The sequence below is a fragment of the Asticcacaulis sp. genome (assembly GCF_027484505.1).
Lineage (GTDB): Bacteria > Pseudomonadota > Alphaproteobacteria > Caulobacterales > Caulobacteraceae > Asticcacaulis.
Window position 1 is genome coordinate 1 of sequence record NZ_JAIXSV010000306.1, and the last position, 57,671, is coordinate 57,671.

Consider the following 57,671-nt stretch of genomic DNA (forward strand, 5'->3'; position numbering starts at 1 on the left):
ACCGTCAACATAGCGATCCGATTCGTCTGGTTGGTAGCCAGAAAGTACCAGAGCGGGTCATGCGCCTGGATCAGCACGGCTGCCAGCGCCCAGGCCAGCAACTGCGGGTCATTGCCAACATGCTCGATCAGGCCGGCCGCCAGCAGGATAAAGGGCAGGCCGGCTGCCGCGACGATCAGCTTGGCCATGGTGACGGCCCCAAACAGCGCCGCCAGGGCCCTGCTGTCTCCAGCACGCCGTGCAGCCGCCTGGGTTGCCGACAGATGCAGCCCATAATCCAGCAGGATCAGGACGAGCTGTCCAAAGGTGATCAGCAGGGCCACCTGCCCCCAGCGATCCAGCCCCAGCACACGCATCAGGAAGGGGATGGTGAGCAGCGGTATCAGATATTGCAGCCCCTGAATGGCAAACAGGGCTGGGACCGCCTTCAGAATCGTTGCCGCCGCCTTCATTGGCTTGTCAGGCGGCTGAACAACAGGTCAGTTTGAACGATCAGGCCCTGCGCGTCACGTGCCGTACCGCCGATCCCGGCCAAGCGGCAGCCCCGTCTGCGCAGATGATCGATGGTCTCGTCGGCCAGGGGCTGCCCCTGATAGAACTGCCTGAATGACAACTCGACATAGACATGATCCAGCCAGGGTGACAGACGCTCCGCCCCCTCCAACAGGGCCAGTTCACCGCCCTGCACATCGATCTTCAGCAGGGATGGGCGGGGCAGGCTGTTCAGCACTTCATCAAGGCGCCGTACTGGCACCGCAACCACTCCCGCCTCCTCCGTGCCGGGGGCGAAAACCGTCTGGTTCTCGCCAATCGGCAGAAGCGAGGAACTGTCGGGACGGCGCGATACATGCAGATCGGCTGTTCCAGATACCGCGCCCAGGGCATGGCGATAAAGATGGGTGGACGCATCGGCGGCGAACAGCCGGGAAAAGACAGCGGCAGCGGATGGGAACGGTTGGAAGGCATGAATGACGGCGTCGGGATGCAGATGCCGCATCAGCAGGGAGAACTGTCCGATATTCGCGCCCGCATCAATCACCGCGCGCACCTGAAGTGAACGCATGACCGGCATGTTCTCCAGGGATGCCGCCACCCTATGGCACAGGCCGGCCCGAAAGGTGCCGTAGCGCAGCAATCTGGCCAGTTTTGCGGCTCGCCGGCAGAAAGCCATGAATAGACCCATCGCTAGCCGCCTGTGCCCGCACGATAAAATGATAGCGCCAGCCTTGGTTATCTGGTGCCCATGGTTGCATAGGGTGGCGATTATAACTAAGGTAGAAAAATAGCAACTGTTTCATCATTTGGCCGGCTTTTGTACTGCTGGCCTGCACTAGACGAGGGTATCCATGTATCCGATGACCCGGTCCATTCGCGCCGCTCTGTTCGCCGGTGCCGCCATGACCCTCGGCATGGCCTTTACGCCGGTTCAGCAGGCTATGGCCCAGCAGAGCACCCAGGCGGTCAGCAGTTTGCCCCCGGCCCTTCGTGCCGCTGTCCAGACGGGTAACACACCTGCCATCCAGCAGGCCATCCAGACACTTTCGGCGGGTAATGCCCAGCAGGCCGGCGTTCTGTCCGGTGCCGTTATCCGCGCCGCAGAGCAGTTGCTGGCGACCAATCCGCAGGCTGCGATTGCCGCTGCCGCTGCCGCCGTGGAGGTTGTGCGCAATACGGGTGTACAGACCAGCGCGCCACAGCAGACGGAAGCTGTCGTGACGACGGCGGCCCGTATCTTCGTCAATCCGACGGCGATCGCCGCCAATTCCACCGCTGCCAGTTCGCTGGCAACCGCGACGCTTTCTGTGGCCCAGGCCTCCCAGAACGCCACGGTTCTGGCGACAGTGGCCACAGCCGCCGTCAGCACGGCGGAGCGCATTGTGCAGACCAATCCCGCCGCTGCTGTACAGCTGGCCGCACAGGCTGTGCAGTCCGTATCATCCACGTCTACCGCCCAGGCAGCCCCTTCGCAGGTTTCCCAGGTTGCCACCACAGCGGCGCGCATCATTGTGCAGCCGGAAGCCGCCCGTGTGGCTCCTCAGACAGTTGCCAGTGTTGCGGTCAACGTCACCCAGATCGTCAGCAATCCCGCAGTCTATCAGGCCGCGCCGAGTGCCGCGATCCAAGTCATGGCCTCTGCCTATACCGCCGTTTCGCAGCCCACAGTCCAGGCCGCAGCGCCCCAGGCAACCACAACGGTTGTCTCAACATTGACGGCTGCCAGCAATAACACGACCCTTACCCAGTCGAATTCCAGCAATCCGGCCCAGATCAACCAGATTCTGGCCAGGCCTGCGACGACGACGACCACCACGCCCCAGGCAACCCAGACCGCCCAGCAGCCGCAGGCCACAACGCAGCAGCAGACCACCCCCACCACCCCCACCGCGCCCACGAACCAACCGGTGGAAGAGACGCCGATCCTGACAGGCAGCCCGACCTGAGATTGACGGTACGGGTCTGTTTGGGTTGATCCCAGACAGCGTTGGCGTTTGGTAAACTGAAAGCAGAGCGGGCGTGCGGTCAGGTGGAATAAGCCCCAATCAATGAAAAGCCCCGGAAGCATCTGCTTCCGGGGCTTTTCATTGATGCTGTCAGCGAAGGGCAACAGGCTGGGCAGCAAGGTTTGATGAGCAGACGGCCATGAAGCATATTCCCTCCATGGCCGTCGAGCGCATCAGAAACGGCGCTCCCGGACACGGACAATGTCACCCGGCAGGATCGGGGTCAGTTCATCGGCACGCAATTCCTGCTGCTGACCATTGATCACACGGACCAGGACGACATCATTTTCAAGGGCCCGGTAATCATACCCACCGGCCCGGGCAATCGCACTCAGGACGGTCAGCCCGATCGTGTAAGGAAATTCCCCTGGTTGGCGAACTTCGCCCAGCACGTAGAAAGGCCTGAAGGTCTGGACCTCGACCGATACGCTAGGTGATTGCAGAAGATTCTTCTCAATCAGGCTTTTCTCGATTCGCTGTGCCAGCTCATTGGCTGTAAGGCCGGCCGCACGGACATTGCCGATCAGCGGCAGGGTCAGATTTCCGGTTGGATCGACAGTGACGTCACCAGAAAGGTTTTCCTGGCTGAAAACTTGCACACGCACGGTGTTACCTGCTTCCAGCCGATAGCCCTCGGCCGGATTGACGATGGTTTTCGGCGCGAATTCCGTGGGTGCCGCACGGTTGCTGCTGCTGCTGCAGGCCGCAACGGTCAGGCACAGCCCAAATGCCGCAACGAGCTTCAGGAATTTCTGCATCTTGCAATTCCAGAACATCCGTATTTTCTCCTGACCGCGATCATTGGATGAAGCCATATATAGCAGATGGCTCCCCTCGGCTTTGCTACTAGCCCGGTAAGATAGCGTATTGCAAGGTGCCAACCGGCATCAGGCACCGCAAGGAGAGAGCCCATGGCGGCAAGAAAGATCTGGAACGCCCTGGCGGCAAGGTTCCGTCAGCATTCGCCCATGGCAGACGGGGTGGAGAGGACATTCCTGATACCGGAGGGTCAGCTTGTCTATGCCATCGGCGATATCCATGGGGAAGCGGACCTGCTACGGAAATTGCTGGTCAAATTGCGGATCGATGCCGACAATCACGCCCAAAGGGCAGCCGTCTCGCTCATTTTCCTGGGGGATTATCTGGATCGTGGGCCGGACAGCCGACAGGTACTGGATATCCTGACCAGCGATCCCTTCCCGGAAGCGTCCGTCCATTTCCTGCGCGGTAATCATGAGCAGGCTTTGCTGGATTTCCTGATCACGCCGGTTGAAGCCCAGGCATGGCTACGCTTCGGGGGGATCGAGACCCTGTCAAGCTATGGGGTTCGGGCTTCTCCAGGGCTCTCGGACCCGGCGCGGCTGATGGGGTTGGCGCAGGAACTGGCGGAGCGGCTGCCGACAACCCATCTGGCCTTCCTTCGCCATACCAAACTGATGAGCATTATCGGGGATTATGTCTTTGTCCATGCGGGCATCCGGCCCGGCATATCGCTGGCCGCGCAACAGCCCGACGATCTGCTCTGGATTCGCGACGGGTTTGTGGATCGGCCCTTCAGTTCGGATTATGCCATCGTGCATGGACATACGATCGTTGATGTCCCGGTTGTGACGGGCAACCGCATTGCGATTGATACCGGCGCCTATGCCACAGGCGTGCTGACCGCTCTGGCCTTATCCGGAAAAGACCGGCGCTTGCTGCAGGTTGGCCAGCGGGGGAGCAGCTAACAGGCCTGAGCCTTAATATTTTACGCTTCCGGGGCCGTTGAGATTCAAAGGCATCTTTGGACAACCCATTGAAATGAATCTCAACAGACCCTGGATGCTGCCAATTCCCGCTCCAGCGCGGCCACGGCATTTTCCAGCACCTCACCCAGGACCCAGCCTTCACGGTCGGCAATGGCCAGGAAGCTATCGATGGTTTCCTGTCGGGCACGGATATTGAACTGCACATTCCGGCCCGTGCGGTGCCGACGCTGTTCGCGTCGTGCGGGCGGTGGCGGGGCGGTGGGGGCCGGAGCGGGCTTTGCCTCCCGGCTGGGAAAGCGGGCTGCTTCCGATACGGCGCGGATGGCGTCGGCGGGTGGGGCCTGGATATCACGGGCGGCCTTGGGCGCGAAGCCGGACAGGTCCAGCCCCTCCTCCCCTTCCCCGAAAATGCTGGCGCGGGCTTTGGTCATCTTTGTCACTCCTGTCAGTGCCGGGGTCCGTCCACGGTCGCCTTCATGCCGCCCTTCAGCACGGCCACCACTTCAGCCGCGAAGGCCAGGGCATTGGCACTGGCGGCCTTGATATTGGTGACCTGGGCCGGGTCCAGGTCGGCCAGCGTGCCGCCAAAGGCAAAGATGGCGCGGAAGGCGTCGCGCTCATGCAGCTGCGTCTCGAAAACAGGGACCTCGTTATCGGCGAACTCTGCCGCGATGCTTTGCAGGGAGCGTGGGCGGATGGCCGCACTGGTCCGGGTGAACAGCACGGCAAACGGGATGTCCCGGCGGAAAGCGCGTTCCTGGCTGCGCACCAGCCGGATGGCCTTCACCGCCTCGCCAGCATCCAGTTGCGATCCCTGGCTGGGGATGACCACCAGATCGGCCCGGCTCATGGCGTAACCGACCATCATGGAGGCTGTACCTTCCAGATCGACGATGACGAAGGCGGTACGCTGCGCCGCCTCATCAATGGCGTCGGTCACCGTTTCTTCGGTGACATCGGCCAGCACCGTCAGATTGGCGGGCTTGCCGGGCAGCCGCGCCCAGCGGGAAACCGGCTTGTTCGGGTCGGCATCAATGATGGTGACGCTGGCCCCCTGCCCAGCCAGGGCCGTGGCCAGCAGAACCGCGGAGGTGGATTTACCGGCCCCACCCTTGGGGCTGGCGAAGACGATGGTGGGCATGGGCCGGTCCATTAACTCAGGTGCTATCTATATGATAGCAATTGGCTACTAACAGGGGAATATCAAGCATCCTGCCTGATAGGTGATGCATGATAAATCAGAATGCTATCTAAATGCTATTTGATAGCATTTAGATAGCATTCTGATTTCCATCAGGGTAGGTGGCTTTTGTGATGCAGAGTGGTCAGGATCGGGAACCACCACCTTGGTCGCGATCAGATTGCTGATCACCCTCTCCACATGGACGTTCCCAAGCGGCTCCTTGCGGAACAGCTTAGGACCGGCGGCATCCTGATAAATCCGCAGCAGACCCTTCAGGATGGCGTAACGGGTGACGAGCGCCTGCTGTGGGGCGATGATCACGTCCAGGACGGACGTCGCCAGTCTGGTTCGGCTGATCGTACGGATCGAGTGAAGCTTTGCCCCGCCTCTCAGGCCCGTACCCGTCGGACCGCTCCCAACCAAATCATGGCAATCAATTTAGAAGCAAAAAGATATCATATAGCTATCATGATAGCAGATAGCCCCTAAGCTACCCCGCGATAGGCCTTGAACCAGTCGATGAAGCGGGGAATGCCCTCATCCAGGCTGGTGCGGGGGTGATAGTTCAGGTCCTGGCTGCTGGCTGCGATATCGGCGCAGGTCGCGGCGACATCGCCCGGCTGGATCGGTTCCAGCACCATCTCGGCCTTGCGGCCCAGGGCCTGTTCGATCGGACCGATGAAACGCAGCAGCGGTTCGGGTCGGTGATTGCCCAGATTATAGACGCGGTGCGGCACCACATCCTGGCCGGGCGTGGCCAGCACGCCCGGCCAGGATGTTATCGACAAAGGTGAAGTCGCGGGCCATGTCGCCATGGTTGAACACCCGGATGGGCCTTCCTTCCAGAATGGCTTCGGCGAACAGCATCGGCACCATAGACGGAGGATGAGCTGGCATAGACGAAATGCTGGAGGCCCGGCAGCAGACGCGCCGCCTCTAGCATCACCACCTGCCCCATCAGGTTGGTCTGGATATAGGTGTAGGGATCGATCAGCGAATGGCGCACCCCGGCCTGGGCCGCCAGATGGATGACGCCCGTGATTTCCGGATGTGCCCTGACCAGTTCCGTCATGCCGTCGCGGTCGGCAATGTCCAGGTTCTGGAAGCGGAAGCCGGGATGGGGCGTGAGAAGGTCCAGCAGCGCCTGACAGGTATGGTGTCCGATGAAGCCGACAGCGCCGGTGACCAGGATCGGTATGGCATGTTCCTACATCGCCGGGTGCATTGGAATGGAGGCTATGAGCGATCCGGCGGGGGATGGCAAGGAGTTGGCGTCAATATGATATCTGAAAGCTATCTGATATCATATTGACGCCAACTCCTGCGCCGCCATTCGTGCCCCTCAGTCGCCGGCGGGCGCATCCGCGCCCTTGGCTACGCCGCATGGACGGCGCGGCGGTCGTCACCGCCGTACCAACGGTCATAAATTATGACCGTTGGCATTACTCCATGGATGGAATGATGCCGGTTTGGGCCAGATGACGCACAACCGCATCAGCCAGGGATGCCGCAGCCCCGGCACCGGTGTCGAGGCGCAGATCAGGTTCCGTCGGGGGCTCGTAAGGGCTGCCGATACCTGTGAAGTTGGGCAGGGTGCCGGAGCGCGCCTTTTGCGGTACAGCCCCTTCACGTCGCGTGCCTCGCAGATATCCAGCGGGGTATCGACAAAGATCTCCAGGAACTCACCGGGCGGCCACAGGGACCGCGCCATCTCGGGGGCGGCACGGAAGGGGCTGATCAGGCTGACCAGCACGATCAGGCCGGCTTCGGCCATCAGTTGCGCGACATGGGCGACGCGTCGGATATTCTCCACCCGGTCGGCAGGTGTGAACCCCAGATCCCGGCACAGGCCATGGTGGACATTCTCGCCATCCAGGCTCATCGTCCCGCAGCCTGTTGCATGCAGCCTTTGTTCGACCAGATTCGCGATGGTGGATTTCCCGGCCCCTGGCAGGCCGTTAACCAGCAGCGCCAGCTCCAGGTTGCCCCGCCCTGTCGTGCCATGGCGTTCGCTATCCCGCGTCAGCTTGTCGATGATGGCCTCCAGCGTGTCGTCCTGGCTGTCGATGGCGCCGGTCAGCGGATAGCAGCCAAGGGTGCGGAACCGCACCTTCCTCATCTCCGGCACTTCCCCCGGCAGCAGGGGCAGGCGGTGATCATCCACCATGATCTAGGTACCGTCCCGCCACACGACGGGACGCGGCTTGGCGAAATAGAGCGGCACGATGGGAATGGCCTCACGCGCGATATAGGCCCAGACATCCTGCTCGGTCCCGTTAGACAGGGGGAAAGCCCGGATGCTTTCGCCCTTGCCGATGCGCCCATTATACAGATTCCAGAGTGCCAGGCGCTGGTTGCAGGGGGGCACTATGATTTCGATACCGGAATGAAAGCACCTGCTCCTTGGTGCGGCTACGTTCCTCGTCACGCCGCACGCCGCCAAAGGCTATACCGAAACCGAAATGATCGAGTGTTTACTTCAATCCTTGTGTTCTCATGATGTCGGTATGCACAGCCGATCCATGGCTGATCGGCCCCCCCCTGGGCGACGCCATTGGGATTGGTATGGACCAGTCGTTCCAGCCCCAGGTCAGCCGCGATCTTGTCGCGGAAGCCGATCATCTCCCGGAACTTCCAGCCCGTATCGACGTGTAGCAGGAGCAAGGGCAGGCGGCCTGGATAAAAGGTTTTCAGTGTCAGATGCAGCATCACGGCGCTGTCCTTCCCGATGGAATAGAGCATCACCGGCTTGCGGAACTGGGCCACCACCTCTCGGATGATGGGATCCCCTCCGCTTCCAGCTGATCAAGATGGGTCATGCTGCTCATTCTGTCCCAGACACAGGTATGAGCGATCTTGGAGCACGGCAGTCATTCGTCTGAAGACAAACACAACGGCAATGCCCGAATGGTACAGGGGCCGGCAGCTAGGCCCGCCCCTCTCACAAGTCTTACAAACGCAGCAATCCGCTGCCTGTTACAGGCATCAGCGCCTGATCAGGGCTCACGCAGCCCTTCCATCGTGTTGCTCAGGACCCGATCTGCCAGATTGGCGATGATGGGGCGGCTGCCAACGACAATGTCCGCCTGCAACGGCATGCCAGGGACCAGACGGATATCGCCCGGTACATTTTTCAAGTCGACAGACTTGATTTCTGCCCGTACCCGGTAGAAGCGTTCCGTCGCAGCGGAACCGTCATCGCGTGTCGTGAAACTGTTTTCGCTGATGGCCCTGACTTCTGCCTTCACAGTGCCGAAGCGGGTGAATTCATAGGCGTTGAGCTTGACCTGAACCTCATCCCCGACCTTGACGAAGCCTTGATCCATGCCGGCAACCTCCGCCTCCACCTCAAGTGTGGCATTGGTCGGCATCAGGCTGACCAGCACCTCACCCGAAGGTACAACGGAACCAGTACCGACATCGGCGACACTGACCACCGTTGCATCGGCCGCCGCGCGCAGTTCCACCAGATCACGCCGGAACTGCGCCTTGGACAGTTCCTCCTCGACCGCATTCAACTCGGTCTGTTTCGTGGCCAGTTCCTTGGTCAGGAGGGATTGCCATTCCTGGATATAGGCCTCGCGCTCCGCCGTGATGCTCTGCAGCTCATGACGCGAGGTGATGACCTGTTGCTCGCTGTTGGACAGGTTGCGGGAAATCTCGGCTTTGCTGTCCTGGGCGATCAGGACGTTGAGCCGGCTGCCGACTTCCTTGCGGGCCAAGTCTGAGCGCATCTGTTCAATTTCGCTGCTGACTTTCAGGCGGGACCGGTAATGCTCGGCGTCGCGCAGGCCGCTGGCGATCTGACCATTGACGGCCTGCATACGCTGGTCGAATACAGCAATCCGGGATTCCCGCTCCGCCTGCCGGGCCTTCCAGATGGCATATTCGGTCTGCCCCGCCTTGTCGCCGTCCGCAGGCTTGGCAAATGGTGTGCCCGTCTGTTCGGCCTGCAAGCGGGCGACCTGGGCCTTCAGCGCTTCACGCGAAGAGCTGAGCTGGGAGACATCGGCGCTTGAAATGGTCGGGTCCAGGATGACCAGCAGGTCGTCCTTGGCGACCGTCTGTCCGGGCCGTACCAGCACTTCCCGCAGCACCGAGGATTCCAGGGGCTGAACCAGCAGGGTCGGCGTTCTCGATACCAGCCGGCCAGGGGCCGACACGACGCGATCGATCTCCACGACACAGGAAAGAGTAATCGCCAGGACGATCATGGCGAACAACGTATGCACCGTCATCCGGACGCGGGCAGGGTACGGAGCGCCCGTGATTTCCGCCATATGGGACTGGAAATCATTGATCGACTGGTCGGCGTTGTCGTAGCGGCTACTCGGCCGCAGGACCAGGGATCGACCGTTCATTGCTGGTTGCTCCGGGGGGCGGCGGGGACTGGTGACGGTTCTGCTGGAACCAGAGATGGCGGTAGATCGGGCAGCGCACGACCAACTCGTCATGGGTGCCGATATCGTAGACCTGACCGCGCTCCATGACGATGATCTGGTCGCAATCGACCAACGAGGCAAGCCGGTGGGAAATCACCACCATTGTTCTGCCTTCGGCAATGTAGCGAAGGTTGTTGTTGACGATGCTTTCGCTTTCCGGGTCAAGGGCGCTGGTGGCTTCGTCCAGGATCAGGATGGGGGGATCCACCAGCAGGGCGCGGGCGATTGCCAGCCGCTGGCGCTGCCCGCCCGACAGGTTGCTGGCACCTTCCGACAGGACCGTGTCATAGCCGGCAGGCAGGCGCTCAATGAACTCCTCTGCACCAGCCATCCGTGCGGCCTGGATGATTTCCTCGAAAGTCGCGTCGGGCCGTGCGATGCCGATATTCTCGCGGATGGTGCCGGAGAACAGGAAATTATCCTGCAGCACGACCCCCAGATTGGCCCGCAGATGCGTCAGGTCCATCTGACGCAGATCGGTGCCATCGATCTTGATCAGGCCATCATAATCCTGATGCAGACCCTGCAACATGCGGGTAACCGTGGTCTTGCCCGACCCGCTGCGTCCCATGATGCCGGTGACGCTGCCTGCCGGCAATGCGAAGCTGACACGGTCCAGGGCATAGGATTGAGCGCCGGGATAACGGAAACGCACCTCATCAAAGAGCACGGCCCCCGCAAAGCGCGGGCGCAATCCATGGGTTGAGCGTGTATCTTCGGCTGGGATATTGACCAGCGACGATACCTGGCTCAAGGCGCCACGTATCTCCTGAACGCTCTGAAGCAGACCGGCGATCTGTACGATGGGCTGTGTCACACGACCCGCCAGCATGGTGAAGGCGATCAAAGCGCCGACAGCCACCGCCCCATCCTGGCTACTGAGCGCCAGATAGCAGCCAAGTAGCAGCGAACCGGAATAGATCAGCTTTTCCAGGGGCTGCAATAAGGTCTGGGGCATGTTCACCAGGAACTGCATGTCCCGGTGGGCCTTCACAGCCTCTGACGCGGCGTCGTCCCATTGCTGACGGCGCCGACCCTCCAGAGCCAGTGTCTTGATCGTACGCATGCCATGCACGGTCTCGATCAGTAGCGATCCCTTCATCTGCTCGGCCCTGACCATACGGCCATAGGCCCGGCCCACGGCCGGCAGGAATACCAGGATGACCAGGAACATGATCAGCGCCACGCCCAGGACGAAGAAGGTCAGGGGCGCGTGCATGTAGAACATCACCGGCAGCAGCACGACCAGTACTGCGCTGTCCAGCAAAGTAGAAAATACCTGACCGGTCAGGAAGGCACGGATGCGGTTGGCTTCCCCGATCTTGAAGCTGATCATGCCCGTGGGCTGCCGTTCGAATACCTCAATGGGAAGGCCGACCAGCCTATCGAAAATATAGGTACCGAGGCGGGCATCGATGCGCGCCGTGCCCTCGGCGACCAACCAGCGCCGCAGATAGCCGAAGATCGCATCGAAGATCACGACAAAGCCGACCCCGACCGCCAATACGAACAGGGTCGACATGCGCTGATGGACCAGCACGCGGTTAACGACCAGAAAATAAAGCAAGGGCGGCACAAGGGCGAAGAACGACATGGCCAACGCGGAGAATCCGACATCGCGGAAAATCCGCTTGTCCTTGGCCAGTTGCCGGATCAGCCACCCGATGCTGAAATCCTCGTCGGCTTGGCTGGTGCCGTGTTTGCGCTTGAACAGAACCGCTTCGCCAGCCCAGATTTCCGAAAGACTGACGAGATCATACGGTTGCGGCTGTGAACCATCGGTCGGGTGGCGCAGCAAGACAACGGGCGGGGACGATTGCACATGTGTATTTATGAGAACCTGCGCCGTACCGTCTTTCATGCGCAGCAAAGCCGGGACGGCCCGGCCTAGGCGCAGCAGATGTTCGAAGCGCAGGTGGGTCCGCTGTGCTTTCAGCCCGTTTTGATCCGCAGCCGCTACGATGCTGGCTGCTGATACTTCGCCGTTGCTACGGGCGAATTGCCGGATCAACTGTTCTTGAGACAGATGCAGGCCGTGGTGGCGGGCGATGAAACACAGAGCCTCAAGCATCGTGTGTGACGGAGGGCCAGCATTCTCCTCCGTATTCACCTCCGCGTGTACCATGCTGTCCCTTCTAAGAAGCCGCAACTCATCCTGATGAGGTTTTGAGTGCAGCGCGAAATTGGCCGTTCCGGTAAGAGTAAGTCAAGCCTGACGATGCTCGCCTCTATCCAAAGAGGAATGCCTGAGCCGCTAGCGACTTTCCTACAGTAGAGCCTGCAACCGTTCCATCTCTTCTCGGATGGCCGCAGCGCGGCTAGCAAGGCCAAGGTCCTCAATATCATTGACATCATGTGCGGCAAAATGATCGTCCGGTCGCCGCCATGCTGTTGATCCAACCTGTTCGGTCGCTTGTCCCCGGTTACGCTTATGATGCCATTCCGCTCTGGATTTTGTGAAATAATGGTTGAGGACCAAACGCTTGGCACCTGGTACGGCGTGATTGTCCGGATGGCCTTGGCTACCCCCCAACTGCCAGAACTCATCCACAAGACAACCTTGTGCAAGCTGGGTCGTGTGGATATCAGGACGAAGGACGGCGCGCGCTTGGACAATCGTCTTGACCAGATTGTTGCGGGAATCCGGGGCATGCGCGCGGCGGGTGAAGCGGCTTACCACCAATTCGTCGGCTCTGTCCTGATGGCCGTTGGAGCCGAACAGCCGCCAAGGCACCATGAGCCCTGCTGCCGCTTCATAATCCTTCAAGATTTCCGGAACCGTCTCACCCCGCAGCGGGTTCAGGAATTCATCGGCGTCAATGAAGGCAACCCAGTGGCTGCGCTCAGCTAGGCGGGCCAAGCCCGCGATGTAGGCCGGCCTTTGGACGGCCACACCCGGTATGTCCGGCCAGGGGACATAATCCACAATGCCCGCCCTTGCCAGTTTGGCCAGCAATTCACTGCTTCCGTCCGTGCTGCCATTGTCGAAGATCACAAAATGCTCGACCCCGACAAGCCGGTGATATGCCAGCCATTCCAGCAGATAAGGCCCTTCATTCTTGACGATCGCACAGACCGACAGTGTGATCGCTGGAGCCGCTTCCAGCGGCTCCAGTGGACGGAAACGGAGATTAGGTAATGTCAAGCGGGCCGGAGTACCTGCCAGCGGGGTGCCGTCAGGGACCTGTACGATCAGCTCCCCTGCACGACCATCCAAATGGCTGTCGGGCAGGGAGACAAAAAAGGCATGGTTCCCTGAACCGATGCCGGCAGCCTGGAGGTCAGGGCGGTGCGTCGCTGCTAGGCCGCTGGCTATGGGTTCTCCATTGAACAGGACACGAACCTCAACCCGTTCATCCGGATTAGACGGATTCCAGGCCCAGCCACAGATGGCCCGGCCACCAATACAGTCGAAATGTCCTTGTACAGACATCATCGCCCCCACGCCTGACGGGGCGGCAGAGCCAAACCGGTAAAGGGAACACCATCAAGGTTTAGGTTGGGGCTGTAATACGGATCGGCCAGGGCGACATGTGACCAGCGGCGGCGCATATACAATTCCTCTTTCATGGCCCTGGCCCGTTTGTCAGGCGTATCGTCGCGGCCCCGGCTGACGCTCTCATAATGGTACAGGTCTATATGGGGGGTCCAGACGATGTTATGTCCGCGTTCGCGCAGGCGCAGGCAGAGATCGACATCGTTGAAGGCGACGGGCAGATTGTCCGCGTCGAAGCCGCCCAATGCCTGGAAATCAGCTTGGCGGATGAACAGGCAGGCGGCTGTGACGGCACTGTAATTGCCGGCCACCTGCGTGCGGTAGAAATAGCCCTCATCCGCCACGCCGACATGCTGGAAGGCGTTTTCGGCCAGTCCGCCCGTCCCGACGATGACGCCACCATGCTGAAGCATGCCATTGCCAAAGCGCAGACGCGCGCCGACGGCCCCAACCTCGGGCCGCGAGAGCAGGCCGATGGCGGTTTCCAGCCAATCCGGCGTGATCAGTTCCACATCATTATTGATGAAGCCCAAAATGTCCCCGTCGGCCTGGGCCGCCGCAAGGTTGTTCATGTCGGCATAATTGAAGGGCGCGTCATAGGGGAGGACACGGAAATGTCCCTGCTGCTTTCCAGCCTCCAGCCAAGCTAGCGTCTCTGACTGTTCGCTCTGATTGTCGATGATCAGGATTTCATAGTTCGGGTACTGGGTACGCTGCCGGATACTGTCCACGGCTGTACGCAATAGTTCCAGCCGGTCGCGGGTGGGGATGATCAGGCTGATGCGGGGGGGATTGGCAGGCAGCCGCCAACGGATACGCCGCAGCCCCTGTCGTGGATTAATGATCTCCACCTCTGCCCTGCCGGACAGGCATGCCGCGATCAGTTGGGCGATATCGTTGCTGACGGCCTCCGCCGGCGGGCGTTCCAGGCTGCCCAGAACCTCTGGCAACCGCACGATGCGGGCCGAATCGGTCGACAGCATGGCCCCATAGCGCATGCCCGCCAGGGTCCGCCGCTGGCCCTGGCGGGCCAGGACCTCTTCCCGGATCAGCGTGACGCCCCGTATGTAATCCTGTGCCAACGCCAGGTCAGGACTCCAGGTCGGCCGGAACCAGGGAAAGGGTTTGCCGTCACGCGTCACCTGCATGTCGGCATAGACGATGTCCGCCCCCGTCTCCACAGCCAGGGACAGCAGCCGCTGTGCGGCATTGGCGAAGGGGATGGCGCCTTCATCGACGCACAGAAGATAGGAACCGCCATCAGGCGCCTTCAGGCGCAGGGCCCGTTCAGGCAGGTCCGCCGGCCAATCAGCCAGTGAAACCTCTCCCGCCTGCGCCCGGTACCAGTCGGCGTAATAGGCAAACCCGACGGAGCGGGGCAGCAGGGTTTCGACATGGCGCAGATAGCAGTCGAGCAGCAACCCCACCCCTTGCCGCGACGTCTCATCCCCCTCCGGGATGGCCAACAGCCTGCTCAACAAGGGCCGCGCCCCCTCGGTGAGGCCAACGAAGCTGACAGGGCTGCCGGGCAGGGGGCCGTAATCCCCTGCGACCACGGTCACCTCACGGGTGACGCCATCCAGCATCCAGAAGGGCATAGGCAGGGAAAAAGCATGGTTTCCATTGCCGATGCCGGCATTGATGAGATCGCCGCGCCTTTCATCCGCATCCGTGGCAGAGACTTCCTGTCCATCGACCAGCGCACGTACGCGCACGGCCCGGTCGGGGGCATGCGGGTGCCAACACCAGCCTTTGATGTTCGTCCCCAGTACCGTATCGACATTGCCCCGGATCAGGGAGGCATCACTGGCCAGTGCCGTCTCGTCCGGTGCGGGCAGGTCGTCTTGTGTGAACAGGATGCTGCCGCTGGATGCTTCACGCACCAGGAAGGGCTGACCGACCTCAAGATGGAGGGGGATGCGGAAGCCGCACCGACCGTCGCCATGCCCGCCTTGGGCCACATCTTGCCTGTCCAGATTGGCCACACCAGCCGCCACTGGCTGGCCTTGTACTTCTACGCTCAACAGAAGGCGGCGCCCCGGCTCCGCGGAATTATAGGCCCATCCGACAAGCACATTGTCGGTGTATGTTTCCAGATAGCCGATCACCCGCATCTTTCCGACGCCCCTGTCCGGATGATTGCTGAGAAGGTGCCTATACACGGCCATGGCCGCAATGGGCAAACCATACCCATATCTGCGTTGATGCAGGCAGCGATCATGCCGCCATGGCGCGGTCCAGCAGGTGGGGCGTCAGGGGGCCGAAATCCACGACGCGGCCCTGCTCCAGCACAGCCACCTTGTTGCACAATCTCTCCACCAGGACCCGGTTATGGGTGGCGATCACCATGAGGGCGGAACGGTCGATCAGGCCGTTGACCCGCTGTTCGGCCCGCTCCATGAAGGCGCTGTCCCCCGCCGTGATCCATTCATCCAGCAGCAGGATCTGCGGGGAGATGGCCGTCGTCACCGCGAACATCAACCGCAGCAGCATGCCCGAGGAATAGATTTTCACCGGCAGGTCCAGATAGCTGCCCAGACCGGAGAAAGCGCTGATCTCTCCTGCATAGGCATCGACCTCTGCCGCACTCATGCCCAGCAGCAGGCCGCGCAGCCGCACATTCTCGCGTCCCGTCGCCTCAGGATTGATGCCGACCATCAGGTCGAACATGGGGGAAACCCGGCCCCGGACATGGACCCGGCCCCCCGTCGGTTCGTAGATGCCGGCCATGGTGCGCAGCAAGGTGCTTTTCCCGGCCCCATTATGCCCGACCAGGGCGACGCGGTCGCCTTCCTGCAGGTGCAGATTGACGCCCGCCAGCGCATCGATATGGACCCGCGCCCCCGGCTCGCGCCCGATGCGCCCGCCCGTCGACAGGTTGAGAGCTGTCTTCTTCAGGGACCGTCCATGCAGCCCGAAAATCTGGAAACGGACACTGACATCCTCAAGGCGGATTTCGACACTCATCGGGTCACGTCCAGTAGGTGATGCGCGGGCGGGCCGCCCGGAAGGTCAGCAGGCCTGCCAGCAGGCCGGAGAGCGCGATCAGCCCCGATACCAGCCAGTGCATGGGATCGCTGTGGCCGGTGGTCAGCGGCTGGCGCAGGATTTCCAGCAGATAATAGAACGGGTTCAACAGCAGGGCCGGATGCCCTTCCGCCAGGAAGCTGCCCTTCCACAGGACCGGCGTGATGAAGAAGGCGCCCGTGATGATGGTGGCCACGATCTGGGACACATCGCGGAACCGCATGCAGATGCAGGCCAGTGCCAGGCCCCAGCCATAGCCGGACAGGGCCAGCAGCGCCAGAGCCAGCAAGGCCAGCCCCACATCCAGCAGCGAGACCGGCACGCCAAACCACAGCAGGACCGCCACGACGATCAGGGCATGGTGCAGCAGCACCAGCAGATTGCGGGCAACGACCCGGCAGACGAACAGGGTCAGGGGCAGGCGGATCTGTTTCAGATAGCCCTCGGCCTCTGTCAGGGCTGTGCAGTTTTCGTTGATCAGGCCCGTGATCAGGGTCCAGGCCACCATGCCGACGGCGACATGCGGCAGGAAGGCATGGACATCGACATTGAAAAGATTGGCGTAAACGACACCGATGCCCACGGTGAAGGCCAGCATGCTGATCGTCACCCAGAGCGGACCCAGCAGTGAACCCCGGTATTTCTGGCGGATATCGCTGGCGGCCAGGGTCAGCCAGATCCGCCAGCAGGCCAGCCCGCGTCCAATATCGGCGAATGCCAGGGCGAAGGAGGGCGATCCATCCGCCCGGAATTCTTCAAGCCGGTCGGTACGGGCCGCAGCCGTCTCCGGTTGGCGATCTGACATGACGAACATACTTCTCATTTCCGAGGTTCGGGCCGCAGATATATCGTAACGGGTGCCAGCCTCAAATGTTGATCGAAACCCTGTCTGCCATGTTCCGCACCGGCAAGGTTGGTTTTGTTTGGTCAGTCCTTCCGAAACCCGTATACTAAATCAATTCCTTATGTGGTAACCCATCTTCGGTTATCAGAAGCCAAAGTAATGGCGATCAGCCTAATCCAGATAGAATAGCCATGAGACTGCGAAATAAGATAAGATGGCTTTACGAGGAGATGGTCGATTTATTCGATTTTATCCGCGCCTACATGTTGTACATCTTTAAGCCGAATTACATTCGCCGCAAGTGGGATGGAGAGAGCACTCTATCCGGCGCAAGGCGAGTGGCGGTTTTCAATCACTTCGACAAGCGCGGCGTGGTCCATGATTATGTCCTGCATTATCTAAGTGAGTTGCAGCGCGCTGGTTTTACCATCGTCTTTACCAGCAATTCCCCCCGTTTCCCCAAGGCCAGTGTGGAGCGTTTGTCGCCCCTGGTGGCGCGGATATTGTGGCGCGCCAATGTCGGCTATGATTTTGGGGCCTTCAAGGATGGCATCGCCCAGATCCCCGATGTGAACGGCCTGGAGATGCTGCTGGTCACCAATGACAGCATCTATGGTCCTGTGCAGGATCTGGGCGAGATCATCGGCAATGCCGATCCCGCCGCGGCAGATGTCTGGGGCATCACCGACTGCTGGTCGCGCCTTTTCCATCTGCAGAGCTATTTCGTGCTGTTCCATCCCCGGGCTCTCCAGGATCCGGCCTTCCGCCGATTCTGGCGCTGGCTGCCCTATTTCCGGCGCAAGGAATGGGTCATCCGGTATGGGGAGATCGGGCTGACGCAGTACTTGATGAAATACGGTCTGCGGTGTCAGGCGCTTTATCCCTATCGTGCCATGGTTGCCCGCGTCTCTGGCCCGATTGAGACCTATCTGGACAAGACCGACCCCAAGGATGATCCCATCCGCTATCGCTATCTGGAGATGATCGGCCGTTTCCTGCGCGAGGGTGTGGCCCTGAACCAGACGCATTTCTTCTGGGATGAACTGCTGGTGACAAGCCGCTGTCCCTTCATCAAACGCGATCTCCTCCAGCGCAATCCCGTGGGCATCCCCTACCTCCAGTACTGGGAAACCTTGCTGAAGGATGTGTCATCCTATGATGCGCGCCTGATCGTGAAGCATCTGGAATATTCAATGCGCAACCGCGTTTACTGAGGCGGGAAGGCTGCCAGCAGGGCGTCATTCAGGACTTTCGCTGGCAGGCCTGCCGGCAGCAGCAGGCCGCCACCGGCCATGCGCAGCCTTTCCGCCTGGGCCCCCAGGTCGAAGGCCGCCACGGGCAAGCCGGCCGCCATCACATGGCTCAGCGCATAGCACCAGGTCTCTGGCCAGACAGAGGGCAGCAGGGCCGCATGCGGGCGCAGCTCCGCGAGAAGTGCGGGAACCTCGTCCTCCTTGTAACGGCCTGTGATGAAGGCCCGGCCGGTATCCGCCAGCGCGTCGTCATCCACGCTGTAGCCCAGAATCAGGAACCGCAGCGGCAGATCCCGTTCCGCCGCATCGCGTGCGCAATCCAGCAGCAGCCCATAGCCCTTGGGCGGCCCGATGGCGCCGGGAACCACGATACGCAGCGCCTCCCCCGGCCGCCGGACCGGCAAGGCGGGGGACGGGGGGATGGGGAGGGACGGTTCGGCAGGGGCGATCTGGAAGTGGGCTGCGGGCACATAGCGCCGCATGCGGTTGGCCGTATCGTGGCTGGAGCAGCCGACGGCTACGGCCCCTTGCAATATCTGTTGTGTCAGGTCGCGCCAAGCGGTCACCGACCGGTCGATACCCAGCAGATCGCCATGTGTTGCGACACAGGTCTCACACATGGCCGTCTCCGGCTCCCCACAATAGTTCCAATCGCCATCCAGCAGGTTGATGCGAGGGCATATCCAGCCAAAATCATGGATATGGGCCCGGTAGGGGAACCAGCCGGCCAGCCGCGACAATAAATCGCCCGACAATTGTGCGGGATGATGCAGTTCAGCACCGGTCACGCCCAGGTGCCGCAGATCAGCCCGCAAAGCGTCCAGTTCCGTCCCGGCGTCATAAATCAGATTGGTCAGATGCGGCGCATCCGGGGCCTCCAGTCGCAGCGTCGGACGCCCGGCCTCCGGCTGCTCAGGGCGCAGGATCAGCACATCCTGTCCGCCATTGCCCCTGTCCTCAACCAGCCGGTCGATAAAGCGATCCGTTCCCCCGCCCAACCGCGCACAGATGATCAGGGCCGGGCGCGGGGACCCTTGGCCCTCCAGCTGCGCCAAATCCAGCCGCCGGCGCGCCAGACGCAGGGGATCGGCAGCAATAAAGGCGTGGATATCAGCCTGATATCCTGGGTAGCGCTGTTCCAGGACAGCCAGGGCGGCATCGATCCGGGCCTGCTTGGCCGTGCTGAAGGAGGCGCTGCCCACATGGCCGACGAACACGTCCAGGGCCATACGGTGCATCCAGCCGGTGGCGGCGGCCCGTAAGCAGAAATCATTCTCTTCGCCATAGCCGGTGCCGAAGGCGTCGGCGTCGAACCAGCCGACCTGTGCCAGACAGTCCCGCCTTATATACATGCAGAAGCCGACCGCCGTCGGAATGTCCAGCGTCTGCCCGGCCAGACATTCGCCTGCCAGCCGGTTCAGCGCATCGATATCGACGCCCGCCAGGGCGGTTGGCGCATTGGCAGCCGGATAGGAACAGATGGTGGCATCGTTCGACCAGGGCGTGACGGTGCCGGTGTCCGCCGCCTGGTATGCGGCGGCCCGTAGCCGACCCAGCCAGCCGTCACTGACCACAGTATCTGCATTCAGCAGCACGACATCGCGCCCCGGATGTCGGGCCATGCCGATATTGACCGACCGCACGAAGCCCAGATTGCCGGGATTACGGATCAGGACAAGTTTTCCGGCGGCGGCCAGCCCATCCAGAAGCCTGCTGATCCGCTCGTCAGGGCTGGCATCATCAATGGCCACGACCCGCATGGCTGTTCCGGGGGAACGGGTCAGCAGGGCGTTGAAACAGGCCTTTGTCGCCTCAAGGTCGCCATAGACCGGCACCACAACATCGACAATGCCATCATCGGGGCCGGCGACCCTGCTAACCGTGACTGGTTCCCCCGTCAGTTCAAAGAACAGGCCAGGGCAAACGGCATCCGCGGGCGGATCAATGGCAAGGGCAGGCACATCCGCGACCTTGGTCGCCACAGCGCCCAGCGCGGGACCACCCGTGGGGCGAGGGGAGATGATATGCCGCGACAGCACCCGGTCCCCGTCCCGCAACAGCAGGGCGACAGGCCGGGACGGACAGGCAAGGTCCATCGCCTGCACCATCCAGCGGGCCTTATCACCGGGTTCGACAAGGGCGGTCAGACGCGGGGCCGACAACCATGACGCATCAATCGGGCCCGATGCCAAGTCTACACCGTTTGCCGACACGACCGGATCGACAATCCCGCGCAAGCCATCCGGGATCGGCAGCGCGACCAGCCGGGCCTGATCAGACGCCGCCATCCGGGATTGCACCAGCACTATTTGTCGCCAGCGCACGCTCAGTTCCCAGGTGCCGGGCGGTACCACGCAGTGGATGCACCTGCCCGTCACATAGGCCAAGGGTTGGCCAGCCGACAGCGCATGCTTAATCAGGGCCTGTGCTGCATCCGGATCGGTTTCAGCATGCCATAACAAGGCCCGCATGATGTCGGCGGACAGGGGCGGGCCTTGCGCCGCCAACCCCTTTGCCGCCACGCCATGCAACGGATCCAGACGCAACGCCTCTAACAGCAGGGCCATTGTTTGTTGACGGTCACCACGCAGATGCCAGGCCGTGGCCGCAACGGCCAGGTCATCGGGATGCACCGGTTCCAGCCGTGCCAGACGGATGGCCAGCAATATGGCCCGTTCATGATCCCGATCTGCCAGCGCCTTGAAAAACTGGGACCGCAACAAAAGCCGACCCGATAGCGCGGAAGCCGGATCGGGAGAGGGTTGAGAATCGTCAGTGCGGGGCTCAGCGCGGGACAATGGCAACCCGGACAGCGATCATCGGATCCTGTGCCTGCGGCGACCGGCAGGGTTCACCATCGGTCCCCGTGATTTCGCCATGGCGCAGGAACCGCGCCGCATAGACGACACGGTGGCTGTTCGCCAGGGGGGACAGCAGCCGGAAGGCGATCCCGGCCAGCGGAGGTCCACCAGGGGTACCCAGACGGCCGGGTACGGGGGTCCAATGTCCATCAGAGGAGCTGGCGCCAGGAACATGATATTGCAGAAGCTGGCCCACGGTCGGGGTAGCCTCCACCCGCAGCGCCTCGATCCAGAAAGGCTCGTCCGAGGCGGCCCATTCGCCGGCGTTGAAGGCCCGTTCGCCCAATTGCTGGATATGGACATGGATATTCAGCCCCACCGCCGGAACGGTGGAAACACGGTTCAGCCGCTTGATCTCCAGGTCCGGGCATTTCTGCAATTCCGACCCATAGAGATAATTGGTGATCAGCAGGGGGGAGGCGCCGGCCGGGACGGTGATCACAGCCTCTTCCACACCGCTCAGCCAGACGACAGGGGCCAGTTCCCCCTTAGTCAGGAAGGCAGGCGCCAGGGTGCCCGGCTGCGGAATTGAGGAAATCTGCACGGCCGGAAAGCCGACACCATTCACGATGCGGAGCGGCTGTCCCGAAGGTTTTACGGAGGCCAGATAAAGCCCCTCGGGCAGAGGAAGAACCTGTGCCGATGACCGGAACCGGTCCGACCCTGAAGCACGGTCCTGAACCGGTGCCAGACTGTTTGTCATCGACATGTCCATCATGGCCTGGGCCTGATCAAAGAGAAGTGAACGTAACAAAAAGAAATGGCGGACAAAAGTCCGCCATCTCCATCATCCGATCATCAAGCGCACTTACTTGATGGTGAACCAGTTGACATTGATCCCCGTGACGCCGGCCAGCGTGATGGTCGAACCGTCCGGCATGGTGATGATGGTGTTGCCACCCGACACGGTTGCGTTGCTGATGATGCTGGTGAGATCAACGCCAGAGATGGCGAGGGCCAGCGTATCGGCAGCCGGGTTGAAGCCAGTGATGGCGTCGTTACCGTCACCTGTGCGATAGATGAACACATCCTTGCCAGCACCGGCGACCAAGCTGTCGTTGCCGACCTCACCGATGATAACGCCGCCGCCCGTGGCGGCCACGATGCTGTCGGCGCCCAAGCCACCGCCCAGGGTCGCCGTGCCCGTGCCGCCAATCAGCGTATCCGCACCGCCACCGCCGTTGGCGATGCCATCACCACCAATTTTGATTGAGTCACTGCCGCTGCCAGTAACGACCGTGTCATTACCGGTACCGGTGAAGATGCTTGTATTCACCGTTGACCGGCTGCCGTCAACGATCTGAGAACCGGCATTGCCGACGATCAGGCTGGTCGTGCCGCCCGTCGGAAGGACCATGCCCGTCACCGTGTTGGCATTGCCGGAGCCGGAGAAGATAACGGCACCCGCATTACTATCGACAATCAAATTGGTGAGGCTGTTACCGCTGCTTGAACCGCTTTTATCTGTATTGACAACAGCCACGCCACCGGCGGACGACGCGGAAACCGCCTGAGTGACAATGCTGGTAGCCTCGAAGGTACCAAGCAGGGTGGGTGTGGGGAGGGTGACGGTGTTGGCGCTCGTCGGGACGACTTCCGTGCTCGTGATAGAGGTCACGTTGGAGAAGGTCGTCTGCAGCAGATTGCTAAGCTGATTATTCTCTTCTGCGGTCGTACCCACTGTCGCAATCGTTTGACCGCCAGATATCGTTGCCATCACCAACCCCCGTGCTTATCTCTTAAATCCGGCTACCCGGAACAGAACTTCAGGGCAGAGTGCCCAGCCATTTAGGATACAAACTCTTTCAAGTTGTAGCATTCTCGGCCTGAATGGGCAATGCGCTTAGCAGGCGCAGCACATATGTCGTATGGACTATGACCTTGACGGGCCATGGTAAAACCGGCGCTCAGGCTTGGGTTGCTGCGGCAACGATGGACAGCGCGGTTGCCACGGAGGCATCCTCAGCGAGGGATGGATCTCCCCAGGCAGTGAATAACAGCCCTGCCTCGCCATGCGCGCCAAGCAGAACAAGCCGAATCAGTGTCAACTTTCGGGCATGGCTGATCGTCGCCGGTGCCTCATCCGCGCGCGGGGTGGTCCAGATCGACCAGAAGGCAGCGCGCACTGTAGCCGTATCCTCTGCCGCTTCGATTGCGGCGAAGGCGGGGGGGATGGAAGGCGGGATGCCCTCCTGAATGATGCGGCGCAGCAAGGTCAGTTCGTCCAGCGTCTCCGGTTCCTGGGGCAGCAGACCCTGCCACAGGATGTTGGGATGCCGTGTCGCCCGCAGATCGTCAATGACCGCCTGGCGCAACTGCCTTCTGAACGAGAGGGGCAACAGCAAACCGTCGTCGCCTCCCCGTTCGATCATTGTCAGCAGCGGTGCGGCATTGCCCCCGATGCCAATGGATGCCGCGAGATGCAGCCGGATGGCCGCCATGGACAGCAGCTCCGTCTCGCCATCCTCGATACCCTGGGGACGGATCGCACGCCGCAGCGAGGCCCCGATCAAGGCAGCCTGTCCCGCATAAAGGGCGGCAGCCCGTGCATCAGCCTCTGCATTATTGGCCAGGACGGCACGGAAATACAGCAGGCCCGTGATGTTTCCCGGCAGCAGGGCCAACCATCCCCGTCCATCAATCCCGGCATCCGGAACCTGTAACCCTTCCGGCTTTTCGATATCGATGCCGAAGCGCAGACGCATGGAAACCGCTATTTCTGCATAAAGCGCCAGGGCCTCATCATTACGCCCGGCATTTACCAGCTCCTTCAAAAGCCGGTACCGCAGGCCCGACAGCAGGGGCGCCACCATGTCCGATGTCGCGATGCGCCGGCGCAGATAGTCTATATAGCGTTCATCATCCAGATTGCGCAGCGGCGGCAGGGAGGTGTTGGCGGCCAGGGCGCGCAGGGTGGTGCCGTGCACCTCCACCCGTACATTGGCGAACCCTGCTTCATTCAGCGCCATCTCCAGCCCCTTGGCGCTGAACAGGGTCAGATGCAGGCCCGGACTGGCAATGGGGATCAGCATGCCCGGCGTCGTGCCGGGATTAAGGGCGGCGCCATTGGGGGTGGTCAGGGCGACGATACCCTTGTCCCCCACGGCATGACGCATGGCGGCCAGGAAGGGGGCCGGTTCGGGAATATGCTCGATCACCTCCGACGCATAGGCAACGTCGAACGGCTCTGTCAGGGGGGTGTCGGTGGTCCAGTAATCGCGGGTGATATCCAGGCCCAGATAGTCCCGGCCCAGCACGGCCATGCCCGACGGATCATAGCCCTTGGCGGTCCAGCCCAGCACGGTCTGGACATAATCGCTGGGAAAGCCGAAGCCACCCCCGATCTCCAGCATCCGGCCCTGGCCCGGCTCCATGAAACCCAGCGGTTCCAGCATGGAACGCAGGCCCGCCCCCTGTTCCATATAGTAATGGACGAAGGTGGTATCGGGTGCCTCGTCCCCCCGGTAATCGGCACCGGCGCGGTCGGTGGAGAAGCGGGAGGCGCAGTTCGGGCATTCCACGATCTGCCAATCTGCCCCGCCGGGCCCGACCGCGGGCAGCAGCAGGACCGGCGCATGCGGGCCGGCATCGGCGCAGACCGGGCAGGTTCCGGCGATGGCTTCGCTGGTCTTATCAGGCCAGATGAACTGCAAGGGTCTACTCCCGCTTCACATAAAGGCAGTCATAAATGGGATGGGCAGCATATGGGCATAGTCTGACGGTGCAAACCAATTGTGTCTTGTGGCCTCCCCTTATGTGCGCCACCTTGCGCGCCAGCGCCGGATGTGAATGGACACACATGTACAAGGTACTGTTTCTACACAACCAGTTCCCCGGGCAGTTCCTGCATTTGGCCCCGTATCTGGCCCGTCTGCCGGGGGTTCAGGTCGATGCGATGGCCAGCGATCCCGTGCGCGAGCTGGCGGGTGTGACCCTGCATCGCTATAGCGTGGATGTCTCTGCTGATAACCGCCCGCACCCCTATCTGATCAAGTCGGATCAGGCCATCTGGCGGGGCCAGGCTGTGCTGGCCGCCTGTGTGCGGCTGTCCCAAACCGGCTACAGGCCCAATCTGGTGATCGGCCATAATGGCTGGGGCGAGCTGCTCTATCTGAAGGATCTGTGGCCGGACGTACCCATCATCGGCTATTGCGAGTTTTATTATCACGGGGTCGGGGTGGATGTCGGGTTCGATCCGCCGGGGCCGGTCAATCTGGATATGCTGGCCCGGGTCCGCAGCCTGAATGCCCATCATCTGTTGGGTATGGCAGCCATTGACCGGGGGGTCAGCCCCACCCGCTGGCAGCACGACCTGCATCCATCGTTCCTGCACCCCAAACTGTCTGTGATCCATGATGGGATTGATACGCAAACCGCCAGCCCCGGTCCCTCCCAGCCCCTGATCCTGCCGGATGGGCGGCGTCTGGAACCGGGCATGCCGCTGGTCACCTATATCGCCCGCGATCTGGAACCCTATCGCGGCTTTCCCATCATGATGCGGGCCGCCGTCCATCTGTTACGCAGCCGCCCCGATCTGCGGCTGGTGATTGCCGGCGGCGATGGGGTTTCTTACGGCACCCCCCCGCCGGATGGAGGCACCTGGCGGGCGAAGATGCTGGCCGAACTGGGCGATCAACTGCCGTTGGACCGCGTCCATTTCCTTGGCACCATCCCGCATGCGGATTTCATCAATCTGATGCGCCTGTCATCGGCCCATGTTTATCTGACCTATCCGTTCGTCCTCAGTTGGTCGATGCTGGAGGCCATGGCCTGCGGGGTCAGCCTTGTTGCGTCCGATACGGCCCCCGTCAGGGAAGTGGTGGAACAGGGCCGCAACGGCATCCTGGTCCCGTTCCATGACCCGGTTGCGGTCGCAGCGGGCCTGGGGATGGCGTTGGATATGCCGCCCGGTCAGCGTCAGGCGATGCGTCATAATGCCCGGCAGACCGTCATCGACCATTATGACTTTAACCGGGCGGTATTGCCGGCCTGGCTTACCATGCTGCAGCGGGAGTTCGGGCTTCCGTATGCTTCGCCGACAGGATAGATCAGAAGCTGGCCCTGCTGCCTGGAACCCTATCAATGACACCCTCTTCTGTATCGCCTCCTGTCTGGCCTCGGTTGCTCAACCAAGTGTTCGGCACCCCGCATCAGCAGGGTTGTCGGGCGGCTACCCGCGGAAAGCTGTCCAAGGCCGTGGCAATCTGGCACGAAGCGGCCCGGGCGGGCGATGCGGATTGCCAATTGGCGCTGGCGGAGGCCCTTTGGCACGGACAGGGCACGCTACCCGATCCGGCTGCGGCGTTGCGCTGGTATGAGCAGGCCGCCCTTGCGGGACGCCCCCTGGCACAGGCCCGGCTGGCGGCTGCTTATGCGATGGGCATACCGGAAACGAATTTACGGCAAGGCAAGCCTTCTACCGCCTTCGTCAAGGATAGAAGCAAAGCCCGCCATTGGGCGAAGATGGCAGCCGAACAGGGGTATGTGGACGCACAAGTTCTTCTGGCCTGGCTTTTGAGCCGTGAAGAGGATGAGGCGGCACGTGACGTGGTTGGGGCCATTGATTGGTATGGCCGAGCCCTGGATCAGGGCAGTACTGCCGCCATGATCGGGCTGGCAGGGCTGATCAGTGCTGGTGAAGTGCCCGGCCAGGGGCCGGAGGATGCCTTCGAGCTTTACCGGAAGGCGGCGGATCAAGGGAACAAGACGGCCTTCTACCATCTTGGTGTGTGTCTCCTGCAGGGAACCGGTGTTGTGGCGGACCCGAAGGAGGCGCAACGCTGGCTGCGTCGTGCGGCGGATGGCGGCATCACGGGTGCCATCCGCCTTCTGGGCCTGATCTATCTGCGTGGCCTGGGGGGAGAGCCTGTGGATATGGGGCAGGCCGAGACCTGGTTGCGCCGCGGTGCCGTCAAGGGCGACACGGAAAGCATGGTGCTGTTGGCCGATCTTCATGCCACCGGTAAGGCAGTGATCGCCAATCAAGCGGAAGCCATCCTCTGGTACGTGACCGCGTCCGATGCTGGGTATGCGCGGGCCACGACCGCCTTGGCCAAGGCGCACCAGACCGGTCAGGGCGTGCTGGTCGACCATGACCGGGCCATCACCTTGTTTGAGCAGGTGGCGGATGAGGACCCTGAAGCCCGATTCCAACTGGGCCTATGCCATCTGCTGGGCAAGGGTGTGCCCGTCAACCAGGCCTTGGCGGCGCAGCATCTGCTGAAGGCAGCCGAGCAGCGACATCCCGACGCCACCTACAATTACGGGGCCTTCCTCTATAACGGTATCGGTGTGCCACAGGACCGGTCGGCCGCGATGGTTTTCTATAATGCCGCTGCCGAGCTGGGCAGTGCGTCGGGCCAGTACCGCATGGCCCATGCCTATGCAGCGGGCCGGGAAGTGCCCGAAGACCCCGACCGCGCCATCACCCTGTTCACAGCCGCCGCAGAACAGGAACATCATATCGCGCAGGTCAATCTGGTTCGGATGCTGCTGAAGCATCGACCTGACGACCGTGCAGCAGTCGAAAAGTGGCGTGAGCGCATGCAGGCGTCAGGTCATGCCAGAACACCGGAGACAGCGACTGTTCTGGCAGAGTTGAAATGGCGCCTGGATCGCGATGCGGAAGGCGCGCTGGCACTGCTCAGTGCCTTTGTCCCTGAAGGTGACCCGCTGGGGCAGTATGTCCGCGAAATGATCGCAAAGGATAGCCATTCCTTGTCCGCGGACGGGGGCACACAGGCCCCTAAAAGCCGATTGCCGGGTTCGCGCAAGTCCCGCCGAAACCCTCAACGGCCGTAAAAATCTCTGAACCAAGCCACGAACCGGGGTAAGCCATCGGCCAGGCTGATGGTGGGTTCATATCCCAGGTCGCGCCGGCTGCTGTCGATATCAGCGCAGGTACTGGTCACATCCCCCGGCTGCAAAGGGCGGTAGTTGATCTGTGCCTTCTGCCCCAGCGCCTGCTCGATGATGGCGATCATGTCCGTCAGCTTTTCAGGGCGGTGATTGCCCAGATTGTAGACCACATGCGGAACCCCGTCCGTATCGGCCGGTGGGACCCGCCGGCTGGCCGCGCAGATGCCGGCGACGATATCGTCGATGAAGGTGAAGTCGCGCCACATCTGCCCATCATTGAACACGTCGATGGGACGGCCGGCCAGGATGGCGTCTGTGAAAAGATAAACCGCCATGTCCGGGCGCCCCCAGGGACCATAGACGGTGAAGAAACGCAGACCCACAGCCGGAATCTTAAACAGATGGCTGTAGGTATATGTCATCAGCTCATCCGCGCGCTTGGTTGCGGCATAAAGCGAGATAGGCCGGTTGACCGCATGGTCGACAGAGAACGGTGTTTCCTTGTTGGCGCCATAGACGGAGGATGAGCTGGCATAAACAAAATTGCGCAGGCCCGGAAGCGCACGGGCCAGTTCCAGCATCACCACCTGGCCTTGCAGGTTGGATTGCACATAGGCATAGGGATTGATCAGCGAATAGCGCACGCCCGCCTGTGCTGCCAGATGGATGATCTCCGTGATATCGGGATGCTGGCGGGTGATGAAATCGACAAGCCCGATATCGGCAATATCACGGCGGTAGAAAACGAAGTTCGGACGAGCCTCCAGCCGCCGAAGCCTCGCTTCCTTCAGCGCAACATCATAATAGTCATTAACGATGTCGATGCCGATGACGGTTTCACCAGCGTCCAGGAGGGCCTGGGCGACGGAAAAGCCGATAAATCCCGCCACACCCGTCACTAACTTGACCATGTCCATATCCACTTATGCCAGCGGCAACTTCGATCAGGCCGACACCCGGCGCAACCGGTCCAGCAAACGCTGTGTCTCCACAAGCTGCAGGCGGCAGGTTCGCATTTCGTGTTCGATCACATCATGCAGGGAGGAGCCGGGTTTGTTGGTGAAACTGCCGGATCGGCCTTCGTTACGGCCAAACAGGACATAGTGGCAATAGCCATCCGGTACGACCCCGGCCAGGACGGCCTCGCGGACGTCGGGGTAAAGCTCCAGATAAGCCTCTTCGTCGAACTGGGGTTCGTGGGCCGTCTCCTTGAACATCTTATGAAAGGACAGAAGCTCCCGCAGGGAGACCGGCGCATCAACCGGCAGTGCCGTCAGGAGAGGCAGTATCGCCCGTTGCGCAAGCTGCCCGATCTCGCGTTCCAAGCGGATCGCCACCGGATCGAACCCTTGGACCCCGCCGTCCGCCGCAAGTGTGGTAATCGCCTCGAACCAGGCATGCTCGTCATTGTCGACAAGGAGACCTGCGGGCAAGCTTCCCAGGACGTGCGCAGGCGACGCGGAATAGACACCAGGATGCCCACAGGCACCGAACAGTGCCATATCGGCATCGGTGCCAGCCATGGCATCCAGGGCGGCCAACCCCAGGGGGATCACACGTTCTCCACTCATGGCGAGACGCATGAGAGCCAAGCCATCGGCATCCGCCTGCTGCCGAACGTTGCCGACATGGGCGAAGAAGTCTGCATCGGGCTGCCCGAACCACAGGAGCGGGATCTTCAGATGCGACACGGCGCGGCTGATCGCGGAAAGAACAGGGCCCTTGGCCGCCCCGAGAGCGAGACCATCCCGCGCATTGATGACCAGAGCCGCCGCAGCACCATGGCGCGCGGACGGCTGCATCGGCAATTGTACGGTCGGCGGCACGGTCCAACTGCGTCCTACGCCAAGCCGCGAAGCCAAGGCGGAACATATCCCCGGATTAGGGGTACAGAACAGCCCGCCGGAAGCGATCAGCCTTGCCAACGGCGCCTTCAGGAAATCAAGGCTGTCGACATAAACCAGGGGCGACCGCACAGCCAGACGGACGGCTTCTACCATGGCCCACCGCGGATCACCGCAGACCAGCACCATGTCGGCATCGGATGGCATGCCACCCAGCCCATGATGGGAGAGAACCGGCGATCCATCATCAGCCTGTTCTTCGATCAGGCTGTAACCTGACAGGTCCCCACTGTCGACCAAGCTTGAAAGTAGCGGCAGCAGATGCGCGATATGATCGCGCCCCTTGGCGGCCCCCACCACGACAGTGACAGAGCGACCAGCTCCGGCCCTGCGGCCATTGACGCCTCGCATAGCTGGTGCCAACGCCGCCTGCAGGCCAGCGGCCCAATCATGGTCATGCAGCACGGGCACAAAACGTCCCGCATCCGTGGCCAGCGCCGTGACAATGGTTTCAGTGTCGCCAGCCCCCAGCCAGTTCATCAGCGGGATATGGTTGCGGGCGCAGATGGCGTGACGAAGAGCGGTCGCTAATACCGGCTCGCCCAGCATAGGGAACGGATCAACGACAAGGGTGGCGGATGCCAGTATCGTGGTCAGGTCCGCAAGGGAGAGAATGGCCGTTACCTCGCCGCCGCAACCCGGCAGATAGGGTGGGGGGGGCTGGTCGGCACTGATGGCCATGTGCGCCAGCCGCACGGTTGCCCCGATAGCGAGCAGACGGTCAACAAGGCCATTGATGGCATCCTGCGCATGGGTCAGCCGCGACAGATCCCCAAGGATCAGCACGTCCCGATGTTGCGGTACACGATGCACACGCAATGGGGCAGGACAGTCCGCCGGCAAATTGATGGCGCCGGCGCCGGTCGGCAGGACAATGGGCATGAGGGCGCCATGCGACAGGTCAAGCGTCAGGCCCGCTGCATGACCTGTCCCCCGGAAGGCTTCGGCCACCCGGTCGGCTTCCTCGCGGTCCCGGATGGAAGCCAGATCGCCGACACGGAGGAGGTTGGGGAAAATGTAGGGTGGCAATGCCATATGTGCGGGTGACAGCCAGACGGCCGCATCATGTCGGCGCGAACGCAACGCCGGCACCTGATGTTCCAGCCCGGGCCCCGTCAGCAGGCTGGTCGTAACATCAAGACCGATGCCAGTGAGATATTCCAGAATCTGGCGCCCACGGCTGCCCATAACCGTGACACCGGTTCCGGCATCCAACGGGGGTTCGGAGGCGAAGACGTGGATACTGCGCATAGCCATTCCTTGTTTCACGGTAACGACGCGGCAAGCCGATATCAGGAATATTGAGCCAGAAGTGAGGACCATGCCGCCAGATAGCGGTCATGATTGAACAGGTCCAATGCGGTCTGCCGTGCCTTCGTGCCAATGCGCGCGGCAGCAGCCCCGTTACGGCACAGGAAGGCAAGATATTCGGCCAGTTCTTCAGGTTGGTCCCCGATGAAACCATTGACGCCATGATGGATGAACAGCGACAGATCGTCACTTTCCAGGCCGACCGGTACCACGCCGCTCAACATTGCCTCACCCCGCGACCGCGGCATGGGGGAACGTCGGCTAGTATCCAGGTAGGCCGTGAACTCAGCAATCCGGGCCGCATAGGAACGGAAACGGGACCAAGCATAGTCGTTGGTACCCCGCGCCCACAGCCCCCCGTCTTCATTCGACGCCGTTTCCACGACAATGCCGGGTGGCAGATGCCGTAACACCTGCTCATGTTCGAAGGCACCACGATAATGCGGCCTTTCCCACATGGAGGCGCCAAGAGCCAGAACATCGCGGCGGCGTGTCGTCTGGCGGTACTCCTGGGGATCGAACCCATGCCATATGACGCGTGAGCGGTGGAAACCCCATTCCCCCTGGGCGGCATGGGCATTGACCACCACCTCCACATCATGGGCGCGCATCTTGTCGACCACGGCCTGCCGTTCCGCCTCCATCAGTTCGAACCGGGCAATGGGGCCACGGGCAACATTATACTGCCCGACAAAGGGAACGGTTCCGTGACAGATGGCGACCTTGGGCAACTTGATATTGTCCAGGAACCAGCGGAAGGACCGCCCCCAATCCAGAGGAAGGACACCGGCGCCCAGGGCCGGGTTCAGGCTATTCTCATCGAAATGCAGGATCGCAAGATCATAGCGCGACTCCTTGATGTCGGCCGCATCGATGAAATTGACGTTGGACCGAAGCGGCCGCTGATCGTAACTCCAGGCGTCGGTCATGCCAGGGCCGAGGCCGCGCACCAGCGTGAATTCATGCGGCAGCTTGTACAGCTCATACTGGTGGCCGCAATGCCAACGGTAGCTGAGAATGCGCAGCGGGCGGGCCGTATTCTGCGAGATGGCAGGCGCCGCAATGGCAGCGGCGAAACGCTGGCGCAGGCGGTGATAATCATGGGCGGCATCCTGACGGGCCCGGACGGCGCCGGCCATGATTTCCTTCGCCGTTGCGACCGCCCAGCGGCGTGCGACCAGCGGCAGATCGGGATGCTTGTCCATCAACAGGTTGAAGTTGCGCATCAGGCCACGCGACTTGGCAGCCTCGTCAATGCTGGACGGGTGCGACATGTGAACCGAGATGGCGGCGGTCGTGAATTTGACCCGCGCCCCGGCCTGATGCAGCCGGTATCCCAGGTCCACATCTTCCCACCCGAACCCCGAACCGGGGCGGGCACTGTAGCTGAGGTCAAGATCGAAAGGTCCGCTGCCACGATCGACCTGCCGCAGCAAAGTCGCCCGCACCGACATGTTGCGGGTGATGCAGTTGACGAAGCCGTCCAGTTGCGTGCGGTCCTGCATGGCCATTTCAGCCTTCAGCAACGCCGCATCACCTTGTAACTGTGCGATCAGTTGTTCGGGAGCTCGCCCGTGGGATTCGATGTTCAGCGGTCCGACAACGACATCCACGTCGGGATGGCTGAGCTCCAGCGCATGGGCGGCCAGGAAGTCGCCATTGAGCAGGCAATCGCAGTCGATCACGACATAAGCGTCGGCATGAACAGCCGCGATCCCGATATTGCGGGCTGCACAATTGCCTTGGTTGACCGTCTGCCGGATCAAGGTCACGGACAGGCGTGAGCGGCGGTGACGGGCTGCCCAGTTCTCCACCCTGCTGGCACCATCATCCGTGGATGCATCATCGACCAGCACCACACTGATGCGGCCCCCATAGGATTGGCTGTTCAGACAATCCAGGAACTGCTCAACCGTTGCCGCCTTCTGGTAAAGAACGGTGACGACGGCAATGTGGGGCAGCACCTGCCGCAGATGATCCTGTCGCAGGCCGGGCAGGCCAGTCGCTGTCAATGGGCTATCCCCACAGGACAGCGTGCCGTTGGGCAGGGGGCGGGCGATCTGGTGGCAGCGGCGTGCAGTTTGCCGTAGGGCGGAGACGCGGTTGGATAGCGGGCTGTCGGCAATCAACCCATCCGATGGCAGCGATGCCACCTGGTCCTGTGTGTCCAAAAAGATGGTTGTGACCAGACTGGCATGCAGCAGCCCCATGACCTCATCATGAAGACGGGTGGGTGCCCCGGGCGCCGGCGACACATCCGCCAACAGCACGACATCCTTGCGCAGCAATTCGGCCAGCAGCCCGCCCCAGTCGCCTGTAAAGGTCAGGCAACGCAGATCAATACCGGGCAAGGCGCGGCGAACCATTTCCAGCAGCCGGGCCGGATAAGGATGGTCCTGCGGGACGACCAGGGCCACTGCCAGCCTTATGTCGGCGCCTACCGACGACAGGCTGGCCGACCGCTCAACATACCGGGGAAGCAGAGGGTCGATAGCTTCCAGCAGGATTTCCGGTCGCGGCCGGTGTTCCGGCAGAGCCGTGCGGTTGACCACCACGGCATTACAGCTCGTCGCACTCGTGGTGGGCGAAGTCAGGAGCACCCGGTAGCGGGTGCCGGGCCGGAAGGTGAATCCTTCCAGATCGAACTCGGCATAGCGGGTTTCTGGAACCGGCAGGGGCCGGATGGCGCGCAGAGCCAGAAGCTCGCCATTCTCGTCAAACAGCTCCATCTGTAACGGCAAGGTGCCACGCCCTATACGCGGGGCGATGCCTACCTGCAGCTTTGCCAGACTTGCCGCTGGCGCCTCGAAGCTGAAACTGACTGTGGAGTGGCGGTGGATGGGCAGAACCGCGCGGTCTTCGGGTAACGGAAAGAACTTCTCCGTCGATTGCCGGAATCGGGCCCCACTCTCGCACCATTCCAGGCCGAAAAGCGGTTCGCGGTGGTGTGCGGCGAGGCGCTCGACCTGTGCCACCGGCAAGCCCTGACCGATCAGGCTGCCCCAGACGCGTATATCGGCCGCCATCCCGCCGAGGATCCGCAGCGAAGCGCTGTAAAGGCCGGGTTCGCGCACACCGTTGGGGGGAATATTAAACTCGACGACCTGTACGCCGCCATCCGTGCTGGTTTGCGCCTGGCTGGACAGGACTGGGTATTCCACCATGTCCGGACCGGACAGATCGAAACGGCTCAGATCCAAGGACAGGTCAAAGCTGACACCAGGCGGCGTTTCCACCTGCAGCGAGAAACCGGTCACGCCTGTCACGCATTGTACGCTGAAACGCAGCCCTGCCGGCGAAAGCACGCGGAAGACAGGCATTGCCGCCGCTTCCCGACGTTCGCCGAAGCTATACAATACCTGGTGTTCCGCCGTAGGGCAGGTGATCTGATGCCATGGAACAAACACGGTCTGTTCGCTGTGCGGGGATCGATTTCCCATTTGAACATCGCTCATGACAGACCGAATCCCACGAATCAACGATTAGACAAAGCTTTGGATGCTGCATTCGGGGCCGCCCGCCCGAGGGGGGCTGGCTTCGAGGCCCCCTGTACCGGCAGCATATTCCCTTTCGGCGGCAGCCCCAGGGCTGACAGGGTGTTACGGACCAGATTTCCCACAGTGAAGCGCTCATGTACTTCGCGTTGGGCACGGCTGGCCAGCGTCAGACGCTTTGAACTGTCGGCCAGCAATTCGATGCAGGATTTGGTAAGGGCATCGATATCGCCGATTGCATGCATGTAGGGCAGCAGGCAGGGCGCCAGCGCCGACCGCGTGCCACCAGCATTGGTGCAGACGACCGCAGTACCTTGCCACTGGGCTTCCATGATGACGTTCGGCAACCCTTCTGCCTTGGCCGTGTGTAACAACAGGTCGGCTGCGCCAAGCAGAACATGCACGTCATTGCAGCGGCCCAGCAACTGGATTGCATCCTCAATCCCATGCATCTGGATGCGGGCAGTCATAGCCCCTTCCAGGGGACCGATCCCAGCCACCACCGCCTTGAGCTGGGGAAAACGCTGCCGCAGCCGGGCAATGACATCGACAAACAGCAATGGTTCCTTTTCCTGGGCCAACCGGAAGACACCGGCAATCAAGGGGGAGGAGGAACCAACCCCCAGCCGCAGCCGCGTCTCTACCCGCTGTACCAAGGTCGGCGGCGGTAAATCATCGACGGCAATACCATTGACGATAACCTTCACCTGCTTGGTCGGGATGCCCAGCCAACACGCGTAGGATTCGGCACCAGCCTCGGCATTGGCTGTCAGCACCACGCGGTCACTGGAAATCAGCCATTGATAGATTTCTCTGAACCAGGGGCGGTGCAGGTTGGGGAAGAAGGTCGGATTGACATTGCGGCCACTGAGCAGGATATGCGGCACCCCTGCCAGCAGTGCCGCCAAACCGCCAACGATATTGATCATGTCGAGATAACAGACCACAGCGATGGGGCGGCTGACCTGCAGGCGCATGGTTGCCTCCAGCACCCCGACCCTGATCTCCTCCGGCAAGCGTCGCAAGATGCTGGACGCTGCCGCCAAAGTCGGGCTGAGGGGACCCTGCGGCAACTGAACCGACTTGCCATCCCCCAGACTGTCGATTGGAATATCGGCACCGGACAGCAGATTATCCGCGTAATGGCGGCCTTCATCCGACAAGGGTGCAATGGTCAGCAACTCAGGCGCATAGCCCGCTGCCTTCATTCCCCGCGCCAGATTGCAGATCTGCCGTTCAGCGCCCCCCGGACCCAGATAGCCGATCATCAATGTGACCCGGCGTTGGTCTGCATCGGGCACATAGGTTTGCGTACCATGCTGTTCGCGCCAAGCGGCGAAGCTACGGCCGGCATGGCGAAGCTGGGGCGGGGGCGGTTTGCTGCCATCCCCTTCCTTCAACAGGGCGAGATCAAGGTCCGCCTGGGCCGTACTAAGTTTGAGCCCGACCATACGGGCCAGACGCCGTTCCATATTGTCCGGACGGGCCCCGATCTCCAGAAAGGCATACCGGCGTCCATTGGTGTTGGGGCTCGTATTGTCGGAACAGGAGAAGAAAACCTCATGTCGCCAATGGGAATAGAGGCCCCGCCCCAGACTACGGATCATCCCGTGATTTGAGTGGGCGACCCCCAGGGGCCGTTTATCCTCAAACAATACCAAGCGCGACCGGCCGCCATCGTCGCAATCATCACCCAGCCCGGCGATATCTTGGCACAAAACACGGTAACAATATCCGCTTTCAAAATAGAAAGTGCCGGCTGTACCGAGGCTGGTGCCCCGCGTGTCCAGCATCTGCTCGCAATAGGCAAGCAATGCCTGCTGAACGCGGGCCTGCCGTGCCGCGCGAGTGGGGTTGCAGGGAACATCGACCAGCGAGTTGGCGCCAAGAGCGCTGAAAACCGTGTAACCGAACTGCGTGAGATAATTTACGGCCGTCGCCGGAATGGTCGCCGGGCGCGCCAGGAAGACCAGCTCTGGATGTGCCGCTCCAGAGACCAGGTGCTGAATGGCTTTCGCCTCTTCCCAGGCCTCATCTCGCATCCAGTCGAAAGGGACAATGTCGAAGCCTGTGGCGGGGGGCATCATGGCACCAGCGCCCATGCCACCAACCACACAGGTCGACAGGTTCGGCAAATCGGTCAGGAATGACAGATCATCGACGTTGCAGAACACCACAACCCCGGCCGGGGATTGACAGCCGGCAAGATCCAGATACAGAAAATCTCGAATGTTGAGCGTCAATTGGCAGGCACCGGCACGGGGTTGCGGGATGGGGAGAGAGCCTTTGCCGGCGGCGGAGAGCGCGCAGGATGGGTGCGCAACCAGCTTTCAAGAATGAACAAGAGCCAGATCTGATAGGCGCTATATGATTGTGTCTGATGGTCCATGAAGGCGGCGATGCGCTCTACCGGCAGCCAGTTCTGCAACTGGCCGTCTGCGGACAGACAAAGCTTACGGGTGCGGGCCAGCAGCTCATCCCGGCCCCAGAGTGACATGGGCAAGCCGAAACCGCGTTTTGGCCGGTCCAGCCAGGCACGGGGCACGAACTGCTCGGCAACACGCTTCAAGATCAGCTTGCCTTGACCACTGGCGTAGCATTCATCGGGATGAAGACGGGCCGCGAAGCGCGCCACCTCCATGCCCAGCAAGGGCGCCCGCACTTCCAGGCTGTTACGCATGCTCATCCGGTCGACCTTGGGCAGAACCGCCCCTGGCATATAGTGGGCTGCATCCATTTCCCGCAGACGGTGGAGCAGTGGCTTATCCGCCAGATTGACCGTGTCCCGCAGATGGCGAAGCAAAGCGGCATTACCGGTTGGCATCGGACCTAGCAGACGTTCCACGTCGCGGTCTTCATAAACCAGAATGCGGTTGGAGAAATAGACATCGCCCGGCTGCCATGCCGGATCGCCTGCCTTCTCCTGTGCCTCGCGCAGGGTGGAGAAATAGCGGCCATAGCCTCCGAACAGCTCGTCCCCGCCATCACCGGACAGGGCGACGGTGACATGTTCGCGCGCGAACTGTGTGAGAAGATAGGTGGGCAGGCAGGAACTGTCGCCGTTCGGCTCGTCCATCATGGCACCGACCTGCTCGCCCAGGGCCAGCATGTCGGGCGCGATGATCTTGTCGCGATGGTCGGTGCCCAGCATCCGGGCCATTTCCCGCGCATCCTCATGCTCGGACTCCGCTGTATTCTCGAAGCCGATGGAGAAAGTCATGAGGTTGCGGTTCAGGCGCTTTGTTGCGATGGCGGCAACCAGTGTGCTGTCGACTCCGCCGGACAAAAAAGCCCCAAGAGGCACATCGGAGATCAGCTTGCGCCGTACCGATCGGACAAGAATCTCCTCCAGCTCTTCGGCCAGATCATCAATGGAGCGGGGGGCAAGGCCAGTCGGTTCCGTTTCGAACGCAAAGTGGCGACCGACCACGATGCTGCCCGTCGGGGACACACGCAGATAGCAACCCGGCGGCAACCGGCGAACGGAACCATAAATGGACCGTGTACCGGGCACATATTGAAAGCTCAGATAGCCCGCGATGCTTTCATGATCGATGGTCGCATCAAAGCCAGGCAGAACAGTCAGTGCCTGCAGCTCTGAAGCGAAGGCAAACAGGCCATTACCTGTCCAGTAATAAAGCGGTTTTTCCCCGAAAGGGTCACGGGCGATGACAAGGCTGCGATCCTTGTGATCATACAGGGCGAACGCATACATCGCATCGATGCGCGACAGAAGATTAAGCCCTTCTGCCTGCAAACCCTGCAACAGGACCTCTGTATCCGACTGTGTGCGGAAAACATGCCCCTTGGCCTCAAGCTCCGCACGTACTTCCTGAAAACTGTAAAGTTCGCCATTGAAGCAGATGGACAGGCGGCCATCTGCACTATGCATCGGCTGATGGCCGCCCGAGGAAGTGTCGATGATGCTGAGACGGCGATGGGAAAAGGCGCAATGGCCTGTTTTGTCAACCCAAACACCCCCGTCATCCGGGCCGCGATGGATCATCCGATCAGCCATTGCTCCAGCCAGTTGGGCCAACTGCTTGGGGCTCACCTTGTTACCAAAATTGATGATGCCGGCTATGCCACACATCCCCTAATTCCCCCGCATATGGCGTACCAACCGCCCTGAACGGTCAGTTCCCCGCTGCCTGCACTATCAATTCTGACCGGTCGCCGTCAGCAGGTCGAGTGCCGCCTTCAACTGACTGATGGTGATGGCCTGTGTACGCAGCAAAGCCAACATCGCGCTGCGGTCCTTGATATCCATCAGCACCGCATCCTGCTCCTGCAATGCCGGGAAAGTCGCCATCTCGTTGGCTGCCACCGGTTGGCGTGAGAGCAGTGAGAGGGAAATATCGGCCAACCGAGCCGCCAGACCATCACGCTGCACACGCAGACCAGAAGCCACCTGTTGCAGATAGGTGGTGGCAGCCGGGTCATTGCCCATTGCGATGGCGAGCTCGGCACAGCCGGTCAGCACAGATGGATCGCCTGGATTTTCCGTCAACTGCGCCTCGAAAAGCTCCCTCGCCGTCACCAGGTTGCCCGCTAGCATGTGGGCACGCGCCATCTTGGCACGCACGGCGTTGGGGTTGCGGGCAACGGACACCGCCTGCGCATAGGCGTTAACCGCGAGGTCGAAACGCCCCCCAGCCGCCAAAAAATCCCCTTTTTGCTCCCAGTCGTCTGGCAATTGCAGCTCAGACCTCTCGGAGGCTTGCGTACTTCCAAAAGACATTTGCACGTGGCCTAGCATGCTACCGACACCTGAGTGAAGTTCAGCGGCGGAGTGCTGCGCCCCCAGCCGAACAGACATAAACTATAATTGATAACCAGATTGTGAATTAGCCCTATGTGACAGGGTCGATTCCGCCTGGCTACACTCTGCGGGGGAGCCGCTAATGTTGACTGACGTTTAACTTAAACGATATTATAACTACAATATGCAGAGGGCTAGACACAATGCGAAATTTTGAGGCAAATCCCTCCTTTTTGCCCGAAGCCGGTTCGATGGCGGGGTGGGCAGGTGGTGACGTGGAGATCGATGTCCAGGCTGGAGCGCCCGATGGCGGCTATGCCTGGCTTGTCTCATTGCCTCATCTTGAGATGTGGGGTGCCTCGCTTGATGCTCCGCTTTCAGGGTCCGTCTTACTTGAAAATGGCGTCGTGATCGGCCCAGGCAATCAGTCACACGATGACATCCGGAATGCCGGCGGTGGGCGTTTCAGCCATTGGGGCGGGCAATTATGGTTCTCCTCCTCCGATGGTACGGACCCGCGCACCAACGGTCGCACCTATGTGATCCGGCTCTCTGCGGGCAAAGCCAGTGGTGACGGCGCAAATACCGCGCAGTCTATAACCTTGTCCGGTCCCTATGTATTTGACCGCGGCTTCGCCTGGCGGGTTGACTTGAAGGGGCTCGTCGGCGGTCTGCCGATCGACCGTGCATCAATCCGGCTGCTTGAGAATGACAAGAGTGACGGTTTCATCCTGGCCCCCCCGGAAGAGGTGCGTCGTCTGGGACGTGGCCGGGCATGGCTGGATGAGGATTGCACGCTCTGGTTCTCGACATCGGATAGTACCAATCCGAACATGAACCGGCGGCGCTATGTGCTGGAATTCGAGCTGGCGGCGCCGGTCATCGCGCTGCCAGAGCCGGAACAGAGCAAGCCGGAACGCCCGCCGGCACCCATTCTGGCCATGGATGTCCCCTATAAGCTTTCGTCGGCGTTCCAGGCGGATGGTGGCAAAGCCTGGGTTATGGACGTCCCCCAGTTCGAGCCATGGTCGGCGGCACCAGGCCGCAATGGTGTCTTTGCCCGTCTGACGGAGAATGGTCGTCCCCTCGGACCAGGCGACAGCCTGCATGACGATATTCGGTCCCAGGGCGGGGGGGCCTTCAGCCTGTGGCAGGGCCGGCTGTGGATTTCCACCTCGGATGGTACGGATCCCAACGATAATGGGCGCAGCTATGTCCTGACCTTCCCAGACCTGGAGAAGGAACGCATCCCCTACGACAAGCTGTCGTTCGAAAACGGTATCTATGTCGTCGATCTACCTCGACCCTTTTCATCCGAATCGGGCTTTGCCTGGCAGGCGCAGGTGCCGGCCCTTGCGCATCTCGCCAGCGGCGAGGGCCGGAAATCAGAACTGTTCCTGATCGAGGATGGCCGTTTCATGAATGGCGCGGAAGCGCTGCACAGTGCGATCCGTGAGCAGGGTGGGGGCCGCTTCAGCCATTGGGGTTCGTCCTTCTGGCTGTCCAGTTCGGATAATACCGATCCCAACCGCAATGGCCGGCGTTATCAGATTGGGTACCGGATACATAAGCAGATGTCCGATGGCGGTCTGATCTATCAGCCGGCTGGTCGGCCCTTCATGTATGTGAAGGATGGTCAGCGTTTTGAGCTGCCCCGCTATTGCAATATCGGTCTCACGAACAAGTGCAACCTTCGATGCGAGATCTGCGGCAGCCAAAAGTCGCTGGACAATGAGAAGATTTCGCGCCGGTTCATGGATATTGATGCCTTCCGCAAGGTCGCGGAAACCATCATGCCCTTCATGACCGAGGTGGAGTTGAGCAGCTATGGCGAGCCATCACTTCATCCGGATTTCGAGGAGGTGCTGGCCACGATCCGTGATCATGACTGTGTGTTGAAGCTCCAGACAAACGCAACCCTCCTGACCGACCGGGTTATCAACCTGTTGTCGGGCATGGTGGGGACGGTCTGGATGTCCATTGATGCCGTCGGGCCCCTGTTCGACAAGGTCCGCCTGCGCGGCCGCTGGGAACAGGTTGATCGCGGCGTGCGCGAACTGGCCCGCCGTCGAGACCCCTCGCGCCTCAAGCTCTGCGTGAACCCGACCGTCACCCGGCGCACCATGCCCGTCATGATCGAGGTTCTGGAATGGGCCTATGAGGTTGGGGTTGAGGCTGTCAATTTCCGTAAATACGACCCGATCATCGGTTCGTTCGAGGAGCAACCCTCGGCCGACGAACTGAAGCCTTGGATTGAAGCTCTGCACGAATGGGCGGAACGTCATCCCGACGGACCCGATATTCGTTTCGAACCGAATTGGGTCCGGCGTCAGTCAACCGTCAACCGCGAAACGGTTGACGCCAATCTCTACAAAATTCCACATGCGGCTCATCCCAACTACCCAATTCCCAGCCACAAGCACGGAGCCCATGCGGTCTATAGCTGCATGGCGCCGCTGCAATATGTGGAAATCGGCCTGGATGGCGAGGTTTACGCGTGCTGTCGTACCCAGCGGACAGTGCTGGGCTTTGCCACTGACACCGACGAATTCCTGAACACATGGCTGGGTGCCCGCTATCAGCGCCTGAGACAGTCACTGCGTCACGATGAGCTTAAGCCATTCGTACTGCCCGAATGTGCAGGTTGCGTGAAGAGCTATTACGAAGGTTAGGGGGGCTCAATTCGTATGTACTATCAGGTCCCAATGTGAGCTGATTGACGAGGGCAAGTACAAAGGGATATGCCATTGTATGGTCCAGGTACCTCGCCCTCGTCATATATTTGCTTGCAGGCATTGGGGATTAGATGAAGTATTTCATAATAGAATCAAATAACATAAGGCACGACACAGGCCTTGGCTTTATCGTTGATAATGTTCGCGACATACCTTCTGACGATATAAAGGCGACTAAACGTAGCGGGTTGCTTCTGCTTGAAGACGGGTTTCCTCTCGGGCCGCCACATAGTGGCCATCAGGATATCCGTGAAAATGGTGGCGGCCAATATTCACATTGGAAAGGCTATCTGCTTTTCAGCAGCAGCGACGGCAGTGACCCGCGCACGAACGGTCGTCGCTATAGCTATACAAGCTTGGAGCATGCCGACAAGGCAGCATCCCAGCTTTATGCGACATCAATCCGCTACCTCATTGAAACACATAATTTTCCGCTCGTTCTGGACGATTTTGGAGACACAATTGACGCACAGGGCATCACGCGTCTGAGTGTTTTCCTGATGAGCCAGATACTGCGGCGAACCCTTTTCAATATTGAACTGGGCTCCAAGAACAAGACATTCACCTTGGACAAGGAAGCCGCCAGCATCAGTGGTTTCATAACCAGCAAATACAGGGCGGAGATTGCTATGCTTAGCATCCGCAATAAATCTGCCAGCCCGGCGACGATCACCGGCGTGCGCTCGCATCTGCATGACACACATTGGAGCTGTGAGGATTTGGTCGCCGCGATCAAGGCGACAGCAGGCGATGATCGTGCAAAGGCCTTTGCGCTTTGGCGGTATATCAGCATGTTCGGGGTACGGGGAACCGCCGATATTCACCCAAGCCAGCGCCGTGATCCCATGCTGTTTCTTTGGGTTTATGGTGGCGACTGCAATGATTTTGCCCATGTCTACTGCCAATTGGCTGAGCGCCTGGGGCTGAAATCAAGAATCATCAAATATGATGGTCACGCTGCTGTAGAGGTCTGGTTTGATGACCGTTGGAACCTATTGGACCCGAATCTTTCCTGTTTCTATCGCGATGAACACAATCAAAATCTATTTGATGCAGAATCTGTTGTGGATTCCGTTATAGACCGCACAAATTACGGCTATCCGTTTATGGAATCAAAGCAATACGAGGGCGGATACTATAAGTCAACGAAAGATAATTATAGTAGAATTATAAAATCAAAATCATACGTCACCCAAGATTCTGAAAAAACAGCGCACTCTCAGGTTTCGATACAATTGAAACCTGACGATGAGATCGTCATTTTTGAAAAAATGCTAGGGACAAGTCCTATATTCTTTACAAGAGGGAATTCGATTGTAAGCCCTGGCAATCCGCTGCCCCGTCCTTATCGCTATACTCATACGGCTCATTTTACAGAATCCACTGTGGAATGGGTCGAGGCGAGCTGTGGTCTACCTGTTCTTGATGCGCGTGTTCGTCTCCACTTACGCGATGATGATACGTTGGGGATGGAGCCGCTGACTTTTATCATCGTCTTCGATGACGCGACAGAAATCCCGGTGGAGATATCAACCGTCCATTATATCAATCCGGTCACGATTGAATTTGACCTGGGGCATGTGCTGTCGCTTCGCGCCACACAGTCACCATCCTTGAAAATCAAGGTTGGGATTCCGGAAAAGCTGACAAGATCGGTGCTGTCGGCCCGGTTCATGCTGATCGGCTCTATCCAATCCACCATGCTGCCCTCGCTCAAGCCTGGGGTCTTTGCTTTTCAGCCGCATGGCACTTTCGACAAACTGGAAATGTCAATTAGTGGTGTTGATTTTATCAAGAGAACAGAGAAGGGGGGGAAATCTCAAACAAAGCTTCCCTACACACCCTTAGTGGCATCAACAAAGGTAGAAGATGTATTCATTGCCTTTGATTGGAATGGCGAAGAGAATGATTCTTTCCTTGTGGAAATATGCACTGACCCTAATTTTTATGAACCCATCTTGGCCGAGCACATAAATCTTGTCTCAGGACGCTCATATCGTGTGAGCCGGGATCTGTTTAAAGATCGTCCTGCCCTTCACTATCGCATCACCAAGCTGGATGGTGATGGCCCTGCCTGGGGAACGGTGGTCGGTCATATTGACCTGCCGCAGGCCGCGACGGCATCATCGGCAACGGATACGCCATAGGTGGGCATGTCGGAGAGCGTCCAAGACTGACCCGGTGAACCGGTTACTGACCTGTTCACCGGGTCAATCGAATGATTGCCGTCAGTCTACATTCCTGACGGCAAAGCCATGGCGCTACTTCTGAACAATGAAGGTCCCACCCAGCACCCTCAAATGATCGACCGGCGCGCTATGGAAGGTGCTGTCCGGTCTGCTTCGAAGACGAGCGAGGAAATCATTGAGATATCCCTCTTCTATCAGTGTTTCCGGGGTAAACTGCACATGCCTCAAGCCTGTATTGATGAGGATGTCCCGCATCGTTTCGGCTCTCATCCGATTGCCGCGTCCATATTTGTTGTCGCCGCAGGATTGATCATAAGCCTGTTGGCTCATGAGCAGAAACTCCAAGGGCCGATCAAAGCTGTCATGATCACGGTAATCGACACGGTGAATGCCCTTGCCATTTGGCTTCATGGTTCTGACCATCGCCGCCATGGCTGACTTGACATCGAAGAGATGTTCAAAAGTCGCGTGGGAGACGGTCAAATCAATCTGACCATCCAACTCCACAGCAATAGACTCAAGGGATTGGCGGAATGTCCGTACCCGTTCGCGGTCCAGTTGTCCGGCTGCGACGGACCTGTGCAGCGGCGATGGGTCAAAGTCCCAGCCGGCCTTGCGCATCTCCACCTCAAGGCTGGCAGCCATCATGCTATGGATGTCGGGCTTCCAGTCTGGAAGAAAGGGGTCAACAACGGTCACTCTGGCGCCTAGACACGCCATGGCCAGGACACTGCCAAGAAACATGCCAGGGCCGACCTCCAGAACCTGCAAATCTCTGAAGCCCTTCATGCCGTCTGTCAGATATCGCGCATAGAACGCCACGATCTGCATGGCATACTGCGCTCTTTCCCGATAATGCTCTTCTGCCGATTCCCGCACTTCATAAGTGCGGCCATTCACATTGGGATCGCTGCCATCGCGTGCCGAAAAATAAAGCGTATGCCGCCAGTGCGAGTAGCGCCCGCCACCATGTAGACGTATGTCTCCATGCGAAGCGTGGGCTGGCCCTAGAAGCTGGTCATCTTCCCTTAACGTCAATGTGGAACGGCTGGTAAAGCCAACATCGTCGGTCAGACTAAACAAGGTAGGGTCGATTGCTACTCGCCAGCACTGCCCGGCATCATGGGTGAATGGGGGCTTGAGCACGATCGAAGCAGGCTTTTCGGTTGACGGTAATGACATCTGATCTGACCGGTGAATTGCTAATGCCTAATGGATGACACTTCAGGTGGGCAGGGGCAATCCCCAAATATCCCGGCACAATACAGGTGGCCCTATCATGCCGAGCTGACCTTGTTGTAACCGGTAGACTAATGGCACGCAGGCCTGTAACAGGGTATGAAATTATTCTGTGCAGTTAACGGTGGGACACAATGGAAGTAAAGCTGACCGCTCCGTTTCGTCACCATGACGGCCACTGCTTTCAAAAGAATGTGTTCGACCTTGCCCTCTATGCGGACTCACCCGTCGGGAACCGATCAAACACGGTGCTGCTAGAAGATGGAAAGCCTTTGGGGCCGGCGCACGCCCTTCACCAAGACATCGCTCAGAAAGGCCGCGGCGCCTTCAGCCACTGGCAGCAGGGTCTCTGGTTCTCTACGAGTGATAATTCAAACCCAAATAATAATGGTCGAGAATACAGTATATTTATCGACGAATCGACCATAAAAGGGGATCATAAATCTGATTTGGTCGCCAATGCAGTCGCGCAGACCTTATCAGTGACAATTGGTTATTTAAGAGAATTTCGAACGCATTTTAGTATCAGCCATGATCATCAGCCAGAGGTTTTGGAGATCGGCGCAAGATATCTGGGTGTCGCCGCGATCCTTGCCTCGATGGGTGCCAAGGTCACTGTCGTCGAGCCCGAACCGATTGTTTGGCGCTCTGATTTCAGCGCTCAATTCTATGAGACCTTACGTGCGGAAGCGCCATGGCATGGCTTGACCTTGCCTGACCCCTCCATCATCGAAGCTATTCTGCACAGCGAAGGGGAGATAACCCCGAACATCACGGTGCTGCAAACAACAGGCGAGGAGATGGATGTTCATCGTTTCAAGAGCAAGTTTGACTTCATCTTCTCAAATTCTGTTCTGGAGCATATTTTCGATCCGCAGCGAGTGATGGAGAATTTAGCCTATTGTGCCAAACCCTGGTCCCATTCCCGCCATGGTGTCGATTACCGGGATCATCGGAATTTCGATGACCCTCTGGGATTTATGCTGCTGGACGATATTGAGTACCGGACCAAGCTGGTCAACAAGGACACAGCGCGTGGCAACAGGCTTCGGCCCTCCGAACTGGAATACTGGATCAATCGGTGCGGTTTCAGCGTGGCCGAACGGAAGGTCCGTGAATACAACATGGAAAGCTATATCAACCGGCATCGTGAATTGGTCCTGAATAGCGGCCTGAGCCGTCAGTATGCAAACTGCTCCGCGGTTGACCTGTATGAGAACTCTGTCCTATATACCCTGACGCGCCTTCCGGATTAATAGGAATTATATCTTGCAATTGAGTGCATTATCGTTGAAACTGGCCTTGTAGATCCCAGGGCCATGTCCGCAGCAAGCGGGCATGGCCTTTTTTGTTGCGAGGCCGGAATGAACTCCTTTGTCCTTAAGCGGGATGCCTATGGCACCCCGACCCATCTTCCCAACATATCGCCCTGGCGGTTCGCACGCCCGCTCAATGCCAATGAGGCGGTGACGGTGACGGTGCCTTCCTGGGCCCAGACCATGACCATGGCGGCCACGGTCGATTTCTGGGTGCAGTATGGCGGTGCCGCAGCCGTTATCCCGACGGTGGCCATCATCGATGGCTCTGCCCCGGAACTGAATCCGATCGGGCGGCAGATCACCGGCGGCAGCACGCTGTCCGTCATATCGGCAGCGGCAGGGCATATCGCAATCTGCTTCTATGGATGAGGTGGACGATGACTGGATACTCCTATCCCCCTTCCAGGAGCCGGGATGCTGGCCCCCCATCAGGTCCGCTGCCTCTTCCCGACGGCACGGCGGCCATCCCGGCATTGACCTTCACGGCAGACACCGATACCGGCCTGTTCCGTCCGGGCGCGAACCAGATCGGCATAGCGGTCGGGGGGACAAGCCGCCTGACCGCCACCCCCCAGGGAGCCGTGATCGCCGGGACCTTGACGGTTGAAAGCAGCGGCACGCACCGGGTCAAGGCTGCGGGCCAACTTCCGGAGATCATGCTGGAACGGTATGCCGGCACGCTAGCCGCCCCAACGGCCACACAGGCCAATGACATATTGGGCCGGTTTGTGTTTGGCGGACATACCGGTGCTGGAGAAACCTTCAACCGGGCAGGGCTCTGGTGCCGGGCGGTGGAAACCTTCACGGCCTCGGCAAACGGCACGCAGTTCGAGATGTGGACGACACCGACAGGATCGACCACCACGGCCCGCCGTCTGACGGTGGAGGCGACCGGCGCGGTCAATCTGGAAACCGGCCCACTCAAGATGGCTGGTGCCGAAGTGCTGAACAGCGCCCGACACCTGGTGCTGAGGGCCTATACGGTAGCCACGTTACCAACGGCCGCTGTGGCAGGCCAACTGGTCCATGTCAGCAACGGTTCCGCCAACCGGTATCTGGCCATTTCAGATGGCAGCCAATGGCGCTTCCAGGATGGCAGCGTCGTCAGTTGAACCCACAGGATCAGCAAGCATCCCGATCGATGGAGAGAAACATGCAGACACACAAACTGCCTTATGAATTCCTGGTCCGCTGGGGAACCGACGGTACCCTCTCTGGTGCCCATATTCAGTATCGTTACATCACGACCGGGCCGGACGGACTGCCCCTGGGCGAATTCATAAGCCCGCCCGAACCCGTTTCGGCGGAGGGCTACCCGCTGGAGACGATCCTGACCCCTGAACAGATCGCCGCCTTCAGGTCGCGGGTTTGATGAACGGGGGAGGAGTGCAGAGCCGGACCCTATCGGTCTGAACCATCTTCCTGCCCGGCTTAAATGCGTAGGTTTCGCCGGTTGTGCCTGATATGGTGTTGTTCTGTCTCCTCTTTCCCAGATGCCGAATGGTGGTCATGTCATCCTCCTTCGTCGCCGGCTCCGTTCTTCTTCCGGGTGCCAGCAATGCCGATCGGGCGCGGGCGGTTGTTACTGCTGCTGCTCATCGCGCCCAGTCCCAGAAATTGCCCGGTTTCGACTTTGAATTGCTGGATCATGGCTCCATTGCCGTCGCCCATCAGGGGGGCCGGCTGGAACGGGTGCAGGCAATCAGCACAGAGGCGAACGCCGGTGCTGTCGTCTATCGCTTTTCAAGCAACCCGGCAGAGGCGAAGGAGCGCGCCACCACGATCCTGCATCACTACCAGCAGGGGCGGGGACAGACGGAAATCGTGGATACGCTGCGGGCGGGCGAGCTGCTGCTACTCTGGGATCGGGAGAGTGAGTATACGCTCCTGGCCTATGCGCCAGGTTCACTCTGCCCCATCCATGTCCGTAGCAGCGATGGCACGCTGGCCTTTGCCAGTCAGCCCGAGTTGCTGTCCAAAACCGGCAGTGCCGCCCATGACTTGTCTGCCATGGGCCTGGTGCAATTCCTGTCGACCGGGTTTGTGCCGCCGGCTGGCCGGCTGAAGGGAAGCAATGACGGCACGGCCCCTCTGGAGCCTGGGACCATTCTTGTCCTGCGCAGGGGTGTTGCTTCTCATTGGCGGGCATCCCCTGTCCACAACCCTGCCAAGGTGGCGAATACCAACGGTCTGGCAGCGCTGTGCGCCGCTTTGCCCAATGCGGCCGACTATGGCAGCCTTCTGACTGGCGGCGGTTTGCATAGTGCCCTGCTGACTGCGGCAATGGTGCAATCCGGTGCCCGCCCGCAGTTGGTCTGCTTCGGACTGGGAGCCATCAACGAATATCCGCAAGCCGGAACCCTGGCAGACCGCCTGGGATTGCCCTTGAAGATTCTGGAGTTGGTACCCGACAATCTGTTCACGTCGGCCGTGCAGTTCGGCGCCAAGGGTGCCACAAGCCCGATCGACAATCTGGCGGCCACATTGCTGGCCGTATCGATCCATGCCGCAGGTGGCCGCGCCCGGACATGGATGACCGGTCTCGGGGGGCGCAGCCTCTGGGGAGAAGGCGTAAATGCCGATCTGATCGATCCCATGGCATTTTCAGGGCTGCTGCGCCACCCTGGCACGCGCTCTGCTCTTGCTTCTTTCCCTTATGGCAATCAGTCCCTGCATTGGGAACCCGGCACGGCTCTGCCGAAGGCTGATGACCACGCCGCGATCGGGTTAAGTGTTCTGCCGACGCTAGCACATATACTGGGACTAGCGGACACAAGTCTCTCTGCCCCTTACTGCCAGCGTGAGCTGCTGGAACCCTGGGTCATGGCGTCGAAGCAGGCGGCAGCGGCGGCCAACCTGTCCTTGCGCGACTATCTGTCCCGGCTGCTACCAGTCGGCTTGAGCGAGCAGTACCGCCTATCCGTGCCAGGGCAGCCGCTCTTCACCCGCCGCACCCTGATGGCCGGTCGCAAAGATGAGATCATACAGGGGCTGACCTCTGCACGGCAGACGGACATGGCTGGCCATATTGATCTGGACGCGGCCATCACACTCGCCAACAGCTATTATGATGGCAACCATCAGCAGGAAACCCTGCTCTGGCGGCTATATCTGCTGGGGACATGGTACACGCGGAGCTGATTACAGCTCCGCGTTCCAGGCGCCAAAGTCCTGACCGGGATAGTAGGGGTCCTGGAAGTCCGGCCAGCGCTGGCGGAGCAGACCGGAATCCGGCTGCCCCGCCGCTGCCGGGACATAAAGGCATTCCGTACCCGGGTCGGCGATGATGCGATATCCGGCCATGATGGCACGGATGCCAGCATCCTGAACCGCATCACGCAGATCCAGGGTGGTGGCAAGTCCCCCGATCCGGTTCAACAGTTCACGCCGGATCAGCACACAGGGATGGGATGGCACCGTCACATTGTGCGGCACTTGCATCACTGACAGGGGGCCTGGCGCTAGCCGATGCTCGCCCTGCAGGGGTTCCACCACACCATCCGCCGCCATAAATCCGCCACTGGCGATAATGGAGCCACGCTCGGACAGGAGTCGCGGCACCACAATGCCGACTTCGTTGCGGAACAACCAGGCTGACAGGCTGGTAAAGATGTCGGGGACTTGCGCCTCGATCCCTTCATCCATCAGAAGGACGCAGGTTTGCGAGATGTCGGCGACAAACCGATTGATAATGGTTGGCCATGCACTGCGCTCACCAACCAGCAATGTCGGTAATGTCGGCAGCATGTAAACTAGCTCCCGCCGTGCATCTGCTGACAGCGCCTCTTCGGTCAGGATACAGATCTGGATCAAGTGGCGCTGAGCCAATGAAAGAGACCGAATAACACTCGATAGCGCGTTCAGTACCGGATGGTAATCCTCGCCATACAGAGGGCGGGTACGGCCCGTACCGGTCAGCACCAAGCAATAGCCGGGCCCAGGTTCAGGCAGAACCGTGCTGATCCGCCAATTGCCGGGCGCAAAAGACTGTTCGACCTTGGCCGGGTGGCCGGCCACCGTCAATGCATCCATGAGCGCAAGCGCCTGACGCTCCAGCGCCAGCGGCTTCGCCGTTAGCCCGGCGGCCGTGGAACCAGCACTTTGCCGCCAATGGTAAAGTGGCTTGCGCAGGTGATGGAAACGGGCACCGGCCTGAGCGGCCCGCAGGGCCAGATCATAGTCCTGGGCACCGTCATAATCACCGCGCAAGCCGCCAAGCCGGGACAGCATTGTATCGCGATAAACCAGCATGTGGCCCAGATACATGTTGCTGAACAACAGGTCTGGGGACCAGTCAGGCTTTCGCGTGGCAACCGATGCCGGTTGACCATCCTCGGTGATCTTGTCCTCGTCACTGTAGATCACATCAATGTCGGGATGTGTCAGGATGGTTCGCGCCACCTCGTACAAGGCATCAGTAGTCAGGGTGTCGTCATGGTCCAGAAAGGCGATCCATTGACCAGCAACCATCTCAAGCGCCGCATTGGTCGCAGCGGATATGCCGCTATTCTCCGGCAGGCGACGGATGACAATCCGCGAATCTTCTTTGGCAAAAGCGGACAGGGCTTCCCAGATCACCGGATCATCAGAGGCATCGTCGACGATGCATAACTGCCAATGCGCGTATAATTGCCGCCGGACCGAGGTCACAGCCTGCTGGAGCAGGGGTAACGGCGTATTGTAGACGGGCATCACAACGCTGATCAGCGGCCGATCTGCAAAATCCCGAACAACTTCGGTGATCTCCAGCAAGTCGATGGTCCGCCGTGACAATGCTGGGGCTTGCACGCCCCCCCGGCGGCCTTCCTTCCAACCACACATGAGGTAATGGAAATATCCCGAAGGCAGGCGACCGGCAGCAACGCTGTCGGCAATATCTGCATTGGCCGCCAGATAGCGGACTTCCGAGTATCCCGGCAAACGCGGTCTTGTGCCCTCGATATCCTCCCGCCATCCGCACCGGCACCAATGGTCGCGAGCGTTGCTGAACATATCGGCGGAGAAGGTACTCGCAAGATCGGGGAAAGCCCTCAGATAGGGTTCCTCCGCAAAGTCAGCAGCATTGAAACCGTTCCAATCAGGTTCCGACTGGTATAGCGGACGGCTGAACCAGCGTGTCACATGGTAACGGTACTCATGATCGACCGCCAGCTTGCGCTCGAACCATGATCGCGGCTCCACCTGTAAATGCGGGCGTGTGAAGGCAGCCGCAGCATTGCGCCCCGATACAGGTCCTGGTAGACGCCCCTCCCGAGCACCATGCAAGGCATAATGCTGATAAGCGGAGAAGAACATGCCTTGCTTGATGGCAGCTGCGATGTCGGGATAGGTCTGGCGATACCAAGTCTCGTCGAACAAGGGAACAGGTGCGTACTGGCGTTGCACACCGACGCGCAGATAATGCTGGAATGTATTGTGCAGCCCAAACTTCACCAGTTCATCAGCGACGCTGGGATAGTTTATCAGGTACCAGTCATTGTTGATGGGCACATGCGGTGACAGGCCATCAGCCCGGCCCGTCTCCTGGAAATGCCTATATAGGAACTGAGCGTCACCATCGACATCATAGGCCGTCCTATACCATATCGGATCGATAAAAAGACCGTCAGAATAAACATAATGTCCCAACTGGGTACTCAACAACTTTCCAAGTCGCATTCTTGCCGCTACCTGTTGTCGTGGGTTCAGCCGTTATCTACCAAAGCTTTTCACCGCATAGAATTGACAGAACCAGCGCAAATTGACAACAGAAGGTTAATGGAGATAATTATTTGAGTTGGGCATTCCCTTATTTTCCCTTTTGCACCACTGCTTGCCAGGGCAAAAGGGGGTGGAGATGGCTCCGACACTGCTCTTCGCCATTTATAGACAGATGGGCAAGTTCGCCGTTGCACACCCTATGCACGGTCATGGTAGTGAACGGATCGCAGCTAGCTTGGCTGTCGCTGTATAATGAGTAGAGGGGATTTCCGATGCGCATCGCCGTCATCGGCACCGGCTATGTCGGTCTGGTCTCTGGTGCCTGTTTTTCCGAATTCGGGGTGGAGACGATCTGCGTCGACAAGGATCAGGGCAAGATCGACCGGCTGCTGAAGGGGGAGATCCCGATCTATGAGCCGGGGTTGGACGCCCTGGTGGAGAAGAACGCCAAGGCCGGTCGCCTGTCGTTTACCACCGACCTGCCGACCGCCGTGGCTGGGGCCGATGCGGTGTTCATTGCGGTGGGTACGCCATCGCGGCGCGGCGATGGCCATGCCGACCTGTCCTATGTCTATGCGGCGGCGGCGGAGATTGCGTCGGCGCTCGACCCCGATGATTACACGGTGATCGTGACCAAGAGCACGGTGCCCGTTGGCACGGGGCGCGAGGTGGCGCGCATCATCCGCAAGACCCGGCCGGAAGCCGATTTCGACGTGGCGTCGAACCCGGAATTCCTGCGCGAAGGCTCGGCCATTGAGGATTTCATGCGCCCCGACCGCGTGGTGATCGGCACCGACAGCGACCGGGCGCGGCAGGTGATGCGGGCGCTGTACCGCCCGCTGTTCCTGATCGAGACGCCGATGGTCTTCGCCAGCCTGGAGACGTCGGAGCTGATCAAATATGCCGCCAACACTTTCCTGGCCGCCAAGGGCACCTTCATCAACGAGGTGGCCGACCTGTGCGAGAAGGTGGGCGCCGATGTGCATGATGTGGCCAAGGGCATTGGCCTGGATAACCGCATCGGGAAGAAGTTCCTGCATCCCGGCCCCGGCTATGGCGGCTCCTGCTTCCCCAAGGACACGCTGGCCCTGGTGAAGACGGCGCAGGATTATGGCAGCCCGCTGCGCATCATCGAAACCGTTGTGGACATCAACGACAAGCGCAAGAAGGCCATGGCGGACCGCGTCATCGCCGCCTGCGGCGGGTCGGTGGCGGGCAAGCGCATCGGCGTGCTGGGTGTCACCTTCAAGCCGAATACCGACGACATGCGCGACGCCCCGTCGCTGGACATCGTGCCGGCCCTGCAAGAGGCCGGCGCCATCATCGCTGCCTATGATCCTGCCGGCCGGCACGAGGCAGAGAAGATGCTGCCCGGCGTGGAATGGGCGGACGATGCCTATGGCGCGCTGAACGGGGCCGATTGCGCCCTGGTCCTGACGGAATGGAACGAATTCCGCATGCTGAACCTGTCCCGCATCTGCAAGGCGATGAAGGAGCCGATCCTGGTCGACCTGCGCAACATCTTCAATCCCGAGGATGCGGAAATGGCCGGCTTCGCCTATCACTGCGTCGGGCGGCCCGGGCGGGCGGGACGGAAGCGTTGAGACCATGAACGATCTCCGGCGTCCGGCAGCTTTTCTGGGTCGAGACGGTGTTCTGAACCTAGATACTAAACATGCTCATCGACCGGAGTAGATTGTCTGGTTACCCAATGTTTCATCTGCGATCCGTCATCTCAATGACGCTGGCTATTGGGTGTTCGTTGTCAGCAATCAGGTAGGTATCGCCCACGGTTACTATGATAAAGCCACGGTTCAGGCATTGTATGCCTGGGTGGGAGAGCAGTTGCGTCAACAAGGGGCCCGGATTGACGAATGGCGCTTTTGTCCGCATCACCCTGAGGGGGACTGTCAAAGCATATTGTTGTGTCTGCGAGTGCCAGAAGGCTAGTCCTGGCATGATTCTGGACTTGATCCGGACTTAACGTGTTGATGTAGGGTACAGCTTTATGATGGAGAAGCAGGACCGGGCCATCTGCAATATCCCGTAACAGGACATGTGCAGGAACTGCCCGTCGATCATTAGAACAGAGTTTTTGACTGGAACAGTGAACCCCATCTAGTACATGTCAAACTTCATGGGGCCTTCAAGCCCCGTTCCAGCCGGCGATCACATCCACGACAACCCGCACCGACGCCAGTGGCATCTGCGGCCAGAAAGGCAGGCTCAGCACATCGGATGCCATGGCTTCCGCAATGGGGAAGGTTCCTTCCCCCAGGTCGAGCGAAGCATAGGCTGGCTGCCGATGGGGGGCACAGGGGTAATGCGCCAGGGTCTGAATGCCCTGCCCCTTCAGATGACGGGCGAGCCCCTCACGCGAACCGCGCACCCGGACCACGTACAGATGCCAGACGCTTTCCATTCCCGGATGCACTAGGGGTACCGCAACCGAGGGGCAATCGGCCAGCAGGCGGGTATATTCCGCCGCCAGCGCCTGGCGCTGCCGGTTCCAGGCCGGCAGCCGGGGCAGTTTGACCCGCAGGATGGCGGCCTGCATTTCGTCCAGGCGCGAATTCGTGCCCAGGATCTCATGCTGGTATTTGATGGTGGAGCCATAGTTGCGCAGCAGGCGCAGGCGATGGGCCAGTTGATCATCATTGGTCACGACAGCACCGCCATCGCCCAGGGCGCCCAGATTCTTGGTCGGATAGAAACTGAAGGCCGACAGGGTCCCCATGCCCCCGACAGGCCGCCCCGCGACCGTGGCGCCATGCGCCTGCGCCGCATCCTCCAGTACTGCCAGCCCATGACGGGCGGCGATGGCGTTGATGGCCACCATATCCGCCGGCTGACCGTAAAGATGGACAGGGATGATGCAGCGGGTGCGCGACGTGATGGCCGCCTCGATCCTGGCCGGATCGATATTGAAACTGGCCGGATCGGGCTCCACCCCCACAGGGATGGCACCGGCGGCGGAAACCGCCAGCCAGGTCGCCACGAATGTATGGCTGGGCACGATCACCTCGTCCCCGCTGCCGATCCCCAGCGCCTTCAGGCCAAGGGTCAGGGCTGCCAGCCCGTCGGAGACCCCGATGCAATGGCGCACACCACAATAGGCGGCGAACTCTGCCTCGAACGCCTCCAGCTGCGGACCCAGGATATAATGGCTCGCATCCAGCACAGCCGCCATGGCGGCGTCCAGTTCTGACCGGATTTCCGCATGAGCCGAGGTCAGATCATAAAAAGGAATGCTCATTCAGGTCGTTCGCCAGTTGCCTTGAAAAGAAACTCATCAAAATCGCGGATATAATCCGCCTCGTCATAATGACGGGAGGCCAGCACCAGACAGCAGGCCCCGGACGAGAAATTATGCAGTTCCCGCCAGACCATGTTGCGCATGTAAAGGCCATAATAGGACCGGTTGAGCGTCACGGTCTGCTGGCGCCTGCCATCGTTCAGATGGATGTCGAAACTGCCGCTGACGGCAATCACGACCTGATGCAGCTCCTTGTGGGCATGGCCACCGCGGTGCGCACCGCCAGGCACATCATAGAGATAATAGACGCGGTTAATATCGAATGGGATCGTGCGGCTGCCTTCGATGAAGGTCAGGTTACCACGCCGATCACTGACGATCGGGAAATGTACAAGCTCCCATGACCCTGACATTTCTTATCTCCGCACGTTGCGCGACGTGCACAGTAATCGGTGCAGTTTTCTTCGCGTCAGGAGATCATACCGGCTCTGAGACAGCCATGCCAGGAACTCAATCCCGGCCAGTGCTAAAGGGAAGTGTCCTTGCAAGCCTGGACTTCAGGTCAGGCCTGATGTCGATGACAATCGACACCCATACGCCTTTCACTGTTCTCTCCAGCTCGCCAAAGCCCGTTGCGCCACATCCACGGCCATTTCGTAATAATCCTGGGAAACGGCGCGGGCGCCAAAGCCCTCCTTGAACTCAATCAGGCCGACATTCAGATACCGGCCCTGCCGTTCATTGGAATTGCCGAAATCGAACCAGTGCCTGCCGGCAAAAACACTGCCGAACAGCTCCGTGAACAGCAGGTCCAGTGCGCCGTTGCGCATTCCATCATCGCTGGCCGCGATATACTGAGCATGCAAGACGGGGCCGGTGTCATAGATCACGGTACCGGCCAGCATCTCGCCGGCGGGACCCTGTGCCGTATAAAGGCGGATCTGTTCGGGAAAACGCCTGGCCAGCATCGTCATCTCCCCGACGCTGTGCACAGGCCGCAGATCATAGCGGTCGGACAGCCGGCTCTCCAGCAGGTGCCAGAAGCCAGCCCAATCCGTTGACGGACCGGCGCGCAGGCCGGCATTGGCGGCTTTACGGGCCCCCCGCCGGCGGCGTTCCTGGAACGGCGGATGATCGCCCAGGTCCAGCACGCTCAACACATCACGCCGGACCAGGGCCGCGCCAGCCCGGAACAGGGCATAACGGTCTTCGTCGGCGGGGTGGCGGTGATAGATGGTGGGCATGCTTTTGTAATGCCAGGACCGGATGCCGGCGGCCGCCATCCAGCCCAGACAGGCCGCAAAACAATCCAGCATCAGCGGCGTCGTCATGGTGGAACCCACGATCATCCCGCCATAGCTGAGCCCGGCATGAGAGACCAGTTGCCCTTCACGCCGGTTGGCCGGCAGCAGAGCCACGATTTCCGCCCCCCGCCGCACCACCAGCGAACAATCCTGGAACCGGTCGGCGTGATAATCCATGTAGCCGCGGTCGAACTGGAACGTGCCGTTACGGCTGGCCGCCACAAACCTGTCCCATTCCGGTGTCA

The 57,671-nt window shown here is 60.3% G+C and carries 42 protein-coding genes and 2 pseudogenes (1 of these 44 running past the window's edge); 13 read left to right on the forward strand and 31 right to left on the reverse strand.

Annotation, left to right across the window (positions count from 1 at the left end; genetic code table 11):
* Together Q0072_RS17925 and Q0072_RS17930 are read right to left on the reverse strand one after the other, a co-directional pair.
* Positions 1–452 (reverse strand): oligosaccharide flippase family protein (locus Q0072_RS17925; protein WP_298332921.1); only part of this gene is annotated, 452 nt, incomplete at its 3' end.
* A complete protein-coding gene (locus Q0072_RS17930; RefSeq protein ID WP_298332922.1) occupies positions 449–1,171 on the reverse strand; it encodes an FkbM family methyltransferase in 723 nt (240 codons plus the stop codon). The genes Q0072_RS17925 and Q0072_RS17930, both read right to left, overlap by 4 nt.
* A gap of 184 nt (positions 1,172–1,355) precedes the next feature.
* Between Q0072_RS17930 and Q0072_RS17935 the strand changes: the two genes are divergently transcribed.
* On the forward strand, positions 1,356–2,441 hold the full coding sequence (locus Q0072_RS17935; protein WP_298332923.1) for a hypothetical protein: 1,086 nt from the start codon (positions 1,356–1,358) through the stop codon (positions 2,439–2,441).
* 233 nt (positions 2,442–2,674) lie between these two features.
* Here the strand turns inward: Q0072_RS17935 and Q0072_RS17940 are convergent, their stop codons facing one another.
* On the reverse strand, positions 2,675–3,316 hold the full coding sequence (locus Q0072_RS17940; protein ID WP_298332924.1) for a polysaccharide biosynthesis/export family protein: 642 nt from the start codon (positions 3,314–3,316) through the stop codon (positions 2,675–2,677).
* A gap of 96 nt (positions 3,317–3,412) precedes the next feature.
* Here Q0072_RS17940 and Q0072_RS17945 point away from each other — a divergent pair, with 96 nt between their 5' ends.
* Positions 3,413–4,228 carry a metallophosphoesterase family protein gene (locus Q0072_RS17945; RefSeq protein ID WP_298332925.1) on the forward strand — a complete coding sequence of 272 codons (816 nt, stop codon included), beginning with the start codon at positions 3,413–3,415 and terminating at the stop codon, positions 4,226–4,228.
* Between the two features lie 80 nt (positions 4,229–4,308).
* On the opposite strand, the gene Q0072_RS17950 is transcribed toward Q0072_RS17945, so the two are convergent.
* The 13 genes and pseudogenes from Q0072_RS17950 to Q0072_RS18010 form a co-directional block, all read right to left on the reverse strand.
* Positions 4,309–4,680 (reverse strand): stability/partitioning determinant, encoded by a 372-nt coding sequence (locus Q0072_RS17950; RefSeq protein WP_298332926.1) that lies wholly within the window; start codon positions 4,678–4,680, stop codon positions 4,309–4,311.
* A gap of 14 nt (positions 4,681–4,694) precedes the next feature.
* Positions 4,695–5,390, reverse strand: coding sequence for a ParA family protein (locus tag Q0072_RS17955; RefSeq protein WP_298332927.1), 696 nt, complete (start codon positions 5,388–5,390; stop codon positions 4,695–4,697).
* 105 nt (positions 5,391–5,495) lie between these two features.
* Positions 5,496–5,753: a hypothetical protein gene (locus tag Q0072_RS17960; protein WP_298332928.1), complete on the reverse strand. Its 258-nt coding sequence runs from the start codon at positions 5,751–5,753 to the stop codon at positions 5,496–5,498.
* 164 nt (positions 5,754–5,917) lie between these two features.
* Positions 5,918–6,247, reverse strand: coding sequence for a hypothetical protein (locus tag Q0072_RS17965; protein ID WP_298332929.1), 330 nt, complete (start codon positions 6,245–6,247; stop codon positions 5,918–5,920).
* On the reverse strand, positions 6,211–6,630 hold the full coding sequence (locus tag Q0072_RS17970; RefSeq protein ID WP_366941851.1) for an NAD-dependent epimerase/dehydratase family protein: 420 nt from the start codon (positions 6,628–6,630) through the stop codon (positions 6,211–6,213). The genes Q0072_RS17965 and Q0072_RS17970 overlap by 37 nt, the downstream gene beginning before the upstream one ends.
* Before the next feature lie 244 nt (positions 6,631–6,874).
* Positions 6,875–7,395 (reverse strand): annotated as a pseudogene (cysC, locus tag Q0072_RS17975) (adenylyl-sulfate kinase); the annotation flags it as partial.
* A 36-nt stretch (positions 7,396–7,431) separates the two neighbouring features.
* Positions 7,432–8,260 (reverse strand): annotated as a pseudogene (cysD, locus tag Q0072_RS17980) (sulfate adenylyltransferase subunit CysD); the annotation flags it as partial.
* Between the two features lie 168 nt (positions 8,261–8,428).
* On the reverse strand, positions 8,429–9,793 hold the full coding sequence (locus Q0072_RS17985) for an HlyD family type I secretion periplasmic adaptor subunit (protein WP_298332930.1): 1,365 nt from the start codon (positions 9,791–9,793) through the stop codon (positions 8,429–8,431).
* On the reverse strand, positions 9,759–11,999 hold the full coding sequence (locus tag Q0072_RS17990; protein WP_298332931.1) for a peptidase domain-containing ABC transporter: 2,241 nt from the start codon (positions 11,997–11,999) through the stop codon (positions 9,759–9,761). The genes Q0072_RS17985 and Q0072_RS17990 overlap by 35 nt, the downstream gene beginning before the upstream one ends.
* A gap of 141 nt (positions 12,000–12,140) precedes the next feature.
* Positions 12,141–13,310, reverse strand: a complete 1,170-nt coding sequence (locus Q0072_RS17995; protein WP_298332932.1) for a glycosyltransferase family 2 protein — start codon at positions 13,308–13,310, stop codon at positions 12,141–12,143.
* Entirely contained in the window at positions 13,307–15,532 is a 2,226-nt protein-coding gene (locus tag Q0072_RS18000; protein WP_298332933.1) for a glycosyltransferase, read from the reverse strand. The genes Q0072_RS17995 and Q0072_RS18000 overlap by 4 nt, the downstream gene beginning before the upstream one ends.
* Positions 15,533–15,587: 55 nt before the next feature.
* On the reverse strand, positions 15,588–16,337 hold the full coding sequence (locus tag Q0072_RS18005) for an ABC transporter ATP-binding protein (RefSeq protein WP_298332934.1): 750 nt from the start codon (positions 16,335–16,337) through the stop codon (positions 15,588–15,590).
* A gap of 4 nt (positions 16,338–16,341) precedes the next feature.
* Positions 16,342–17,202 (reverse strand): ABC transporter permease, encoded by an 861-nt coding sequence (locus Q0072_RS18010; protein ID WP_298332935.1) that lies wholly within the window; start codon positions 17,200–17,202, stop codon positions 16,342–16,344.
* A gap of 269 nt (positions 17,203–17,471) precedes the next feature.
* Between Q0072_RS18010 and Q0072_RS18015 the strand changes: the two genes are divergently transcribed.
* On the forward strand, positions 17,472–18,455 hold the full coding sequence (locus Q0072_RS18015; RefSeq protein WP_298332936.1) for a rhamnan synthesis F family protein: 984 nt from the start codon (positions 17,472–17,474) through the stop codon (positions 18,453–18,455).
* On the opposite strand, the gene Q0072_RS18020 is transcribed toward Q0072_RS18015, so the two are convergent.
* From Q0072_RS18020 to Q0072_RS18035, 4 genes are all read right to left on the reverse strand, one after another.
* Positions 18,449–21,214 carry a glycosyltransferase gene (locus tag Q0072_RS18020; protein WP_298332937.1) on the reverse strand — a complete coding sequence of 922 codons (2,766 nt, stop codon included), beginning with the start codon at positions 21,212–21,214 and terminating at the stop codon, positions 18,449–18,451. The genes Q0072_RS18015 and Q0072_RS18020 overlap by 7 nt on opposite strands.
* Positions 21,215–21,278: 64 nt before the next feature.
* On the reverse strand, positions 21,279–22,073 hold the full coding sequence (locus tag Q0072_RS18025; protein WP_298332938.1) for a hypothetical protein: 795 nt from the start codon (positions 22,071–22,073) through the stop codon (positions 21,279–21,281).
* Between the two features lie 90 nt (positions 22,074–22,163).
* Complete coding sequence (locus Q0072_RS18030; protein WP_298332939.1) at positions 22,164–23,072, reverse strand: hypothetical protein; 909 nt, start codon at positions 23,070–23,072, stop codon at positions 22,164–22,166.
* Positions 23,073–23,262: 190 nt separating this feature from the next.
* A complete protein-coding gene (locus Q0072_RS18035) occupies positions 23,263–25,008 on the reverse strand; it encodes a class I SAM-dependent methyltransferase (protein WP_298332940.1) in 1,746 nt (581 codons plus the stop codon).
* 146 nt (positions 25,009–25,154) lie between these two features.
* On the opposite strand from Q0072_RS18035, the gene Q0072_RS18040 reads away from it, so the two are divergent.
* Positions 25,155–26,402 (forward strand): glycosyltransferase family 4 protein, encoded by a 1,248-nt coding sequence (locus tag Q0072_RS18040; protein WP_298332941.1) that lies wholly within the window; start codon positions 25,155–25,157, stop codon positions 26,400–26,402.
* A 35-nt stretch (positions 26,403–26,437) separates the two neighbouring features.
* Positions 26,438–28,156 carry a hypothetical protein gene (locus tag Q0072_RS18045; RefSeq protein WP_298332942.1) on the forward strand — a complete coding sequence of 573 codons (1,719 nt, stop codon included), beginning with the start codon at positions 26,438–26,440 and terminating at the stop codon, positions 28,154–28,156.
* Here Q0072_RS18045 and Q0072_RS18050 read toward each other — a convergent pair.
* The 6 genes from Q0072_RS18050 to Q0072_RS18075 form a co-directional block, all read right to left on the reverse strand.
* Positions 28,144–29,124 (reverse strand): GDP-mannose 4,6-dehydratase, encoded by a 981-nt coding sequence (locus tag Q0072_RS18050; RefSeq protein WP_298332943.1) that lies wholly within the window; start codon positions 29,122–29,124, stop codon positions 28,144–28,146. The genes Q0072_RS18045 and Q0072_RS18050 overlap by 13 nt on opposite strands.
* A gap of 33 nt (positions 29,125–29,157) precedes the next feature.
* Positions 29,158–31,374: a hypothetical protein gene (locus Q0072_RS18055; RefSeq protein ID WP_298332944.1), complete on the reverse strand. Its 2,217-nt coding sequence runs from the start codon at positions 31,372–31,374 to the stop codon at positions 29,158–29,160.
* A gap of 35 nt (positions 31,375–31,409) precedes the next feature.
* The gene (locus Q0072_RS18060) at positions 31,410–34,883 is read right to left on the reverse strand and encodes a glycosyltransferase (RefSeq protein WP_298332945.1); all 3,474 of its coding nucleotides are present in this window, start codon (positions 34,881–34,883) and stop codon (positions 31,410–31,412) included.
* A 20-nt stretch (positions 34,884–34,903) separates the two neighbouring features.
* The gene (locus Q0072_RS18065; protein WP_298332946.1) at positions 34,904–37,165 is read right to left on the reverse strand and encodes a glycosyltransferase; all 2,262 of its coding nucleotides are present in this window, start codon (positions 37,163–37,165) and stop codon (positions 34,904–34,906) included.
* The gene (gene asnB / locus Q0072_RS18070) at positions 37,162–39,015 is read right to left on the reverse strand and encodes an asparagine synthase (glutamine-hydrolyzing) (protein WP_298332947.1); all 1,854 of its coding nucleotides are present in this window, start codon (positions 39,013–39,015) and stop codon (positions 37,162–37,164) included. The genes Q0072_RS18065 and asnB overlap by 4 nt, the downstream gene beginning before the upstream one ends.
* 66 nt (positions 39,016–39,081) lie before the next feature.
* On the reverse strand, positions 39,082–39,618 hold the full coding sequence (locus tag Q0072_RS18075; RefSeq protein ID WP_298332948.1) for a tetratricopeptide repeat protein: 537 nt from the start codon (positions 39,616–39,618) through the stop codon (positions 39,082–39,084).
* Between the two features lie 269 nt (positions 39,619–39,887).
* Here Q0072_RS18075 and Q0072_RS18080 point away from each other — a divergent pair, with 269 nt between their 5' ends.
* Positions 39,888–42,356, forward strand: a complete 2,469-nt coding sequence (locus tag Q0072_RS18080; protein WP_298332949.1) for a radical SAM protein — start codon at positions 39,888–39,890, stop codon at positions 42,354–42,356.
* A 134-nt stretch (positions 42,357–42,490) separates the two neighbouring features.
* The gene (locus Q0072_RS18085; protein ID WP_298332950.1) at positions 42,491–44,566 is read left to right on the forward strand and encodes a transglutaminase-like domain-containing protein; all 2,076 of its coding nucleotides are present in this window, start codon (positions 42,491–42,493) and stop codon (positions 44,564–44,566) included.
* Positions 44,567–44,680: 114 nt separating this feature from the next.
* Here Q0072_RS18085 and Q0072_RS18090 read toward each other — a convergent pair whose 3' ends face one another.
* Entirely contained in the window at positions 44,681–45,790 is a 1,110-nt protein-coding gene (locus Q0072_RS18090; RefSeq protein ID WP_298332951.1) for a methyltransferase domain-containing protein, read from the reverse strand.
* Between the two features lie 191 nt (positions 45,791–45,981).
* On the opposite strand from Q0072_RS18090, the gene Q0072_RS18095 reads away from it, so the two are divergent.
* The 5 genes from Q0072_RS18095 to Q0072_RS18115 all read left to right on the forward strand — a co-directional run bounded on the left by Q0072_RS18095 (position 45,982) and on the right by Q0072_RS18115 (position 50,307).
* Positions 45,982–47,103, forward strand: coding sequence for a methyltransferase domain-containing protein (locus tag Q0072_RS18095; protein ID WP_298332952.1), 1,122 nt, complete (start codon positions 45,982–45,984; stop codon positions 47,101–47,103).
* A gap of 108 nt (positions 47,104–47,211) precedes the next feature.
* Positions 47,212–47,535 (forward strand): hypothetical protein, encoded by a 324-nt coding sequence (locus tag Q0072_RS18100; RefSeq protein ID WP_298332953.1) that lies wholly within the window; start codon positions 47,212–47,214, stop codon positions 47,533–47,535.
* A gap of 8 nt (positions 47,536–47,543) precedes the next feature.
* Positions 47,544–48,278: a hypothetical protein gene (locus Q0072_RS18105; protein WP_298332954.1), complete on the forward strand. Its 735-nt coding sequence runs from the start codon at positions 47,544–47,546 to the stop codon at positions 48,276–48,278.
* Between the two features lie 41 nt (positions 48,279–48,319).
* Complete coding sequence (locus tag Q0072_RS18110) at positions 48,320–48,538, forward strand: hypothetical protein (RefSeq protein WP_298332955.1); 219 nt, start codon at positions 48,320–48,322, stop codon at positions 48,536–48,538.
* Positions 48,539–48,675: 137 nt separating this feature from the next.
* Positions 48,676–50,307 carry a hypothetical protein gene (locus Q0072_RS18115; RefSeq protein ID WP_298332956.1) on the forward strand — a complete coding sequence of 544 codons (1,632 nt, stop codon included), beginning with the start codon at positions 48,676–48,678 and terminating at the stop codon, positions 50,305–50,307.
* Here the strand turns inward: Q0072_RS18115 and Q0072_RS18120 are convergent, their stop codons facing one another.
* Complete coding sequence (locus Q0072_RS18120) at positions 50,308–52,806, reverse strand: glycosyltransferase (RefSeq protein ID WP_298332957.1); 2,499 nt, start codon at positions 52,804–52,806, stop codon at positions 50,308–50,310. It abuts the gene before it with no gap.
* A gap of 332 nt (positions 52,807–53,138) precedes the next feature.
* Between Q0072_RS18120 and Q0072_RS18125 the strand changes: the two genes are divergently transcribed.
* Positions 53,139–54,470 carry a UDP-glucose/GDP-mannose dehydrogenase family protein gene (locus tag Q0072_RS18125; protein WP_298332958.1) on the forward strand — a complete coding sequence of 444 codons (1,332 nt, stop codon included), beginning with the start codon at positions 53,139–53,141 and terminating at the stop codon, positions 54,468–54,470.
* Positions 54,471–55,012: 542 nt separating this feature from the next.
* Here the strand turns inward: Q0072_RS18125 and Q0072_RS18130 are convergent.
* The 3 genes from Q0072_RS18130 to Q0072_RS18140 all read right to left on the reverse strand — a co-directional run.
* The gene (locus Q0072_RS18130; RefSeq protein ID WP_298332959.1) at positions 55,013–56,122 is read right to left on the reverse strand and encodes a DegT/DnrJ/EryC1/StrS aminotransferase family protein; all 1,110 of its coding nucleotides are present in this window, start codon (positions 56,120–56,122) and stop codon (positions 55,013–55,015) included.
* Positions 56,119–56,535 carry an FdtA/QdtA family cupin domain-containing protein gene (locus Q0072_RS18135; protein ID WP_298332960.1) on the reverse strand — a complete coding sequence of 139 codons (417 nt, stop codon included), beginning with the start codon at positions 56,533–56,535 and terminating at the stop codon, positions 56,119–56,121. The genes Q0072_RS18130 and Q0072_RS18135 overlap by 4 nt, the downstream gene beginning before the upstream one ends.
* A gap of 189 nt (positions 56,536–56,724) precedes the next feature.
* Positions 56,725–57,671, reverse strand: partial view of a GNAT family N-acetyltransferase gene (locus Q0072_RS18140; protein ID WP_298332961.1) — the 3' portion only. 40 nt of this gene lie beyond the right edge of the window; only the last 947 of its 987 coding nucleotides appear in the window; its start codon lies beyond the right edge, outside the window; it ends in the stop codon at positions 56,725–56,727.

Coding starts and splice junctions, on each gene's coding strand:
- Q0072_RS17930 (WP_298332922.1), bottom strand. CDS start 1,171: ATGGCTTTCTGCCGGCGAGCCGCAAAACTGGCCAGATTGCTGCGCTAC.
- Q0072_RS18125 (WP_298332958.1), top strand. CDS start 53,139: ATGCGCATCGCCGTCATCGGCACCGGCTATGTCGGTCTGGTCTCTGGT.
- Q0072_RS18135 (WP_298332960.1), bottom strand. CDS start 56,535: ATGTCAGGGTCATGGGAGCTTGTACATTTCCCGATCGTCAGTGATCGG.
- Q0072_RS17965 (WP_298332929.1), bottom strand. CDS start 6,247: ATGGCGACATGGCCCGCGACTTCACCTTTGTCGATAACATCCTGGCCG.
- asnB (WP_298332947.1), bottom strand. CDS start 39,015: ATGTGTGGCATAGCCGGCATCATCAATTTTGGTAACAAGGTGAGCCCC.
- Q0072_RS18055 (WP_298332944.1), bottom strand. CDS start 31,374: ATGGCTATGCGCAGTATCCACGTCTTCGCCTCCGAACCCCCGTTGGAT.
- Q0072_RS18010 (WP_298332935.1), bottom strand. CDS start 17,202: ATGTCAGATCGCCAACCGGAGACGGCTGCGGCCCGTACCGACCGGCTT.
- Q0072_RS17935 (WP_298332923.1), top strand. CDS start 1,356: ATGACCCGGTCCATTCGCGCCGCTCTGTTCGCCGGTGCCGCCATGACC.
- Q0072_RS18080 (WP_298332949.1), top strand. CDS start 39,888: ATGCGAAATTTTGAGGCAAATCCCTCCTTTTTGCCCGAAGCCGGTTCG.
- Q0072_RS18060 (WP_298332945.1), bottom strand. CDS start 34,883: ATGAGCGATGTTCAAATGGGAAATCGATCCCCGCACAGCGAACAGACC.
- Q0072_RS17990 (WP_298332931.1), bottom strand. CDS start 11,999: ATGGTACACGCGGAGGTGAATACGGAGGAGAATGCTGGCCCTCCGTCA.
- Q0072_RS18130 (WP_298332959.1), bottom strand. CDS start 56,122: ATGAGCATTCCTTTTTATGATCTGACCTCGGCTCATGCGGAAATCCGG.
- Q0072_RS18105 (WP_298332954.1), top strand. CDS start 47,544: ATGACTGGATACTCCTATCCCCCTTCCAGGAGCCGGGATGCTGGCCCC.
- Q0072_RS17995 (WP_298332932.1), bottom strand. CDS start 13,310: ATGATGTCTGTACAAGGACATTTCGACTGTATTGGTGGCCGGGCCATC.
- Q0072_RS18090 (WP_298332951.1), bottom strand. CDS start 45,790: ATGTCATTACCGTCAACCGAAAAGCCTGCTTCGATCGTGCTCAAGCCC.
- Q0072_RS18115 (WP_298332956.1), top strand. CDS start 48,676: ATGTCATCCTCCTTCGTCGCCGGCTCCGTTCTTCTTCCGGGTGCCAGC.
- Q0072_RS17945 (WP_298332925.1), top strand. CDS start 3,413: ATGGCGGCAAGAAAGATCTGGAACGCCCTGGCGGCAAGGTTCCGTCAG.
- Q0072_RS18050 (WP_298332943.1), bottom strand. CDS start 29,124: ATGGTCAAGTTAGTGACGGGTGTGGCGGGATTTATCGGCTTTTCCGTC.
- Q0072_RS17950 (WP_298332926.1), bottom strand. CDS start 4,680: ATGACCAAAGCCCGCGCCAGCATTTTCGGGGAAGGGGAGGAGGGGCTG.
- Q0072_RS18015 (WP_298332936.1), top strand. CDS start 17,472: ATGGTCGATTTATTCGATTTTATCCGCGCCTACATGTTGTACATCTTT.
- Q0072_RS18030 (WP_298332939.1), bottom strand. CDS start 23,072: ATGGCAACGATATCTGGCGGTCAAACGATTGCGACAGTGGGTACGACC.
- Q0072_RS18025 (WP_298332938.1), bottom strand. CDS start 22,073: ATGATGGACATGTCGATGACAAACAGTCTGGCACCGGTTCAGGACCGT.
- Q0072_RS18045 (WP_298332942.1), top strand. CDS start 26,438: ATGACACCCTCTTCTGTATCGCCTCCTGTCTGGCCTCGGTTGCTCAAC.
- Q0072_RS18100 (WP_298332953.1), top strand. CDS start 47,212: ATGAACTCCTTTGTCCTTAAGCGGGATGCCTATGGCACCCCGACCCAT.
- Q0072_RS17985 (WP_298332930.1), bottom strand. CDS start 9,793: ATGAACGGTCGATCCCTGGTCCTGCGGCCGAGTAGCCGCTACGACAAC.
- Q0072_RS18095 (WP_298332952.1), top strand. CDS start 45,982: ATGGAAGTAAAGCTGACCGCTCCGTTTCGTCACCATGACGGCCACTGC.
- Q0072_RS17955 (WP_298332927.1), bottom strand. CDS start 5,390: ATGCCCACCATCGTCTTCGCCAGCCCCAAGGGTGGGGCCGGTAAATCC.
- Q0072_RS18005 (WP_298332934.1), bottom strand. CDS start 16,337: ATGAGTGTCGAAATCCGCCTTGAGGATGTCAGTGTCCGTTTCCAGATT.
- Q0072_RS17940 (WP_298332924.1), bottom strand. CDS start 3,316: ATGGCTTCATCCAATGATCGCGGTCAGGAGAAAATACGGATGTTCTGG.
- Q0072_RS18110 (WP_298332955.1), top strand. CDS start 48,320: ATGCAGACACACAAACTGCCTTATGAATTCCTGGTCCGCTGGGGAACC.
- Q0072_RS18040 (WP_298332941.1), top strand. CDS start 25,155: ATGTACAAGGTACTGTTTCTACACAACCAGTTCCCCGGGCAGTTCCTG.
- Q0072_RS18085 (WP_298332950.1), top strand. CDS start 42,491: ATGAAGTATTTCATAATAGAATCAAATAACATAAGGCACGACACAGGC.